Here is a 40,512-nt window from a genome sequence, read left to right as displayed (position 1 = left end):
CCAACTGACCACTTTTTTTAATGACCAGGTCGATGGTTTCATCAGCCAGGTTACCCAACTGATCAGCAACGGCCTGACGGGCATCCTGCCAGTGATCCTGTTGATTTTGATGGCCCGCTGTCGTTTTCTCCACACCCTTGCCGGTCAAATAGCCGGACTTTTCCCCTGGCTCCAGCTCCTCCGCTATCTGCTGAAAAGTAGTCACCGCATCAACCCTGCTACTTGCCAACGCAGAATGCAGGCTCTCTAATCGTTCATGGATAGCACCTTCCAACTCCGGGGTTGCCTGAACCAGCAATGTTTTTACATACTCTCGAGCATCCAGATCTATCTGTTCTTTGTTTTCCGCTATCCATGTTGCCAACCAGTCCATACATTGATTGACCTGGTATTTCGCCCCCCACTCCTTTGCTCGTTGCCTTATCCAGTGCATAGCAGCACTTATCAGCTGGTGCTGCAGATTGACCGTTTCCTCTGAAATTGTATCCATGACTGCCAGAACAATGGATTCCTCCCCCATTTTCCGGTTAAACAGATCTCTTACCAGATCATCAAGCCAGACGGTTCCATCCCCCGCGCTTTGCAGGATAACGTCAGAAGCCAGTTTCTGAAGACTGTCCAGGGGCAGGGTATCGATCACAGACTTTAACGGATCCGTTAATTGCTGTAGAGCAACTGCCTCCGCTGTTTTCAATGCCTCATCGATAGTGTTTGCGAAGTCTCCCTGAGAATCTGACGGGCTATTCGACTGACCGATCACTTCACGCCCTTTGTCACGAAGTGCTTTTTTCCACGCCTCAGACTCGAGCTTACGGCTCAATATATCAACAGCCAATGTCGTTAAAACCGGTGTCATGGCTGCCCGGAATCCGGGGAGAGTCTCTGCCAGTCCCTGATCTGCCGCGAGTTCTGTGCCATTTCGCTCAGCAATAAAAGCAGCACCTTGACTGACAGCCTGTTCCATCACTTTCTCAATGCCCGGCTCTACACTCGCTATAACCGTATCCAGATTTTTCCGGAGTTCGCCGGTCAGCAGGTCTATCGCCTCGACTACCACCCTGCTACCTTGTTGAGCAATCAACTGATCAATAACACGGCTTTGCCCGACACGAGGTTCTGTCGTTCCTTCAGCAGAATATGAGGTAGAAGCCCTGTCTGATTGATCGCTCGTTGCTGAATCGCCTGATGTGTGTGGGTCTTTTACAGCGGCAGAGGCAACCTCGCCCTGTTCAGTTTGCTGGCTATTGTCTGCAAACGCAGTGGTGATTCTGGAAACCAGGTCTTGCACATCCCCACTATTATTTTTACAGTCTTGCGTTTCTCTCTTCAGTTTCCTGATAATACATTTAATATCTGGCGCAATTTTTTCCAGATTCTCTTCTATCAACGGTTTCAGCTTATCTTTAAACGCCTGTTCATTTTGAAATACCCGAACAGCTTCTTCTATTTTCTTATTGATCAGCTGTTTGATTTTCTTTTCGGTGTATTTGACCGGCTCTGGTTCAGGCTGATTGGATTTGGACTTCCATAGACCCGCTATTTTGCCAGCCATTTTAGAAATACCATCCGCAGCAGAACTGAATTTCTGCACAACAATATGGCTGTGTTTTTGCACAACCGTTGTTAATGTTTTTGCTGCGCTACTGGCAATTCTATTTTGAATTCTGTCAATTTCATCCGGTTTATGTTGCTGCCAGTCATTGAATATGCGCACAGTATCAGCGCGAATATTCATCAGGGTATCAATAATGATGGCCGTAATTCTGGATAGCAGCTCATCAACATTCTTATCGGTCAACTCAACGCCTTCAGCCATCATGCTGACCAGTGCCTGGTTGATAATCCCCTTTAAAGAGTCAGCCTTGATGGCTGTCATTTTTTCATTAAACAGTTGATTACCCGACTGCGATACAGTAACAATGCCGTTACTTAACATGGAATCAATGCCAGTTGCATTGTTTTGTGCCAACGGATGCCCGGTTAAACCCAGTATGCTCACGATTAACCGGGTCAGAGTGTCCGATATTTCCTTTTTCCCAGCGTCGCTATCCGCCAGGGTTACTTTATCCAGAAAGGCCTCATGAGTCAGGTGTACCAGAATGGTGGCAATTGATCGGGTAACATCACTGACCCAGCCTTCATCCCCACCGGGATCAACCGCATATCCATCCACTCCACCGGCAACGTTTTCTGGCCAGGGGCTGGCCTTTTTCAGCTCGCCCTGAATCACTTCCGTCAGATTTTCCACCAGGGCATTCAGAGCCTCAGGCTTTTCCAGCATTTTTTCCGGCGTTAAACCTGCCGCCTTGACCAGCCTGTCACTCACCTTCTTGCGGGCCTTTGCGGGAGGACGGACAATCTCGATATTCACATAACCGTTATCATGACTGCCACCCACAGAGCAACTGGTCCGACCGGCAGCAACGATTGGCTGGGCATCCGGATTAACTCCAACCTTTCTCAAACCTAACTTAATGCCCAGGCCACAGGCTTTGCGGAGGTTTTGATAGAAACAAAAAACGATATCATGGTAAATATGGCGAACTTGAGGAGCGTCCTCATCCGGGCTACCGGAGGCTGGAACACCGGTTGCTTTTGTCTGCCCCATAGAGGAATAGGCAGTAGCCTGTTGGCTTGCCGTTAAATTCTGACTCCGGGGTACTGCCAGTAGATAAGTACTTTCATCTGCATCATCAGCAGTGCCCTCGCTTTGATTGGCGCTGGAAGCCAGTAAAGAACGCCCTGACACTTGACTGATTGAGCTTCTGTCAACCATTGCTGTCTGTTCAGGAACATCCGGTGCAGCATCCTGACATTGATTGATAGTCACATGATTTGCTGTATCAAAATAAGGCCGAACAGAAACCCTATCTCCGCTCGCTCTGATCGATGGAGACCGGGGTCCTACCTCCGGGATGACCGGGTTATTAGCAGTAAACTCCGTTAATTCCATTTAATTAGACTCCATTCTACTGCCAGGCATATTCTTTTATTTGAGAGAGCCTTCATTACGCGATATTTAATGAGCCAGCAAAACCAATGAATTGACAAAGCTTTATTCTCTGATGGATGTAAAAGTCTTTGACGGTCGTCAAGTCATCAATAACAAAATTGAGACTATCGTTTTATTTGAGTGGTAAAAGGGAGAAAAGTTCCCTGACTTTTGACCAAAAAGCCGAAAGTCAGGGTAAGAAAGGAGAAAAGAAGTGTAAATCAGGCAGGAACGCGACGAATTTTGGCACCAAGTTGCTGAAGTTTCTCTTCAATGCACTCGTAACCACGGTCAATATGGTAAATACGTTCTACTACGGTATCACCTTCAGCGACCAGACCTGCAATAACCAGACTGGCTGAAGCCCGCAAGTCAGTCGCCATAACCGGTGCGGCCTTGAGCTGCTCAACACCTTTGACGATAACGGTGTTACCTTCCACATCAACGTCTGCGCCCATGCGTTTCATTTCCTGAACATGCATGAAGCGATTTTCAAACACGGTTTCGGTAATCCGACCGGTGCCTTCAGCAATGGTATTCAATGCGGTGAACTGAGCCTGAATATCGGTGGGCATTGCTGGATAAGGTGCCGTTTTCAGGTCAACGGCCTTGGGACGCTTGCCCTTCATATCCAGTTCAATCCAGTCATCGCCCCATTCTACCGCAGCACCGGCTTCCCGAAGCTTGAACAGAATCGCATCGAGAATATCAGGCTGGGTGTCTTTCAGGCGAACCCGGCCACCGGTTGCTGCGGCAGCAATCAGGTAAGTGCCGGTTTCAATGCGGTCTGGCAAGACCGAGTAGGTGCAGCCATTAAGGCGCTCTACGCCCTGAACCCGGATCATACCCGTACCATGGCCTTCAATCTTCGCACCCATGGTAATCAGGCACTCGGCCAGATCCACCACTTCAGGCTCACGGGCCGCATTTTCAATAATGGTTTCACCATCGGCCAGTACCGCAGCCATCAGGATGTTTTCCGTACCGGTGACCGTTACGGTGTCCATCAGTATGTGTGCACCTTTCAGGCGATCCTTGACGCTGGCTTTGATATAGCCGTCTTCCACAACAATATCTGCGCCCATGGCCTGCAGGCCACTGATATGCAGATCAACCGGACGGCTTCCGATAGCACAGCCACCGGGCAGGGAGACTTCTGCATAACCAAATCTGGCCAGCAGAGGACCCAGTACGAGGATAGAGGCCCGCATGGTCTTCACCAGCTCATAAGGTGCCACGAGCTGCTTGATGGTGCTGGCATGAACTTCCACGTTCATCTTTTCATCCACCAGCAGCTCAACCCCCATGCAGCCAAACAGCTCACACATGGTGGTAATGTCATGCAAATGGGGCAGATTACATACGGTAACCGGGGAGTCAGCCAGCAGGGTCGCAGCCAGAATTGGCAGGGCAGAGTTCTTGGCACCAGAGACCCGAATCTCTCCATCCAGGCGCACACCACCGGTGATAATCAGTTTATCCATGGTTTCTCACTTAGTCCTGGTTACCCAGCTGTCTGGCACGCTCTGCGGTAGTCAAAGCCACCATCGATACAGCGTGAATCGCACCACTGGTGATGAATGGATTCAGGTGAGAATAGATCATCTGCTGACGCTGAACCGGTCTCTTCGCCTCAAACTGGTCACTGATTACGGTCAGACGAAAGTCACACCCCTCGCCCTCAACAATCACTTGTGAGCCCGCAATCTCCTTCTCCAGAAGCGCCTTGACCTCTTCGGCTTGCATGATCCAACCTCTCAGGGAATAACAATCAGGTATTTAAAGGGAACAGTAAAACCGGCCAATGATATCCGAGAGAGGGTTCCATGAATAGCCCCAAAACGGGATCAACCCGCTAGGAGCCTGTCGGACTTAAGCGTCCGTAGCGAGGATTGCGAGAAATTGAGGATAAAAATTTCTGCTTCTGAGGAGAATAGCGGGGCTATTTGACGAAGAAGCAGGAATTTTTAGACCAATTTATCGCAACCGCAGTAGGACAGTCTTAAGTCCGACAGGCTCCTGGCTGCGTCAGTTTTCCAGGCCGTTCACATTATTCAACAATGGCTGAATACCACAGACTTCAGCCAGTGCCTCCAGTTCATGAGGCATGCCAACAAATTCGATAGACGTTTGCTGTTTTTTTGCCAGCCGGATCCAGGAGAGAAAGACCGATAAAGCAGAGCTATCGGCCTGGGAGATACCGCTCAGGTCAATTTCCCAGTCGTCACCGCCAGAGGTCAGTAACAAACGGGCACCCTGCTCTTCAACAACGGCGGAGGTGGTGAAATTAACCACACCATTCAGGGTAAACCGGCCAGGTGCTTCCACTGCCAGGGTCATGACTGCTTGCCCGCAGCGTTGTTCTCCGTTGCTTCACCCTGCATGATTTCCGGCCAGTGATCCACAACATACTGGAGATCATTGTACTTGCTCATGGCTTCGGCAAACTGATTACGGAACTGAATGCCAATATTGATACCATCCACAATGATATTCCTGAGTTTCCAGCGCTCATCCTGATACACCATGGAATAAGAGATGGCCACAGTACCGGAGGACGTTTTGACCGTCATATCCACGGGAACCAGCCGCGCCTTGCCTGACCGGTAGGCATTCAATACGGTATCCGGTACCGCATCAACTTTCTCAATGGTCAACCGGGTATCATCAAGCTTCAGCAGGGCCTTGCCATAGAAGCTGATCAGACTGTCTTTAAACGTCCTGGAAAACTGTTCAATTTGCCCGCTTTTAGCACGGCGGGAGTATTTACCCATCACCCCCCGGGCAATGGCGTCGAAGGCCACGGAAGGTGATAGCTGGCGATCAACCTCGGCAATAAAGGCAGCATCGTTTTTTTTATACTCATGAATATTTTTTTCAAAGGTTGCCAGCAGCTCCCTGGTAATGTTTTCCACTTCCTTCTGAGGTGACTCAATGACCTGCTCAGCAGCGATGACCGCTGAAGACCACTGAAATAACAGCGCCACCAGGAAAGCCAACACGTGTCGATTACCTTTCATCATCCATTCCATCCGCTAGCCAGAGAAGGCTTCTCCGGGTTTGTTGACCTTTCGTTACTCACTTTTATTGACCGTACCCAGAAGAAACTTACCGATCAGCTCCTCGATAATCAGCGCTGACTGCGTGTCTTCAAAACGCTCACCATCTTGCAGAAACGCCTCGTCACCACCAATGCTGATACTAATGTACTGCTCACCCAATAGCCCTGCGGTGACAATCGATGCCGTGCTATCGATAGGTATATTATCGATTTGCTGATCAATATCCATAACCACCCTGGCCATGTACGTCACTTTATCCAGCTCAACACTTTGCACTTTGCCAATGGTGACACCGGCCATGGATATTTTGGAACGGGGTTTCAGGGCTCCGATGTTATCGAAGTAAGCATGCAGCTCATAGGTTTCACCGCCGGTTTTCAGGGACAGGCCACTGACCTTTACCGCCAGCAGCACCAAGGCCAGCATGCCCGCCAGCATAAAGGCACCGACACTGATTTCTAACGTTCGTATCCGCATTTTATGCTCTCTCCTTAAAGCTCACCAAACATCACTGCGGTCAAAATGAAATCCAATCCGAGAACAGCCAGTGAGGAATAAACCACCGTTCTCGTGGTTGCACGACTGATGCCTTCTGAAGTGGGAACGGCATCGTACCCCTGAAAGACAGCGATCCAGGTCACCACAACCCCGAACACCAGGCTTTTCAACATGCCATTGCCCACATCATCGACAAAATCAACCGACTGTTGCATGCCACTCCAGAATGAACCTTCATAAATTCCCAGCCAGTCAACGCCCACGATGACGCCACCAAGAATCCCGACCAGGCTGAAGATCGCCGCCAGCAACGGCATAGAGATAACCCCCGCCCAGAAACGTGGGGCAATGACCCGTTTTAACGGATCAACACCGATCATTTCCATACTGGACAGCTGCTCGGTCGCTTTCATCAGCCCGATTTCAGCGGTCAGGGCAGAACCGGCACGCCCGGCAAACAGCAGTGCCGTCACCACCGGCCCCAGCTCACGTACCAGGCTCAGGGCCACCAGCTGACCAACAGATCCCTCTGAGCCATAGCGAATCAGAATACTGTAGCCCTGCAAACCAAGAACCATACCAATAAAGAGACCGGAAACCGATACAATGATTAACGACAGAAAACCAACGTTGTAGAGCTGCCTGACCAGCAGCGCGCCACGTCCAGAGAACCCCGCCCGGGAAAAAATCGCCAGAAACAGAAAAATACCGGACCGCCCCAGGGACTGCACATGACCAAGACCTGACTGACCAAGCTGGGCCAGCCGGTCCAGAACATCAAGTTTCATTTATACCCCCGGAGACAGTAAGTCGCTTTGATAATCATCTGCAGGAAAGTGAAAAGGAACAGGCCCGTCGGGCAGCCCCTGCATAAACTGGCAGACCCTGGCATCCGTTGAACTTAACATCTCCTCAGGGGTGCCGGAACCAATCACTTCACCATCGGCGATCAGATAGAGTACATCCGCGATGCTGGCCGTTTCATGAAGATCATGGGAAACAATGATACTGGTGATGCCCAGCGCCTGGTTCAGCTTACGAACCAGCTCCACCAGCACGCCCATGGCAATCGGGTCCTGTCCGACAAAGGGTTCATCATACATCACCATTTCAGGGTCCAGGGCAATGGCCCTGGCCAGGGCAACGCGCCGACTCATACCTCCGGATAACTCACTGGGCATTAATGACCATGCACCGCGCAGCCCCACCGCATGGAGCTTCATCAGTACGATATCACGGATCATGGTTTCCGATAGCCGACTGTGAATGCGCAGGGGGAAGGCGACATTCTCAAAAACGGACAAATCGGTAAACAGTGCCCCGCTCTGGAACAGCATGCCCATTTTACGACGCTGAACAAATAACTGATCTCTCGTCAGATCAGCCAGATCCTGACCATCCACCACAATCGAGCCCCGGTCGGGTAGCAGCTGACGGCCAATCAACCGTAGCAGGGTCGTCTTGCCGGTGCCTGAAGGCCCCATAATACCCACCACTTTGCCACGGGGTATATCCATATCGATATTATTGAAGATCGCCCGGGAACCTCGATAAAAGGTCAAACCCCGAATCTCGACAAAATTATCGGTACGGTTTTCGTTGCTGTGTTGTTCACCTGAGGAGATGGAATTCATCATTGGGTTCGCAGATCCCTGCAACAGACAGAATGTAAAAGTCTTCCAGTTCCGATATTATGACCTGTTTCACACTTTAATTGCACCTTCCAGTACATCAATTACATTGAAACCATGTACCAGACAACTACAGACAAATTATATCGGAGGAATTTTCTGCTGACAGGATCAATTCAGAGGGGAATGCAGTTGCATTGTCTGCCTGATTTTCCCTACACTTCCTTCCTTTATATGAATTCTTGAGAACTCCCCCGGAATGAGTCCTGCCATTTATGCCATAGCAGCCATTATTGTTGGCTTCATACTACTCACCTGGAGTGCAGACCGCTTTGTTGGCGGAGCTGCCGCTACGGCAAAAAACTGGGGTATATCCCCCATGCTGATCGGCTTGACCGTTGTCTCCATCGGTACATCTGCGCCAGAAATTCTGGTATCGCTGATGTCTTCTCTCCAGGGACACAACGATATTGCGGTTGGCAACGCCATTGGTTCCAATATTGCCAATATGGGGCTGGTGCTTGGACTAACCGCGCTTATCGCACCACTGCCGGTCAAAACAGCACTGGCCAAACGGGAAATACCCTGGCTGTTACTGGTCACGGTGATTGCCGGTGCCTGCCTTGCCAACAACTACCTTGGGCTTATAGAAAGCCTGGTGCTGCTCAGTGGCCTGTTCGTTACCCTCTATCTGATGGTGACCTGGCAAAAATCCCACCCTGAAGAACCTCTGGCAGAGATTGAAGAGATCGAAGAGCTGCCTTCTGGCAAAGCGTACCTGGAACTGGTGGGCGGACTGGTACTGCTGCTGGTCAGCGCCCAGATTCTGGTTTGGGGGGCAACGGAAATCGCCACTTTGCTGGGTGTCAGTGAGCTGATCGTTGGTTTGACGGTTGTCGCCATTGGCACCAGCCTGCCGGAGCTGGCCGCATCGGTAGCCAGCGCCCTGCGCGGCCACCATGATATTGCCCTGGGCAATGTGGTGGGCTCAAACATCTTCAACCTGCTGGCCGTTCTGTCAATGCCCGGACTGGTTCGTCCCGGAGCCATCAGTGAATCCGTTTTCTCCCGGGATTATACCGTGATGCTGGCATTTACCGTTCTGCTGGCGGCCATGGCCATCGTCGGTAAAAAACCCAAAACGCTGGGACGTTTTACAGGTATTATCTTTCTGGCAGGGTATGCCTGCTATGGCACATGGCTGTACGTACAGACGGTTTAAACCGGAGCTGAACGCTCCCTTCCCCCTGAACTATTTTATCCCGGAGTCTGAAAGGTTATGCTTTGCCACAACATCCTGACAGCTCCTGCAAAGGCTTTACTGAAATGACCTCTGACCAGAATTTTATTGAAATTGGTCGTCGTACCATCCAGATCGAAAAGGATGCTATTGAAGCGTTGCTGCCTCGTGTTGGTGAAGACTTCAGCAATGCCTGCCGGTTAATGCTGGAATGCCGGGGCCGAATTGTCGTGGTGGGGATGGGAAAGTCAGGACATATCGCCCGTAAAATCAGTGCCACCCTGGCCAGTACCGGTACACCGGCGTTTTATGTCCATCCCGGCGAAGCCAGCCATGGCGACATGGGTATGATCACCGCAGACGATGTGGTGCTGGCTATCTCCAACTCCGGTGAAACCGGCGAAGTCATCACCTTGCTGCCGCTGTTCAAACGAATGGGTGCTGCGCTGATCAGCATGACCGGCAAACCCGCGTCCACCCTGGCGCAAGCCGCTGAAGTGAACCTGAACACAGGGGTTGATAAAGAGGCCTGCCCACTGGACCTGGCACCCACATCCAGCACCACCACTCAACTGGTTATGGGGGACGCGCTCGCCATTGCGCTGCTGGAAGCCCGTGGCTTTACCGCAGAAGACTTTGCATTTTCCCACCCCGGCGGAGCCCTGGGTCGCAGGCTGCTATTGAAAGTGCAGGATATCATGCATGACGGCAATCGAATCCCGACGGTGAAAAAAGGCACACGCCTGGGTGAAGCGCTGCTGGAAATGACCCGGAAAGGTCTCGGCATGACCTCCATTATTGATGACCACAACGTGGTCGTTGGTGTCTTTACCGACGGTGATCTTCGTCGTGCACTGGATCACGGGGTTGACCCCCACAACACGACCATCGACGAGGTAATGACCATCAAGTGCACCACCATTACCCCTGATATTCTCGCCGCTGAAGCACTGAGAATTATGGATGATCGCAAAATCAATGCGCTTATCTGTGTTGACCATGAGCGGCATGCTGTTGGTGCCATCAATATGCATGACTTGCTGAAAGCGGGCGTGGTTTAAACGCTTTTTATCAGGCTCAAGGCTGTTTATCAGGCTCAAGGCTATTTATCAGCTCAAGGCTGTCAGTATCGGAACCCGGATGACCTATCGCAATCATCTTATTATCGCTGCAATCCTGCCAGTGCTGGCCGCTGGCTATTGGACCTACGACGGTGCAATAGTAACGGTCAGTGCCAGCCCTTCGGAAATCATCCGCCAGGATGCCGACTACTTTCTGGTGGATGCCCTGGTTAAGGAGTACGACGCTACCGGAGCGCTGCAATACCAGTTGCAGTCGGACAGCATTACCCATTACCCCCACAATGACAACACACTCCTGAAACAACCTACTCTGACTAACCTCAGTGACAGTGGACAACTCACTGTGTCAACATCAGAGAACGGAAAATTACTGCCCGGTGGCAAAGATATTGAACTGTGGGATAATGTCGTGGTTATCCAGAGCAGCCCGTCCGTCAGGCAACAGGGCTATGAGCAAAAACTCAGAATGGACACCGATTTCCTGACCATTGCGACGGATAAGGAAATTGCCGATACCGATCGCCCTGTGCTGATTACCAGCGACATCGGAGAGACCCGAGCCATTGGGATGACCGCCTGGTACCAGCAGGGAAAGATTCAATTAAAGTCCAGAGTACGGGGAGTCTATGAGACTGAGTAAGCTGATTATTCACACAATCATTGATATCTCCCTGTCAGGGAAACGATAACCCATGACACGACGACCAAAACCAAAAGCACTCCTGAACAAACAATGGCTTGTCGGGCTGTTATTTGTCCCATTTATGGCCATGGCCTTACCCGCTGATCGCCAGCAGCCCATCCAGATCGATTCAGACACGGCTGACATTGATAATAAAAAAGGGGTGTCTGTGTATCGTGGTGATGTGGTCATGACCCAGGGCACCACTCGCATCACCGGTGATGTTATTACCATCTACACCCGGGATCGGGAGTTGACCAGGGTCATTGCCCGGGGCAATAAGGCCAGGGCTTATTATGAAGAGCTGCAACCCGGTGAACAGGGAATCGTCCAGGCCTGGGGCAACACCATTCGCTACGATGTGGACAGTGACCAGATTGAGCTGATCAAAAATGCCCAGCTCTCCCAAAAGGGAGACACCTTTACCGGCGAAAAGATTGACTACAACCTGACACTGCAGACCGTCAATGCCAAAGGCACGCCCAGTCAGGGAGACAATGGCCGGGTACAGATGGTGATTCAACCCCGTCAGGAAAAAGCGGCCAGCACGAAATAATGGAACGCGGGCAGCGTTCTAAACGACACACTTTGTTTTCACACTCAGGTTAACAGACAACCGGATGGCAATCCTCAAGGCAGAACATCTTAGCAAAAGCTACAAAGGCAGAGAGGTGGTGAAAGATGTCTCTCTGCAGGTTAACAGTGGTCAAATCGTTGGCCTGCTGGGCCCTAATGGTGCAGGAAAGACCACCTGTTTTTATATGATTGTCGGGCTGGTGAAAGCCGATGGCGGCAAAGTCAGCATTGATCAGCAGGACCTGACCTTTCAGGCCATGCACCACAGGGCCCGTGCCGGTATCGGTTACCTCCCCCAGGAAGCCTCTATATTTCGTCGTCTGTCCGTGCGGGACAATATTCTGGCCATTCTGGAAACCAGAAAAGACCTCAATAAACAGCAGCGCGCCGAGAAAATGGAGTCGCTGCTGGATGAGTTCAATATTGGCCATATTCGTGACAGTGCCGGCATGGCGCTATCCGGCGGTGAAAGAAGACGGGCAGAGATTGCCAGGGCCCTGGCCACTGACCCGACCTTTATTTTGCTGGACGAACCTTTTGCCGGCGTTGACCCGATCTCCGTTGGTGATATCAAGTCCATCATCCGTCATTTGCAAAACCGGGGTATCGGGGTACTGATCACCGACCATAACGTCCGGGAAACACTGGATATCTGTGAGAAGGCCTATATCGTCAGTGAAGGGCATATCATCGCAGAAGGCGACAGCCATACGGTACTGTCCAACCAGACGGTTCGTGACGTTTATCTTGGGCACCAGTTCAGCTTGTAACTCTGTGTTCCCAGCCGCAGCCAGTACATCATTGCGGTGAGTTTGATGCGTACAATCTCCGTTCATCCTTAGCGCCCTTCGACTCCGCTCAGGACGAACGGAGTTTGGGCGTCATTGATAGAGACCCATCAAACACATTGGAACAGTGTACCCGCACATTATTCCAATGCGTTTGATGTGCAAAATCTCCGTTCACCCTGAGCGGAGTCGAAGGGTGATTGGCACAGTCTCTATTAAAGGCATGGTGTTTACGCCCTTCGACTCCGCTTCAGGACGAGTTTGGGCGTCAATGACAGGGGAACCCATCAAATATGTACCAGGCTGTCAAAAACCCGAAAAAACAGCCTCAAGGTCGGTCTCTTTATTAAGAGAGTGGAAGCATTACTCTTTAATCACACTGAAAAACTTTTCCATGCAACGCAGGGTGCACCATATATACCCCTGCTTTTTTCTATCGATTGTTAATGCTGCTAACCGGGCTGTCATTATAGCCAGGGAAAATTTTCCATATCATATTCGAAACATATTTCCTTCTAATTATAAATGATGGATATATTGACTCCTTTCTATTTGATTGATTAATTGCCACGGAGGTGTTTGGTATGAATTCTCAGGAATGTTCAGTAGCAGCTGCCACTAAAATCGATTCATGGAAAGCTAGAATGGATGATGATCTACTCATTAAAGGCGTTGGTGAATTCAAAGGTGACAAAATAAAAGCAACATTTTATTCGGTGGAGGCAAAAAGATATTACGATGTTTATGTGTACGGCAGTGATGATAAAGACACATTTGTTAATATCATTGTTACAGCCAAAACAGACAGAAAAAATATTTTTAACCGTATGATTGGTGCAGTTGCTGACGCATTTAAACGATTGACTACCAGTGGTATGAAATTTAGCAAAACACGTTCATCCCAAATAAAGAAAGACCTTGAACCTGTTATTCTGGATAGGGCTATAGTTAATGGTAAAAAAGGGAGTGTTGATAAAAAGGCTATTGAAAATGGATTTAAAGCCGCAACCCAGCGTAAAATTAAATATGGTATTGATGATATTAACAATGATTCTCGCTTTATCCTGGCAAAATCTCTCCTTGAAAACTACGGTGATCCTTCTCTGCTTCATGAATTGCAGGGGGATCTTAATGCCAGAATGACAAAGTTACAACAAGACGCTGCAAGCTTTTCAGCATCGGCCAAGTCTCATCAGGATCAAATGATATTTGATAGTTTTGGTAAAGTTATAAATCTGACTGACTATGCCGTGACTGAAAACAATAACGCAAGAGAACGCGAAGATGATGCTGAAGACAGGATTGATTATAACTTGAAGAGACAAAATCGCTACAACTCCAAGCTCATTCAAACTGCCTGCACTATCTTCCAGGTTGATGAAATGTTGATGAAAATTCAAGATTCTATAGACAGTAAACAGCCAATGATTCAACACCCACGTCCGTATGTTTACAGCACAATGTACCGCGCATGAAATTGAGGCGTTTGCAGGCTGGCTCAATTCGAGCAAAAAGGAACCCTGATGTCGAATGTTGCGCCAGCCTTGCAAAGTACAGAAACACGACAATCGTTCAATTGCCCCGGCATTAACCTTCCTGCAAACGGGCCAGGTTCTGCCAGGCTTCGCGGTAATAGGAGGGGGATAGCTCAATGGCCTCCCGGAACAGGGCCTCGGCCACATCCAGCCTGTTATTGAGCATCATCAGATAGCCCACATCATTGCGGGCCTGTGCTTCGCCCATTACAGGCTCCAGCACCCGAACAGCTTGATTTGGCTGATTCCGCCGGGTCAGCACCAGGGCCAGGTTGTGCCGGGCCAGAGGGTAATCGCTGCGGAGGCTCAGCGCCTGACGAAAATACGCCTCGGCCTGATCCAGTTGCCCGGTCAGTAAATAAGAGTAGCCCAGATTATTCAGCAACATTGCCTGGCCGGGGGCCATCACCAGCGCACGACGATAGTAGGCTATTGCCGACCGGTAGTTCTGGTTCAGGTCTTCAATCACCCCCAGGCCATTCACGGCCAGCCAGGGAATGTATCCACCAGAACCACTCTCGGTCCCCACCAGGCCCAACTCCCACTGCTCAATTGCCTGGTTAAACAAGTCACTGGCATAACCATACTCCCGCTGCTCCAGCCGAATCAATCCCACGGCCTCCAGCGCCATAACATGATCTGGCTCTATCGCCAGCACCGTACGCCACGCCTGCTCTGCCAGTGCCTTATTCCCCTTCTGCTGATGCACCCGGGCAATTTTCATGGCAGCAACATGGGCGTTTTTATTCAGCTCTAATGCACGAATATAGTAAAGCAACGCCCGGTCACCATCGCCCCGTAACCAGTAACTGTCACCTTTCTCCAGGGCTTCACGTTCAGTACTGGCATCAGCAACCCCCAGCATATCGGCGGCCAGGGTGCCGTCGTAAAGCTCACCCCGGTCGCTGGTTTGCTGGTCTGACTGCATGCCGGCACAGCCGCTGATCAGAAACGCCAGAGCAAAGACTTTAATTGTTTTCAAGGTAAGTACATGAATCATCCCGCAAATGCCTCCAGCATACGCAAAATCGCCGGCCCTACCACCACCACAAAGAAGCCCGGCCAGATACAGGTAACCATGGGAAACACCAGTCGTGTACTCACTTTTGCCGCCTGCAAGTCCGCCCGATGCAAACGGATTGCCCGAAAATCCTGGGTATAATCCCGCAAGGTATCCGACAGGTTGGCACCGTAACGGTGCGCCTCGATCAACGTGCCCACCAGCCCTCGCACCTCCTGCAATCCGGCCCGTTCGGCAAACCGGTGCAGCGCCGCTTCAAGGGTGACCCCAGCATTCAGTTCGGCAGAAACCCCGGCAACCTCACCGGCCATCAGAGGATGGGCCAGCCGCAATTCCGACTGCACCCGCTCCAGCGCCCGGGGCAGGCTTAAACCGGCGGAGAGACAAATAAGCAGCATATCCAGCAACTGAGGCATTCCGGCAATCAGCTTTTGCTGTCGCCGCTGTCGGAACGAATCCAGTAATTTCGAGGGCAGAAACAACCCGAAGGCCGCCCCGATCATGGCCACCAGCTCGGGGTATTCCGGCAGATCACCGGGCAACCAGGGGTGCAGCAGCAGTAACAGCACCCCGAACACCAGGGCCAGCAATGCCTTGAGCGCGTGGTAGACCAGGGATGCCTGTTCCTGATCAAACCCTGCCTGTAATAAACGTCGACTAACACTTATTTGCTCTTTTTCATCCGCTGGCAACAGATACTTGCGGGCCGGTGATAACCACTCCATGGAGCGGCTGCCAGCCACAGCGGACACAGCCACCGGGGCACCCTCCGGCACCATCGCTTTTGCAGGCCTTTTCAGCCTGGAGATCAATAAATACGACACAAGACCAATGGATAACGCCACCATCAACAGGCCAATACCCCGCACCAGCAGCAGTTAGTCCAGCATCTGCTCAGGGAGAGCACCATCACCAGCGGCCAGCCAACATCCAGCATCAGTAAAACCGTTATGGAAAGCAGTGCAATGGCCAGGCAGATGCCCATCAGTTCCAGTGCACGATTCCCTTTACCGGCTTGCAGTAGCAGCAGATCCAGCCCAGCCAACAGAGGATGTTGTTCCACCTTTTGCAGCCAGGGCGGTAACTGCTCCACATAACGTCTGCGCAGCACCTGGTGCATCGGCTGATCGCCCCCCATCTGCTCAAGATGGTGGTGCAGCCGCTTCTGCAACTGGTGTCGTGGACCCAGCAGCAGCACAGCAATACTGACCATAAAGACCGCCATAAAGGTCATGGCCAGCAATAGACTTAATGAGCCAGACATAACCAGTCCCTCCTCTGTTTATGATCTTTCATGGCACTGCCCATGACATCGTTCATGATAAAACCCCTTCAGCAAAAATCTTATCGTCACAGCCAAGCCCACGGGCTTCCAGCTTGTCCATAAAGAGGGGCCGATAGCCGGTGCTGATAAAATCACCAGCAACACCTTTTCGTTCTCCCTTACCAACGTGATCCACACCCGCCCCTGAACGCTCAAACCGGCTGATTTCCCGCAGGACAATATCCCCATGCGTTATGCCCACCAGTTCCTGAACACTTACAACACGACGAACGCCGTCTTACATGCGTTCCAGCTGGATAATGGCATCCACTGCTGAAGCGATCAGCTCTACCACGACATCACCATCCAGCCCCATACCACTCATGGCCGCCATACTCTTCAGTCGTCGTACGGCATCCCTCGGTGAATTGGCGTGCAGTGTGGTCATGGAACCGTCATGGCCGGTATTCATGGCGGTCAGCATGTCGATAAACTCAGCCCCCCGCACCTCGCCCACCACAATCCGATCCGGTCGCATCCGCAGACTGTTGCGCACCAGATCCCGCAGGGTCACTTCCCCCTCCCCTTCAATATTGGGGGGGCGACTTTCCAGCCGCAACACATGGGGTTGCTGTAAAAAATAGGACACCCATAAATTTACCTCTGGAAAGCGGGCAATGAAATATGCGTGTCCTTGAATTTTTTTAAACTGAACTTTTTTGTTTCTTGCCTGCCTTTTTTGCCTTAAGCACAAATACACATGGAAATTATGAATCTATTTTTCGATTACCCGATTCAGTTCTCAACAGCGTTAGTGGTTCTGATATTAATGCTACAAGGTAAGCGGTTTCTCGCAATGTATGTTTTTTACGGTGTAGCTGTTCTATTGTACGTTGTTAAGGCGGTAGGTTTTGACCAATTCTTAGCCGGAGTATTTGTTGGAGTTTTTGCTAGTGGAGAAAAGGACACCCACTTTTATCTACCAAGTCAACTCACTGCGGCTTTTGAGACAACCCAGTGTGGAAAAGCGTTGGTACCCATGCTGCACTGAGCGGGATGTCGGGTATCAGGGCTTTCCTGAACTAGAGCAACGCAGGATCATATTAAAAAAACGCCCCCGCCAGGCGGGGGAGAAAAGGATCAGACAAACAAAATCAGATGCAGCGCCATACCAACCACAAACGCACCAATCATCGGTACCGAGGTTCTTTTCACCACTTCAAACGGTGAGATTTTGGCAATACCGGCACAGGCCATAATGACCGCCGAGATGGGGGACATGGAACGGCCCATGGAAGCGGCAAAGTTCATGGGCAGCAGCATGGCCACCGCAGGCACACCAAAGCTTTTGGCAACTTCTGGTGCCAGGGTGGCAAATGACAGGAAGGCTGCATTGCCAGAGCCCATCATAATGGCCGCAACAGCAATCAGCATGGCCATAAACAGCGTCATACCGGCAGCACCGATACCCAGCCCCTGGGCAGAACCGAGCAGGGAGTCAATGGCACCAATATGTTTTAACCCTGTGGCAAAAATTTCAGCACCGATAATCAGACCTACCACCGGACCAAAAACAGCACCCATACCATTGAGGAATTGATCAAAGCCATCAAGGGACTGTTTCATTTTCCGGGTACGGATCACTTCACAGAACATGCCGGCAAATACGCTGATCAGCATGGCCATGACCAGGTTCATTTTGATGGACGACACCATCATTTTGGAAAAGATCAACAACAGGAAGAAAGGAATCATGGGCAGCAGCGCATAGAATGCCGGGGCCGGGTCTTTCTTGTCACCGTCTGTATGTTCGATGCCCTCGCCCACATGCTCGGCAACCCTGTAGCCATCTTTCAGGTCACACCGACGCTGCCAGACAAAGTGCAGGGCCGCCGCCACCAGCGCCATGGGGACGGTGATCCAGGCCTGATAATCCAGGAAGTATTCGGTAATTTCCAGTCCGGACTGGCTGGCGGCAAAGTTGGCATTCACCTGGGTGACACCGATTTCAAACGCCGCCGGAGAAGCGATCACGGCAACCGCTGAAGCCGGGCTTAAACCGATATTTCTCAGCACCGGATACAGCGTCACCATCAACAGCAAACCGAGACCCGTTGCCGAGGTGACGAACATTTGCAGCACAACACTGAGCAGATAACACAGTGCCAGTACCATATAAGGTGAGCGAAAACGGCTGATGGGCTTAACGGCCAGTCGAACCAGCGCTTCTGAGGCACCGATATGGGACATGTAGCTGGCAAAACCACCACAGGCCATGATGGTCAGACCCAGGCTGGCCATGCGGAAGCTGAATACCGTGTTCATCAGTTGAAACAGGTCAAAGGGGATAAAACCGGTGGCCTTGGCCGCTGGCAGAATGTCTTTTATCCCCATCAACGCGGCGGCACTTAGCAGGACAATACCGGCAATAGCCAGCGAGGCTGATGCACTGTAGTTCTTCACGATGGCGTATATAACCAGTGCAACTACGGGTATGACGATGAGTATATCCACAGGGGAATCCTGAAAATGGCTAAATTTCGCGCAGGTTATTTCTTGAACTTTTGGTTGTAAATGACCAATGTCAAATAATGATCGGGTAGTTTTTTTTAACCATTCTGACAGTCGTTATGACCGAACTTTAAAGGCGGAAAGCGCTTATAAGCCACACAAAAACACACGTAATTTCATCGTATTCAATCTTTGCACATTTTTTGCTAAAGCTATGGTTTCAGAAACGTCTATGGGTTTATAATCAGCCGCACATGGAGAGTAAGCCTCTGCAGCCTCCACGGACAACGAAGTAAAGGTATACGGTTGCCTATGAAGCCTTCCTTACAGCTCAAGATGGGCCAGCAGTTGACCATGACGCCGCAGCTGCAACAGGCCATCCGGCTGCTACAGCTATCGACCCTGGATCTTCAGCAGGAGATTCAGGAGGCCCTGGAGTCCAACCCCATGCTGGAGTCCGACGATAGCCAGACAGAGGACACCGCCAGCAGCACTGAAGGACGGGAAGAGCTCGTTGATCTGAGCGAAAAAGCCTCAGAACCTGAGCCTCAGGAGATGGCGGAATGGTCAGACAGCATTCCCAATGAACTGCCCGTGGACTCCGCCTGGGACGACGTGTATTCCAGCCTGCCGGCCAGCAGCGGTGACGATGATTATGACCCCCTGGCAAAATCCTCCGCTGTGGAGTCACTTCAGGATCACCTGGAATGGCAACTGGATATGGTGCCCATGAGCGACCGGGACCGGCTGATTGGTCTGGCGATCATCGAGGCGGTTAATCCGGATGGGTATTTAACCTGCACGCTGGATGACCTGTTTGTCTCTCTTCAATCCCAACTGGACGATCTGGAGATTGAAGAGATCCATGTGCTGCAACACCGGGTGCAACAATTCGATCCGGTGGGTTGTGGCAGTGTTGACCTTAGAGAGTGCCTGTTGGTTCAACTTCGTCAGCTGCCGCCCTCAACACCCCATTTCAACAATGCAGAAAAACTGCTCACCCGTTACCTTGAGTCCCTTGGCACCCGTGATTATGCCAGCATCATGCGTCATGCCAAACTGAAAGAAGACCAGCTGCGAGAAGCCCTCAGCCTGATTCAGAGCTTCCACCCAAAACCCGGCAGCACCATTGATCAGACAGAAGCCGAATATGTGGTTCCGGATATATCCGTCCGGAAAATCAGGGAACGCTGGACGGTGGAACTGAATTCCGACGCCCTGCCCAAACTGCGTATTAATAATAATTATGCGTCCATGGTTCAGAGAGCCAATAACAGCCGCGACAATGTGTTCATGAAGAACCATCTGCAAGAAGCCCGCTGGTTTTTGAAAAACCTGCAAAGTCGCAATGAAACATTGATGAAAGTGGCGAGCCAGATTATTACCTATCAGCAGGAGTTCCTGGAAAAAGGGGATGAAGCCATGAAACCCCTGGTGCTGGCGGATATTGCCGAGGCGGTGGGGATGCATGAGTCGACGATATCCCGGGTCACTACTCAGAAGTACATGCATACTCCCCGGGGTGTTTACGAGCTGAAGTACTTTTTTTCCAGCCATGTCAGCACCACGGAAGGGGGGGAGTGTTCCTCCACGGCCATTCGGGCCCATATCCGCAAACTTATTGCTGAAGAGACACCGCGCAAGCCCCTCAGTGACAATAAAATTGCAGCGATTCTGGGGGATCAGGGCATCAAGGTAGCAAGGCGCACCATTGCCAAATACCGTGAGTCCATGAATATTCCGCCATCCAATGAGCGTAAGCAGTTAGTGCCTTAGTACATCATTTTGAGGAGTTTGATGTGTGCAATCTCCGTTTACCCTGAGCGTCCTTCGGCTCCGCTTGGATGCACGGACGGAAGGTGATTGGCACAGTCTTTATTCAGGGCATGGTGCTTACGCCCTTCGACTCCGCTCAGGACGAATGGAGTTTGGATGTCATTGATAGGTATTGATAAGGGACGCCCATCAATCACATTGAAACAGTGTTCCGGAATTTTTTACACAAGCTCCGTTGATACACCGTTCAAAAAGCAGTTTTTTTTGTCTCAGGGCATTCCAAGCTGCACCGACAGTGATAGAATCGAACTCAGCCAGTACGAAAAATCCCGCGGACTGGTGATTATCTGGATAATGGGATTCAGGAGAGCGTTACATGCAAGTCAACATCAGTGGGCATCATGTCGAGGTAACAGAAGCTCTGCACGACTATGTGATCAAAAGACTGGAGCGTCTTGGTTCACATTTTGACCATATCACCAATGTACAGGTGACCCTGAGCGTCGAAAAGCTGGTGCAGAAAGCAGAAGCCGTTTTGCATACCCGCGGGGCCGAGATTAATGCCACCGCCGAGCACGAAGACATGTACGCAGCCATTGACCTGCTCTCGGACAAGTTGGATCGGCAGCTGGTTAAACGAAAAGAGAAAGCCCTGGACAGGCAACAGGGTGCCAGTGGCCATGCCCTTTGATTTATCAGGTTGCCATTCTTATTCAGCATGATTATTCACCGCATCCTAACCCCCGAGCGCACCCTTGACGGGGTGCACGGGGCCAGCAAAAAGAAAATCCTGGAATTTATCGCTGAACGCATCAGCAGCGATGCCCCCGAAATCAATGCCAAAGAACTGTTTGAAGCGCTGGTTGCCCGGGAGCGTCTTGGCACCACCGGACTGGGTGATGGCGTGGCTATTCCCCACTGTCGTTGCAAAGCCTGCCCGGAGCCTATCGGTCTTTTTATACGACTGGCGGAACCGGTTGATTTTGATGCGGTGGACCGTGAGCCCGTTGATCTGGTATTCGCGCTGATCGTGCCAGAAGGCGAAAACCAGGAACATCTTGAAATTTTAAGGACGCTGGCCGGGCGATTTCATTCTGCCCTGACCCTTCAGAAAATACGTTCGGCTACCAATACGACAATGCTCTATCGTACTATGAGTGAACAGTGAATAACGTGACAAAAAAGGCCATCATAGGTAATGATGGCCTGAAAGGTTCAACTGATCACAATGCTCTTATCTTTTGTTGTTAACACACTTCTTTGAGTCCCGGACAAAATGCATTGCGGCTTACAGGGTTTTAGCCAATTACCGTTGAACCTTAAGTTGCTCATCAAGCTCACGAATTGCTGCATACCTGTCGGCCTTTGGATCTTCTTTAGTGACTGGCGAAACAGTTGATGGAACAATCGGGGTTTCAGACACAGGGCTTTGAGAATCCTGTCGCTTATGATCCTCGGCCATTTTGATGTCCCTGGCCTCTTTGGCCTTCTGCACTTCAGTAGACTCTTGCTTTCGTGAAAAGTTGTAGGCCACCCAATCTTTGCCATACTTTAACCCAGGATTTATTAATTTATTTCTATATGAAGCCTTTTTTTCCTTGGCAAAATTTTCTTTTGCTTTGTTGGCTTCAACCTCAGCTCGTTTCTTTTCAATTTCAGCAATGTTCTCCAAGGCTTTTTTATCTCTTTTTTCAGCGAAGACAGTACTCGCACGGTGAAGCCCGGAAAGATCGTAACTATCCTGCCCGGAGCAAGGCGAACTCTCTGCGGTACGTGGTGTAATCGGTGCAACAACACCTCGTAAGCGTTGTACAATCTTAAGATCATGAAGCATTTTAGCCCTGTCAGGCTGAAGGGCCAGCCCTCTGGCTTTCATCACATCAACTGTAGCAATTTTAGCTTCAAGCACTCTTTTGACACAATCAGCAACAGGTGTAGGTTTACGCTTGCTTTTGACAACATCAGCCACCACTGCAGCTTCATCCTGGCTTATGACGGTATCAGCGACAGCTTCATCCTGGGTATTGACGGTATCAGCGACAGGTTCAGATTTATCCTTACCTTTGATTGCCTCAACAATAAATTTCAGACCGGTATATTTGTAAACAACTTTGACAACTTTAATTGCCCAGTGCTTCAGCTTTTTGAAGAAGCCACAGGAGCTGTCTTCAGAGCTTTCCGAATTTGTCTGAGGAACAGGTTCCAAAGCCGGTTCGTCCTGCATGACCTCCACCTTGGGACTGGTGTCGCTTTCTATGGGGCTTTCCTGTTCTGTCTGGACAACAGAATCAATAACCGGTTTGATATTCTGCATAGCATCAGCCTTGCGCTGAAGGTAGGCCATGTGGCTTTTGGCCAGTTTATCTTCGGCTTTATCCCGACCGCCAATAACAAATATTGGTTTTGGCTGACCATCTTCAAACTTTCTTTCCAGTGGCCTTACCATGCGGTTATAGAACCTGCCAAAATCATCAGGTACCTGATCTTTTTCACGCGGACCCGGAACTGGAACTGGTTGAGAAGCTTTTTCAGCTAATGGATGTTTAGTCGTTTCAACTAATTGACGTTTAGTAGTTTCAACTAATGGTTGATAAGTAATTGCGAGAAATTGTGGTTTAGTCAGTGGTGCGTCCATGATGTTACTCCTTTAACAAGATAGGATTGTTTCATATAATTAAGAGAGATTATTTAATTAACCTCTCTCACTGGTTTACTTGTGATTTAAACTCTAGGATTATTCTCCCATTAAATGAATGACAGCACTGTCAGAAGCACTAACAGAGTTTCCCGCACTCATTAGAATCAGGAAAAACCAATAGCCTGACCCATATCCCGCACCCTGATAGAATCCCGCAACCAGACGCTGTCAGCCATTAAACACATTTTGATTAACAGGATTGCCAGCAACTCCGGATACCCTGGCCATCGATTTGCTTTTTCCACCTCAGGTCAACGGTATCCGGTAGGCTTCTTGATCAAAAGTTGCTTTAATAGAAGAAGGGTCAGCTTTCAATACCTACACGCTCAGAAGCATAAAGGAACAGCTATGAAACTTATCATCATCAGCGGGCGCTCCGGTTCTGGAAAAAGTTCAGCTCTGCACACCCTTGAAGATGAGGGTTTTTATTGTGTCGACAATCTTCCGGCCAGTATGCTGAACCAATTACCGGATACCCTGAAAGGCCATCATTCAACGCCCCCCAGGATGGCCGTCAGTATTGATGTCAGAAACCTGCCCGGAACTCTGGATAACTTTCCTGATCTGCTGAAGTCCCTTCGGAACAAAGGCATCCATTGTCAGGTACTGTACCTGGACACCGACAGCGAAAAGCTGGTCAGCCGTTACAGTGCCACACGCAGAAAGCACCCGCTCAGTAATGACCAGACATCGCTCAGAGAAGCCATCGCGTTAGAAAAAAAGCTGCTTACGCCGGTGCTGATTGAGGCAGACCTGAAAATCGACACCACATCGCTCTCTGTTCATCAGATGAGGGACATGATCAAACAGGAGTTCTGCGCTGATCACAAAAGCGGTGTGACGGTTCTTTTTCAATCGTTTGGCTTTAAAAACGGAATTCCTTCAGACGCCGACTTTATCTTTGATGTGCGCTGCCTGCCCAACCCTTTCTGGGACGAATCCCTGAGAACATACACAGGTCTGGACCAACCGGTTATCGACTTTCTGAAGGATGATCCCCTGGTGGTCGAAATGGTTGAGGATATCAGTGCCTTTATCGAAAAATGGCTTCCGCGCTTTGAGTCAGCCCAGCGCAGTTATATGACGATTGCCATCGGTTGCACTGGAGGGCAGCACCGCTCAGTCTATATTGGTAAAACACTGGGCACCCTGTTTACCAGTAAACTGGATCGGGTTCAGGTTAGACACAGAGAGCTTCACGAATAATGATTACCTATCGAAAAAAAATCATTAACAAACTGGGCTTGCACGCCCGGGCGGCATCCAAGTTTGTTTCCACGTCATCGGCGTTTGCCAGTGAGATCGAAATCGGATTCAATGGGCGCAAGGTGGATGGCAAGAGTATCATGGCGGTTATGATGCTGGCGGCAGGACAGGGTTCGGAGCTTGAGCTCCTTTGTGACGGCCATGATGAAGAGGCCGCCTGCCTTGCCCTGTGCGAGCTGATTGATGACCGCTTTGGTGAAGAAGAATAACAGACTCCCCCTTTGCGGGGAGTAGCCACTGCAATTACCATAGAGACCATCTTTCATTTTCCCTGACCATCCGGCCTTTACCGGATGCGCAGAAACTGTTCATGCAGATCATTCAGGCAGATCATTTCAGGCAGACAATAATGGCGCAGCAACTGCAATTGAGCATCGGTGAAGCCGAGCTGAAAAAACTTAATGATGCTCTTGAGCACGGTGTCTCTGCAGAATTGCGCACCATGTTGAACACCTTGCCCCCTGCTGATACCGCGCACTTGCTGGAGTCCTCCCCACCAAAGTTACGCAGCCTGTTATGGCGGTTGATTGACCGTGAACAGGAAGGCGACGTGCTGCAGGAACTGAGCGAAGACGTTCGCCAGTTCTTCCTTGACCAGATGAACATTGCCGAACTGAAAGCCATTACTCAAGGTCAGGATGTTGATGACATCGCCGACCTGCTGCAGCAACTGCCAGATACCATCACCCGACAGGTGCTGGATTCCATGAACAGTCAGGACCGCCAGCGGGTTGAGGCGGTTCTGGCCTATCCGGAGGATTCCGCCGGTGGCTTGATGAACACCGACACCATTACGGTGCGCCCCAATAACACCGTTGATGTTGTGCTCCGTTACCTGCGCCGTCATGAAGGCATTCCGGATGGCACAGACAGCCTGTTGGTGGTCAATCGCCGGGATGAATACATCGGTCGCCTGCCCCTGACCTTGCTCCTGACAACCGAACCGGGCGCTACCGTCAGACAAGTGATGTTAACCGACCTGGACCCGATTCCTGCGGATATGCAGGATACCCAGGTAGCCCAGCTGTTCGAACGGCAGGACCTGCTCTCCGCCCCGGTGGTGAACGACAAGGGCAAACTGCTTGGGCGGATCACCATCGATGATGTAGTGGACGTGATCCGGGAAGAGGCCGAACACTCCATGATGAGTATGGCCGGTCTGGATGACGATGAAGACACCTTCGCCCCGGCACTGCGAACTGCACGACGCCGGGCGGTCTGGCTGGGCTTCAACCTGATTACCGCCTTTATTGCCGCCTCGGTCATTGGTCTGTTTCAGGAAACAATTGATAAAGTGGTGGCCCTGGCGGTGCTGATGCCGATTGTTGCGGGCATGGGAGGTAATGCCGGCAGTCAGGCCCTGACCCTGGTGATCCGGGGTATGGCGCTAGGGCAAATCAGTAAGACCAACCTCCGCTGGCTGTTAAGCCGGGAGCTGGTTGCCGGTTTTCTCAACGGGTTGTTGTGGGCAACCCTGGTGGCCACCATCGCCTGGTTCTGGTTTGATGATCCGATTATTTCCCTGGTGATCGCCTGCGCCATGGTGATCAACCTGAGTGTTGCCGTGGTCACCGGTGCGATGCTGCCGGTTTTACTGAAATCATTAAATATTGATCCGGCCCTTGCTGGCAGTATTATCCTGACCACGATTTCCGATGTGGTGGGGTTCCTCTCATTCCTTGGGCTGGCCACTGTTTTCTATGGGTAGCGTTTTGAACCACAAAGCACACAAAGAGCACTAAGAAGAGCTTTTCTTTTCCTTTGTGCTCTTTGTGTGCTTTGTGGTTCCAATCGCCGGGTGCCTTAAAGACCACGTATGACAAGGCTTTCACCCTTAAGTCAGTGCCATTGGTCCGAGAATAGCTTTTAAACATTGAACCACAAAAGCCCAAAAAACCTTTGTGCCTTTGTGGTCCCTTCTTTTGCCTTTTAGCAATCACTCACCCGCCAGCTTCATACTGCTGATCAGAATTGAACCGGTCTGGATATTCCCACGCCTGTCGACATCATTGCCCACGGCAACAATATTCCGGTAGATATCTTTCAGGTTGCCGGCAATCGTCACTTCTGACACCGGGAACTGAATTTCGCCATTGTCGACCCAGAAGCCACCGGCACCACGGGAGTAATCACCGGTAACGGTATTAACCCCCTGCCCCATCAGTTCGGTAACCAGCAGCCCGGTTCCCATCTGTTTCAGCAGCGCATCAAGATCGCCTGCATTGCTTTGTACAAACAGGTTATTAACACCACCGGCGTTGGCAGTACTGTCCATCCCCAGTTTGCGGGCAGAATAGGTGCTTAAAATATAATGCTGCAGCACACCGTCCGTAATAAAGTCCTTGGCATAGGTCGCCAGCCCATCATTATCGAAGCTGGCGGATCCCAGCATATTTTTCAGCAATGGTTGCTCGTGGATACGCATCCATTCTGGAAACACCGGCTTACCCAGGTGATCCAACAGGAAAGAGGCCTGTCGATAAAGGCTGCCACCACTGATCGCCCCGAGAAAATGGGCAATAAGACCTGAAGCCACCTCCGGTGCAAACAGTACCGGCACCTCGGCAGTGCCTACCTTTCTTGCTCCCAGTCGGCGCACCGTGCGTTCCGCCGCGGTCTTGCCAACCGCGACCGCTTTTTCCAGCTCGTTGGCATTACGGCTTACGGTATACCAGTAATCCCGCTGCATCTCGTCACCCTGCATACCAATCAACACCGCACTCAGGCTGTGGCGACTGGACACATAGCTGCCAATAAACCCATTGCTGTTGCCATAGACACGACAACCCTGATGGCTGGAGACACTGGCACCGTCGGAATTGACAATTTTATTACTGAACGCACGTCCGGCATCTTCACATTGCATGGCCAGATCAATCGCCTGCCCGGCATCGATTCCCCAGGGGTGATACAGGTCAAGATCCGGCAGCGCATCACCATCAGCCATTAACACGGGGTCAGCCAAACCCGCATAAGGGTCTTCGGACGCGTAACGGGCAATATCGCAGGCGGCTTTTACCGTTTCACGGATGGCCTTTGGGCTGCTGTCAGAAGTACTGGCAGAGCCTTTTCGTTTACCCAGATAGACGGTAATGCCCAGCCCCTGGTCACGGTTAAACTCAACCGTTTCAACATCACCCATACGGACGCTGGCCGACAGGCCGGCATCCATGCTGATGCCCACCTCACAGGCATCCGCTCCCTGTCTGGTGGCCTCTGCCAGAATATCACCGGCCAGTGTTTTCAGCCTGGTCTCTTCACTTCGTGGATCCAGCACTGCATTGGAAGGTTCGCCCATGATTGCACCTGATCTGTTGTGTTTATGCCTACGGAGGTTTTCAACTATTGTGCCGCTGTGAAGTTAATAATGCATCAGATAGATGATCAATTGCAGATTCAGAGTCTAATCAGCAACCTTTATCAAGACTTGCGCACTGAGCCTTGTGCACTATTTTCACTAAGCGATTTGTGTTCTTTATATACCTGAAAGGGGGAGCATTGATGTTCTCAAGGGGCAGGACGGAGTATGATCATTCGGAGGAAATGACAGCCGATGCAAGCTCGTCTCCCCCACCCGTACCCCTCCCACCGTCTGATCACACGTCAGAAGTCGATCACTCAGAATCCGCAGTGGCAGTCTCAGGCAGCAGGCAGTTGCCTGCCACGACGAGTGAGTTGACAGATCTGGCAGCATTGATGAAATTAGTCATCGCGAAGAATGACCTGGCCACTCTCAACCACCTTCTGGACCGGGGCGTTGACCCCAATACCCGCTGCCAGGGCCGCTATACCCTTCTGTATTGGGCCCTCATCTATGGCAAGCGGGAAGATGTTGTCAAGACGCTGCTGGATCGCGGAGCGAATCCGAATCTCCCGGCCTGCCATTTTGCGCCTTTGCTACTGGCTGCAATGAAGGCCGATGACAAGGCCGTTTTCTTGTTGCTGGAAAGGGGAGCCGATCTGAACGCCCGTGATCATTCGAATTCCTCAGCGCTCCATCTGGCGACTGTTTGTTGTAACAACCCGACAGCGATCACCGAGATCATGAATTGCCTGCTGGACAGAGGTGCCGATATCAGTGCCCTTGACTGTGACGGCCAAACTCCGCTGCTCTGGGCGGTAATGTCAGGCAACATTGCGGGCATTAACACTTTACTGCAACGAGGTGCTAATCCAGATACTCCTGACAAGTGGGGTCAGACTGCACTTATCAAGGCTGTACTGTACAGCGTCCCTGCCAAAATCAACAGTATGGTCAATAGCCTGCTGGCCAATGGAGCCAATCCCAATAAGCCAGGCAAGTCAGGCGAAACACCTCTGCATCTGGCGCTTCAAAAAGACCGGCGGGATACCGTTGACATTCTGCTGGCCAATGGTGCCCGTGCCAATATTCCCAATGCGTCTGGTCAAACTGCGTTTGACATTGCAGCAGCCAAAGGCGTCGCTGATACCCTGCACAATATCATGCCTCCTTATCAACCGGAGACGCTATTGGCCTGCGCCCGAACCAGCATTCGTTCACGGCTGGTAAAGAACCAGATGCCGCTGGCAAAAGCCCTGGCACCAGGCTCTGACTGCCTGCCGCTGTCCAATCCCATAAGGGCTTATTTACACGAGCCGCTGACTCTTTAGGAATTGTCCCGAAAGCAGGTCATTTAGATTCAGGCTTGCGTAGCGAACCTTGTGAACTATTTTCTTTAAACGATTGCTGTTCTTTGTATATCTTGAACGGAAACACAACAATGTTACCAAGCGTCAGGACGGAGCATGACCATTCGCAGGAAATGGTAGCCGATGCCAGCGTGGAATCCTCATCTGCAGTCGATCTCCCGCTGCCTGATAACACGACAGAGGTCAATCATTCAGAATCTGCTGTGGCTGCTTCAGCCAGCAGGCAGTTGTCGGCAACAACGGCCGATTTTGCAGAGCTGATGATATCAGCAGTCCTGCGTAATGACCTGGCCACCGTCAACTGGTTGCTGGACCAGGGCATTGACCCCAATATTTGCTCTGTGGGTGGATCTACCCCTCTGCATATTGCCATTTACAGACTGGACGGTGAAGGTATTGTCAAGACGCTGCTGGATCGCGGTGCAGATCCGAACCTTCCTGTCCCCTATTTGTTGGTAGATCAAAGTACGCCTTTGCTGAAAGCGGCAGAACTGGGCAACTATAAGGCCCTCAATTTGTTGCTGGACAGGGGAGCTGACCTGAACGCCAGTAACATTAATGGTGACACAGCACTGCATATGGCCCTTCTTAATATAAACGATACAGTGATCACCAAGTTCCTGAATTACCTGCTTGACAGAGGTGCCTATATCAACGCCCTTGACTTCTCGGGCCAGACTCCGCTGCTCTGTGCGATACTTCACTGCAAAATTGTGGGCGTTAACACGTTACTGCAAGCAGGTGCCAATCCAGATATTCCTGACAAGTGGGGTCAGACTCCACTTAACTGGGCTCTCCATTACAGAATGAACAGTATGGCCAATAGCTTGCTGGCCAATGGAGCCAATCCCAATAAACCCGGCCGCTCAGGCAATACCCCACTGCATCTGGCGCTTCAGAAAAACCGGCAAGAGATCGTTGACAGTCTGCTGGCCAATGGTGCCCATGCCAATATTCCCAATGCTTCTGGTAAAACCGCACTGGACATTGCTGCAGCCAGAGGCGTTGTTGATACCCTGCACAATTACATTTCTGCTTATCAACCGAGGACGCTGATGGCCTGCGCCCGAACCTGCATTCGTTCAAGGCTGGTAGAGAACCGGGTGCCCTTGGCAAAAGTCCTGGCATCAGGCTCTGACTGCCTGCCGCTGCCGTATCCCATGAAAAACTATTTATACCAGCCGCTGACTTATTCGGGATTTGCCCTAAAAGCAGGTTATTAAGATTCAGACTTGCGCAGAGAGCCTTGTGCACTAATTTATCTGAACTAACTGGTGATTCATGCAATGACCAGGCAATGGCAGCTGATGCCAAACCGGTAAAAAAATGCTTGTCCAGCTTCACCAGGCACGCTGCGTAGCGATTATGTCGTCTATTATGTTGCAGACACCGTAGAACAACATCAGTAATGGCAGGAGGGTGACCATGGCTGTTATTTCACCTGATTTTACCTTTTCACATCAGCGGCTGACCGATCTTGACCTGAACGCTTTTGCGCCTTTTTTTGCCAATCTTGCCGCTGACCGTTATGTCAGCGGTCACTACCGTTTTCGCCGCTACTCCCGTTTTACCGGGCCTGCAGAACGCCTGGAAAGATTACCCCACGATGACTTTGTCCAGTCCCGTTCGGTCAATTATCTCAGTGGCGACATTCTGCGGGAATTTGCTGAAATTGAACCGACCCTGACGGAGCTGCCGGAATTTCAATCCCTGTTCAGACAGGTAAACGTTTTTTTCGGTCTTGATCCGGCACGTACCGTTTATGGCGTGCATCAAATCCGGGTCACCTGCTCCGGCGATGATCACGGCTTGCCAGTGCCGGAAGGCATTCACCAGGATGGCTTCGACCTGATTGCCATCATCTGCACTGACCGCAAAAACGTCGAGGGTGCAGAGACTGGAATTTTTTATCATCCGGAACAAAAACCTGCCTATAGTGCTACGCTGTTGCCCGGGGATATTGTTTACTGCAATGACCGGCGGGTCTATCACTACACCTCTGCGCTTCAGGTCAGCAGTGGCCAAGTCTCCGGGCATCGGGATGTTTTCGTTATTACGGTAACCCTGGAGGATGAACAGTGGAAAAACAGCATACCTCAACCAACCTCCAGCGTATCCGAGAGCAATTTCCAGCCCTTGAGCGGCTAGAGGGAAACCAGCGGGCCGTCTATTCTGATGCGCCGGGAGGTACCCAGGTTCCGGTATCGGTGATCAGTGCCATGTCCGATTACCAACAATCGGGTTCCGCTAACCTGGGTGGCTTTTTTGCCACCAGTGAAGAAACCATGGCACTGCTGGAACGGGCAAGGGAGGCTGCCGGGCAGTTATTAAATGCCCCTGCTGACAGCATTGCCTTCGGTGCCAATATGACCTCCCTGACCTTGGCGCTGAGCAGAGCCATCGCCAGAACCTGGCACAAAGGTGATGAAATTATTGTTTCATCGCTGGACCATGACGCCAATATCACCCCCTGGGTGCTGGCGGCAGAGGAACGGGGATGCACAGTCCGGACGATGGATTTTACCGCCAGTCAAAATCTCTGCGTCACGGAGCTTGAGCGCCTGCTGTCCAACAGAACACGACTGGTGGCGTTTACCCTGGCCTCCAACGTGACCGGCAGCATCACCCCGGCAGCAGAACTGATCAGGGCTGCACACTCCGTGAATGCCCTGGTCCATGTTGACGCCGTTCACTACACCGCCCACCGGTTACCGGATGTGCAGGCCCTGGATGTGGATTTCCTGACCTGTTCAGCCTACAAGTTCTGCGGCCCTTACCTGGGGGTGATGTATGGTCGGCCAGAACTGTTGGGCAGTCTGAAGCCCTATAAGGTCCGGGCTGCAAATAACCAGCCACCCTGGTGCTGGGAGACAGGGACACAGAACTTTACCGCGATTGCCGGATTGCTGGCCTGCATTCAATACCATGGCTGGCTCACCGGTTCTGACCATGACCGCAAGGGACTGCAGACGTCGGCGCGCTGGATCGAGGAACACGAGCAACAGTTGTCGCAACGGTTTCTTGATGGTCTCAACCACATGACCGGGTTTACCTTGTACGGCTCGGATACCACGGCTGACCGAACCCCCACCTTTGCCCTGGCCCACCACCGACAATCCTCGGCCAGGCTGGCACAGCTGCTGGCCCGGCACGGTATCTATACCTGGTCCGGCCATTTCTATGCACTGGATCTGCTTGACCGGCTCAAGCTTCAGGAGCGGGATGGGTTACTGCGGATAGGCTTTGTCCACTACCATACGCCGGAAGAGATAGACAGGGTGCTTAACGTTCTGGCAGATATTTCTGCGGGATTTGCCAGATGATGCATCAGGCCCGCAACAAAACGACAAAAGGAGTTGCGGAAAAACATCCCAATTGAAAAGCATTCTGAAGTAAAATACCGGGAAATCCATTTTCCATCCATGGAACTGCTTTCTGATAAATAACATCAGGCAGATTCCCATCAATGGCCATTCTCTATGAGTAAAAAGAGCCGTCGCATCCAGGAAGCCTGGGACGATGAAGAAACCGAAGAAATCATCTATGTCAGCAAATCTGAGCTGAAGCGGGACATGGATGAGCTTAAAAACATTGGTGCCCGGCTGATGGAACTGAAACCGGCACTGCTGGATAAGTTGCCACTGAATGATCGCCTGCGTGCAGCATTGGATGAGAGCAATCGCATCAAAAGCAACAATGCCAGAAAGCGCCATCTGGGCTTTATTGGCAAACTGATGGCAGACCAGGACATTGAGCCGATCATGGCGCTGCTTAACCAGCTGGATTCCTCCAGTGAAGAGTACAACCGCCGGTTTCATCAATTGGAGCGGTGGCGTGACCAGCTGATTCGTGATGATGACAGTCACACGGCATTAACTGAATACCTGGAGCACTACCCGGAAGCTGACCACCAGCATATCCGCCAGCTGGTCCGTAATGCCCAGAGAGAAGCATCTCAGGATAAGCCCCCGGCAGCGGCGCGAAAGCTGTTCAAATATTTGAGAGAAGTGGACGAGCTTTAAGGTTCACCATGAGCAGGCTGACCCAGCCTGTTCTTTTTACGTCGTGATTTCTTCGGTCACCGCCGGGACTTCACCCCCATGCTTTTTGTGATCTGCCAAAGGGTAATCAGAAAAAACACCATCAACGCCATCATCAATCAGCTGTCTGGCAACCGCCGGAGAGTTAACGGTGTAGCAATACAGTTCATAGCCTTTGGACTTCACTCGCGAAATGTGTCGTTTTGCCGTTCGCTTACTGTTGAGGTGGATGGATACCGCGTTGACCCGTAATGCTTTCTTCTGCCAGTTCATTGGCAATCGCTCAAACAGACAGCCAACCGGAATATCTGAACAATCTGAGAACCGGACAAGTGCCGCATAATTAAAGCTGGAAACCAATAGCCGATCGTTTGGCAACTCAACCTCGGCAATGGTCTTTACTACCGCTTCTACCAACCTCGGCTCTGAACAGCCATTGGTTTTCAGCTCAAGGTTCAGCCCAAGCCCAAGTTCTTTTATGAGTATAAGCGCCGCTCCAAGCTGAGGAATCTGCTCACCCGAAAATTGCTCGGAAAACCAGCTTCCGGCATCTATTGTTGCCAGATCAGAGCAGGTTAACGTCTTCAAGCGACCTTTTTTATTGGTGGTACGGTTCAGTCGCCGGTCATGAAAAAGCACAAGGGTACCATCACCTGACAGAGTAACATCCACCTCGACCCACTTCAGCCCGCGCTCAGCAGCCAGCCTGATGCCTGCCAGGGTATTTTCCGGTGCCTCTCCTGCCAGCCCCCGATGCCCGATTATCCTGCTCATGTGCATGAATTTACCCACCTTAAAACACCCCTGTCCAAATGCAGGAACGGAGCTATTCTTACCCGAAACATTGTTTCAAGGACATTATCACAGATGCGGCCTGTTTTGCTCAGTATTGATGTTGGCACCCACAGTTTGCGCAGCGCTTTTGTTTCCCCGGAAGGGCATGTCCTTGCCCATAATGAAGAGCCACTTCTGATCTGGAAAACAGCCAGTACCATGGAGTTCTGTTCCAAGAATATCTGGGAAGCCCTGGTCACCGGTGTTAACCGATTAATCGCTGAACACCCGCTGAATCAGGAGGATATTATCGGGATCGGTATTGATACCACCTACTCCCTGGTTCTGCTGGACCAGCGGATGCAACCCGTTCACCTGCCCGGGAGCAATCGTGCTGACACTTTTGGCTGGATGGACAGCCGCGCCAGTCAACAGGCTGCCTATATTGCCAGAGAACACCCGGGACTATTTGGCCATGCGGGCCCTGGCATCAACGCCAGGAGTAACTGCTGTAAATTACTCTGGCTCTTCCAGTGTGCGCCGGAAACCTGGCAAGCCGCTACTTGCATCCTCGACCTTTATGATTATGCCACCTGGAAGCTAACGGCCTGCCTGACCAGAACACCCGATTCGACCAGTCATATCTTTACCCAAAAGGCTGCAGCCCAACTGAATATTGATATTGAGGGACGATTCAAGGGTGAATCCCTTGAGATGGGCGCAGCCATCGGGGATGGCCTGTGCCAAAGTGCCGCTGACCAACTGAACCTCAAACAGGGCACCCCGGTTGCCACAGGTATCGTTGATGCCTATGGCGGCACCCTCGCCACGATACTTGCCAGCAATCACCCGGACCGTCAGCAACCACTAGACTGTATTACCAAAAGAGTCAGTTTTATTGGTGGAACTTCATCCAACTACGTCGCGTTCAGCAGGGATATGTTGACCTGCGATGGAGCAGATGGCCCCTACCCTTCTGTGCTGGAAGGTTACTCGTTGATATACGCCCGGCAAACTGCGGCAGGTGCCTTTATTGATCACATCATTACCTCACACCCGGCTTACAGCTCAATCTATGATATCGCTGTCAGCCTGGGGATCGGGGTTCATGAATACCTTAATCAGATTCTCTATGAGCTGGCGGATAATGATCGATCGGAATACGCTGACAGTGTCAGCAAACTGACCGCGCACCTGCATATACTCCCTTACTTTGACGCACCTGAAGTGGATCAACCACAGCGGGGAATGATTACCGGCCTTACCCTGGATAAAAGTCATCAGTCGCTTGCTGTGCTGTACCTTGCCAGTATTCAGGCCCTGGCCCTGGATGCACGCTATCAGTTAGAGAAGTTAACAAAAGCCGGGTATCACATTGAACTGTTCATCCCCACCGGAGGACTGGCAAAGAACCAACGACTGCTCACTGAACATATCAACATACTCAATATTCCTGCTGCCGTTCCGGAAGAGAGAGAAAATATGCTGCTGTCCGGAGCCATCACCGCAGCGGTGGCGGCTGGTATCTACGACAGTATTGAGGAGGCCATGAGAGCCATGAGTCGCTATCACGAACGGATAGAACCTGAGCGGCAGCTGGTTGATTTTTACCAGGCAAAATACGACATATTTATAAATATGCTGAAGGATCAACAATCGTGGGAGTGAGAATTGGAAGGTTTGCAAGGGAGGGAAGATGGGGTGGGCGAAGGGGCTCGAACCCTCGACCGCCGGAATCACAATCCGGAGCTCTGCCAACTGAGCTACGCCCACCATCAACGACTGAATCAGGAAAGAACTTCATCCCTCACCAGACGCCGCTGATTATAAGGAAAGCTGTTCAGCTTGCAAGCATGACCCGTTGTTTTTTTCTGCGATTTACCACTATATTTCAATAAGCATCTATCTTCGTTCAGCCTCCGGGGTACCTTTACCCGACACTCATCACTTCTCAAGCTTTCAAGCATGAGGCATACCATGCTCACTTTCTGTATAGCCCGAATTCAGCATGTTGTTTTCAGCACGATCACGCAGCTTATCTGTCTGTCATTAATACTGCTATCGCCACTCAACGCCTACTGTTCTTTCAATTCAGATTTGCCCGATAATCAGACCGTTTGTTATGACAACCAGTGTCCACTGGACACTGACTTCTATTTTGAGTTTGAAAATATGCATCTGATCAAGGGACTGTTTACCGGGCAAAACTACGATCAGATTCCGGAAGTACCAACATTAGGTGGTTGCCGTAATGATGCCTGGAACTTTTTTAACTGGGCCTCCACCAGCAAGGGCATCCCGACAACCTCCCTTAAGGTACAGACTGATCGATCTGGCCCACTCAAAAAATCCATCGTCCTCGCGGAAATTGAACGTCTGGCAGAGCAAACCCACAGCGAAGCCGGGCCACATCGCATAATCATCAGTTTCAGCGGACACGGCACCCGCAGACCGGATACCAGCGGTGATGAGTCAGATCATATGGATGAGCTATTGGTCTGTGGTCGCGATGTTATTTCCGATGATGAACTGCATCATGCCTTCAAACGCTTTCACAACAGCACAAGGCTGCTGATCTTCGTTGACACCTGCCACTCCGGCACCATGTTTGACCTGCCCTATCGGTATGTCTATAACTCGCTGCATCCGGATATTATCGAGGAAATTGATACAGGCAGAGACAGGGACATTCCTGCCTATATGATGGTGGTATCCGCCAGTCGCGACAGAGAGACCGCAGCCGATGCTTTTTTACCAAGCCCCGGTATTATCGCCTGGAGCAGCCAGGGGGACTTTAGCCACCGAATGATCAAGACATTGAAAGAGGTGTATTACCATAACCTCTATGTGAGAAATATTCCGGCCCTGCTCCGTGACCAGAAACTGCATGCCGATGTCAGGTACAACCCGAATCAACATGCTGTTCTCTCAACCAACTTTCGTCCGGCCAGAAACCTGAAGTTGTTTGGCTGGTAGCTGTCCATTAACAGATAACATGTTGCGCACTGGCTTTGATTATTTCAGCGTTGATGCACATCAACGAAATGTAAATTTCCATTAACCGGGAATGCCGTATTTTATCCCTTATCTCGGCATTCACCTACCCGGTTATTTGATTGTTTTAACTCAATCTCTTCGTAGTGATTTACTTGAATCCATTATCCATCAAGGCCTACAGCCTTATCCTTGATTAATTACTATCAAATGCTGCTTGATTTTTATTCTCACGACAGTAAAAAAAATCATAAGCCAATTCAATTATCTAATGTGACCTTGGTTTAACAACTCTTGAATAATTGTGCCCAAATTAAGTCGTCCGCATCGGTTCGGGGCTTTTGCGCCAGGCTATGCATAAGAAGAAAGGCGACAGAAAAAAGCACACACATCACACACAATTTCAGGAGTAAGCTCCATGCAAAAGAAAATTCTTGCAGCTGTTGTTGCTTCCATGATGGCTGGTCAGGCGATGGCTGTTACTGTCGTTGACAATGGTACTGACAAAGTGACCATCGGTGGTCACGTTGGTATGCGTTATGTTGACCAGACTGACGGCGAATCTAAGGGCGACAGCAGCCGTATCAACTTTGCCTTCGAACACAAACTGACTGAAGCGACTACCGCTTTTGCCAAGGCTGAGTGGGGCTTTGACACAACTAACAGTGGCGAAGGCGACTTCTTCTTCAACCGTCTGGGCTATGTTGGTGCCAAGAACGACCAGTATGGTTCTATCTCTTTCGGTAAGCAGTGGTCTACTTACTCCACTGTTTCTGGCTGGACTGACATGTTTGCTACCACCGGTGGTGAAGCTTCCGGCACATACACCATTTTTGGTGATGAGCTGGGTACTGCTCGTGCTGACGACGCTCTGCAGTATAACCACAGTATCATGGGGCTGAATATCTCTGCACAGGTTCAGCTGGGTGAAAGAAAACTTTCAACCAAGGTTAGTGGTATTGTTATCCCGTCCACTATGGTACGTGATGGTTCTTACAGTGTAGCTGGCAGCTACAACCTGCCAATGGGGCTGAGTATCGGAGCTGCATACAACCAGGCTGAAGTTAAAGATACTTCTGTAGCAGGATCTAAAGACAAATCTAAATCTGCTATTGTTGGTGCCAAGCTTGAAGCAGACAAGATTTACGCTGCCTTCACTTATGCAGATCTGAAGAACCTGGCAGACGGTACACTGGGTCTTGTTGAAAAGGCTAAAGGCATTGAACTGTATGGCAGCTATCAGCTGAACGAAATGTTCAAGCTCGGTGGTGGTTACAACCAGCTGAAAGACAAGAGCAACAACGCTGGAAACACCGAACTGAAGTACATGCCTGTAGAAGTAATCTACACTCAAGGTCCAGTTCAGCTGTCTGCTACTTACCAGTTCGAGAAGACCAAAGTTGCTAATGTTGACGTTGACGACAAGATGATTCTGCAGGCTCGTTACTACTTCTAATATCGAAGTGGTTGCCTGGCAGCAATGCCTTCGCCGGACTTTCCGGCAACAAAAAAACCGCTCCGGCGGTTTTTTTGCGTTTTGACAAAGATCGGTTCCCATAAGAGCTGACACCGGAACCAACGGTCATGCACAGTACCTCGGTCCTCTGCGGGAACACTACCCAGCCTATCCGAAGACGCTATTCTGGTAACTCATTTCAATGAATTTGATGTGTAAAATCTCCGTTCACCCTGAGCGGAGTCGAAGGGTGCCTGGCACAGTCTTTATTCAGGGTATGGTGTTTACGCCCTTCGACTCCGCTCAGGACGAACGGAGTCTGGGTGACATTGATAGCGGGATCCATCAATTACATTGAAACCGTGTACCAGGAGACTGTCTCAGAATTATCTCAGTACGCCGATCCAGAAAAAATGAGGTGAACCTTTATGAAAGCCAGTGATATTGATAAAAAATTCGACGATGGCGAAGACGTACTGGAATTCTTCGACACCGACAATCCTCAACGGCCCAACCTTGCAGCCAAAAGGGTTAACATTGACTTCCCTGCATGGGTCGTCAATGAACTGGATAAAGAAGCCAGCGCAATCGGCATCAGCCGTCAGGCGCTGATTAAAACGTGGATTGTTGACCGGCTCAGGCAGCACTGACCCGGTTCTGCCCGACAACTCTGGAACGAGGTTGGCGAGCTAACCCTGGTGTTCATCATGATTTCAAAACCTACTCCGGCCCCGGCGGAAACCCATTGGTCATAATCTGTTCCATGGTCCACGGATTGGTATCCGGAAACTCATCCTCCGGTATTTCCAGCTCACGGGAAGCATCCCGACAGGCAGTGGGGTAACATTCCAGCAGGCTTTCATCCAACAGTCCATACAAGCTGGGGTTTTTCATCAACAGTCGTTTAACTATCGCCCGTTCTTTTGCCAGGCTGTAATCAATCACCATAAACCAGCTGCGGTACCAGCGATTCAAGGCATGCAGGTCTTCTTTGAAGGTGCGAATATGCCATTTGAGCAGAAGCACCAGGATTCGGGTCAGATGATTTTCCAGCGTGTTGACCTTTTCCTGGCCAAGGTCGTCTACCTCCTCAATCAGGTTCTCCAGGTCCAGAGCCCGAAACTTGTTTTTTTTCAGTAAATCAATTTGCTGACGGGTCCACTGATAAAAGTCCGTTTTGTACAGGTTACTCATAGTGATGATCTCCCGATGCTACTGATGTTTTTTTAAGAGCTTCAGTGTTGTCTCCAGCAATCTCCTGCACCCCTCTATCGCAGCTTCTGAGTCATCCCCCAGTGAAGCAGAAGGCTTTTATTTATTGTATTGATCCGTCCCAGAGCCTATCAGGATGATATTGACTGAGAGTGGGTGACAGCCTGGGGTATTGAGCTTAATAAGACAGAAGAGCAGATGATGATGGCTCCGGTTCTCTAATCTTGTCCTGATGGTAAAGAACCAATACCAGAGGAGACTGTCACAAACCGGCTGGAGTATAGGCCATGAATGTCGTGCCATGGGAATTTTGACAATAAATATGAAGTTTCAGCGCTGCCCGCTGCCCGAAAAAGACGGGCGACTTGTAATTTTGCGGGAAACGGGAGGCGGCATTAACTTATGCTTCAGACAAACACGGAACTTATTCCGGAACAACTCCCGGAAAGAAGGACGCTAAATAGATAAATGAACATCGTCGCCTGTTTGTTCGGTAAGGCAGCGGTTGAGCACCGTGAGAAAGGTGTCTTCCCGGCCATCGAGCAGCCAGTCACCCTGCTCTTCATCGTAGTCAAAATGGAATCCACCACTGCGGGCGGCCATCCATAGCTGTAGCAGCGGGGTCTGGCGGCTGAGAATAATTTTGCTGTTGTCTTCACAGGTTAACGTGAGAATGCCTGCTGACGTTTCATAGTCAATGTCCAGTCCGGCATCGTCTATGGCGTCTTCGATGGCCAGCATCA

The 40,512-nt window shown here is 50.8% G+C and carries 41 protein-coding genes and 1 tRNA gene (1 of these 42 cut by a window edge); 22 read left to right on the top strand and 20 right to left on the bottom strand.

Annotated elements, in window-relative coordinates; genetic code table 11:
• The 8 genes from ACO6UY_RS09440 to ACO6UY_RS09405 form a co-directional block, all read right to left on the bottom strand.
• A partial coding sequence (locus tag ACO6UY_RS09440) for a hypothetical protein (protein ID WP_422489717.1) occupies positions 1-2,830 on the bottom strand: 2,830 nt, incomplete at its 3' end.
• Between the two features lie 383 nt (positions 2,831-3,213).
• Positions 3,214-4,476, bottom strand: coding sequence for a UDP-N-acetylglucosamine 1-carboxyvinyltransferase (gene murA / locus ACO6UY_RS09435; protein WP_422449990.1), 1,263 nt, complete (start codon positions 4,474-4,476; stop codon positions 3,214-3,216).
• Positions 4,477-4,486: 10 nt separating this feature from the next.
• Positions 4,487-4,738, bottom strand: coding sequence for a BolA family protein (locus ACO6UY_RS09430; protein WP_163370989.1), 252 nt, complete (start codon positions 4,736-4,738; stop codon positions 4,487-4,489).
• A 282-nt stretch (positions 4,739-5,020) separates the two neighbouring features.
• The gene (locus tag ACO6UY_RS09425; RefSeq protein ID WP_422460565.1) at positions 5,021-5,332 is read right to left on the bottom strand and encodes an STAS domain-containing protein; all 312 of its coding nucleotides are present in this window, start codon (positions 5,330-5,332) and stop codon (positions 5,021-5,023) included.
• Positions 5,329-6,015: an MlaC/ttg2D family ABC transporter substrate-binding protein gene (locus tag ACO6UY_RS09420; RefSeq protein ID WP_422460567.1), complete on the bottom strand. Its 687-nt coding sequence runs from the start codon at positions 6,013-6,015 to the stop codon at positions 5,329-5,331. Before ACO6UY_RS09420 ends, ACO6UY_RS09425 begins: the two co-directional genes overlap by 4 nt.
• 51 nt (positions 6,016-6,066) lie before the next feature.
• Complete coding sequence (gene mlaD, locus ACO6UY_RS09415) at positions 6,067-6,531, bottom strand: outer membrane lipid asymmetry maintenance protein MlaD (RefSeq protein WP_422449987.1); 465 nt, start codon at positions 6,529-6,531, stop codon at positions 6,067-6,069.
• A gap of 14 nt (positions 6,532-6,545) precedes the next feature.
• Positions 6,546-7,340 (bottom strand): lipid asymmetry maintenance ABC transporter permease subunit MlaE, encoded by a 795-nt coding sequence (gene mlaE, locus ACO6UY_RS09410; RefSeq protein ID WP_422449986.1) that lies wholly within the window; start codon positions 7,338-7,340, stop codon positions 6,546-6,548.
• Positions 7,341-8,189: an ATP-binding cassette domain-containing protein gene (locus ACO6UY_RS09405; RefSeq protein WP_422489715.1), complete on the bottom strand. Its 849-nt coding sequence runs from the start codon at positions 8,187-8,189 to the stop codon at positions 7,341-7,343.
• A gap of 253 nt (positions 8,190-8,442) precedes the next feature.
• Between ACO6UY_RS09405 and ACO6UY_RS09400 the strand changes: the two genes are divergently transcribed.
• The 6 genes from ACO6UY_RS09400 to ACO6UY_RS09375 all read left to right on the top strand — a co-directional run bounded on the left by ACO6UY_RS09400 (position 8,443) and on the right by ACO6UY_RS09375 (position 14,026).
• Positions 8,443-9,405 (top strand): calcium/sodium antiporter, encoded by a 963-nt coding sequence (locus ACO6UY_RS09400; RefSeq protein WP_422460569.1) that lies wholly within the window; start codon positions 8,443-8,445, stop codon positions 9,403-9,405.
• A gap of 104 nt (positions 9,406-9,509) precedes the next feature.
• On the top strand, positions 9,510-10,484 hold the full coding sequence (locus tag ACO6UY_RS09395; protein ID WP_269675967.1) for a KpsF/GutQ family sugar-phosphate isomerase: 975 nt from the start codon (positions 9,510-9,512) through the stop codon (positions 10,482-10,484).
• Between the two features lie 79 nt (positions 10,485-10,563).
• A complete protein-coding gene (gene lptC, locus ACO6UY_RS09390) occupies positions 10,564-11,145 on the top strand; it encodes an LPS export ABC transporter periplasmic protein LptC (protein ID WP_422489713.1) in 582 nt (193 codons plus the stop codon).
• A 52-nt stretch (positions 11,146-11,197) separates the two neighbouring features.
• Positions 11,198-11,743: a lipopolysaccharide transport periplasmic protein LptA gene (gene lptA, locus ACO6UY_RS09385; RefSeq protein ID WP_422460573.1), complete on the top strand. Its 546-nt coding sequence runs from the start codon at positions 11,198-11,200 to the stop codon at positions 11,741-11,743.
• Between the two features lie 64 nt (positions 11,744-11,807).
• On the top strand, positions 11,808-12,533 hold the full coding sequence (lptB, locus tag ACO6UY_RS09380; protein ID WP_422449980.1) for an LPS export ABC transporter ATP-binding protein: 726 nt from the start codon (positions 11,808-11,810) through the stop codon (positions 12,531-12,533).
• Positions 12,534-13,135: 602 nt separating this feature from the next.
• Positions 13,136-14,026: a hypothetical protein gene (locus tag ACO6UY_RS09375; protein WP_422449979.1), complete on the top strand. Its 891-nt coding sequence runs from the start codon at positions 13,136-13,138 to the stop codon at positions 14,024-14,026.
• Between the two features lie 112 nt (positions 14,027-14,138).
• Here the strand turns inward: ACO6UY_RS09375 and ACO6UY_RS09370 are convergent, their stop codons facing one another.
• Genes ACO6UY_RS09370 through ACO6UY_RS09350 form a run of 5 tightly spaced genes read right to left on the bottom strand, consistent with a single transcriptional unit; the run spans position 14,139 to position 17,020 of the window.
• The gene (locus tag ACO6UY_RS09370) at positions 14,139-15,086 is read right to left on the bottom strand and encodes a tetratricopeptide repeat protein (RefSeq protein ID WP_422460577.1); all 948 of its coding nucleotides are present in this window, start codon (positions 15,084-15,086) and stop codon (positions 14,139-14,141) included.
• Positions 15,083-15,976 carry a type II secretion system F family protein gene (locus ACO6UY_RS09365; protein ID WP_422489711.1) on the bottom strand — a complete coding sequence of 298 codons (894 nt, stop codon included), beginning with the start codon at positions 15,974-15,976 and terminating at the stop codon, positions 15,083-15,085. Before ACO6UY_RS09365 ends, ACO6UY_RS09370 begins: the two co-directional genes overlap by 4 nt.
• A complete protein-coding gene (locus ACO6UY_RS09360; protein WP_422449976.1) occupies positions 15,955-16,371 on the bottom strand; it encodes a hypothetical protein in 417 nt (138 codons plus the stop codon). Before ACO6UY_RS09360 ends, ACO6UY_RS09365 begins: the two co-directional genes overlap by 22 nt.
• A gap of 52 nt (positions 16,372-16,423) precedes the next feature.
• Positions 16,424-16,633, bottom strand: a complete 210-nt coding sequence (locus ACO6UY_RS09355) for a hypothetical protein (protein WP_422449975.1) — start codon at positions 16,631-16,633, stop codon at positions 16,424-16,426.
• Positions 16,634-16,669: 36 nt separating this feature from the next.
• A complete protein-coding gene (locus ACO6UY_RS09350) occupies positions 16,670-17,020 on the bottom strand; it encodes an ATPase, T2SS/T4P/T4SS family (protein ID WP_422467117.1) in 351 nt (116 codons plus the stop codon).
• Positions 17,021-17,131: 111 nt separating this feature from the next.
• On the opposite strand from ACO6UY_RS09350, the gene ACO6UY_RS09345 reads away from it, so the two are divergent.
• Complete coding sequence (locus ACO6UY_RS09345) at positions 17,132-17,422, top strand: hypothetical protein (protein ID WP_422449973.1); 291 nt, start codon at positions 17,132-17,134, stop codon at positions 17,420-17,422.
• 89 nt (positions 17,423-17,511) lie between these two features.
• Here the strand turns inward: ACO6UY_RS09345 and dcuC are convergent, their stop codons facing one another.
• Positions 17,512-18,885, bottom strand: a complete 1,374-nt coding sequence (gene dcuC, locus ACO6UY_RS09340; protein ID WP_422467119.1) for a C4-dicarboxylate transporter DcuC — start codon at positions 18,883-18,885, stop codon at positions 17,512-17,514.
• Positions 18,886-19,194: 309 nt separating this feature from the next.
• Here dcuC and ACO6UY_RS09335 point away from each other — a divergent pair, with 309 nt between their 5' ends.
• The 3 genes from ACO6UY_RS09335 (at position 19,195) to ACO6UY_RS09325 (ending at position 21,826) form a co-directional block, all read left to right on the top strand.
• A complete protein-coding gene (locus ACO6UY_RS09335) occupies positions 19,195-20,658 on the top strand; it encodes an RNA polymerase factor sigma-54 (RefSeq protein ID WP_422449971.1) in 1,464 nt (487 codons plus the stop codon).
• Positions 20,659-21,034: 376 nt separating this feature from the next.
• Complete coding sequence (hpf, locus tag ACO6UY_RS09330; RefSeq protein ID WP_101748939.1) at positions 21,035-21,349, top strand: ribosome hibernation-promoting factor, HPF/YfiA family; 315 nt, start codon at positions 21,035-21,037, stop codon at positions 21,347-21,349.
• A 27-nt stretch (positions 21,350-21,376) separates the two neighbouring features.
• Positions 21,377-21,826 carry a PTS sugar transporter subunit IIA gene (locus tag ACO6UY_RS09325; RefSeq protein ID WP_422449970.1) on the top strand — a complete coding sequence of 150 codons (450 nt, stop codon included), beginning with the start codon at positions 21,377-21,379 and terminating at the stop codon, positions 21,824-21,826.
• Between the two features lie 138 nt (positions 21,827-21,964).
• Here the strand turns inward: ACO6UY_RS09325 and ACO6UY_RS09320 are convergent, their stop codons facing one another.
• Positions 21,965-23,293 (bottom strand): hypothetical protein, encoded by a 1,329-nt coding sequence (locus ACO6UY_RS09320; RefSeq protein ID WP_422449969.1) that lies wholly within the window; start codon positions 23,291-23,293, stop codon positions 21,965-21,967.
• 411 nt (positions 23,294-23,704) lie between these two features.
• Here ACO6UY_RS09320 and rapZ point away from each other — a divergent pair, with 411 nt between their 5' ends.
• From rapZ to mgtE, 3 genes are all read left to right on the top strand, one after another.
• Positions 23,705-24,562, top strand: a complete 858-nt coding sequence (gene rapZ / locus ACO6UY_RS09315) for an RNase adapter RapZ (RefSeq protein ID WP_422449968.1) — start codon at positions 23,705-23,707, stop codon at positions 24,560-24,562.
• Positions 24,562-24,831, top strand: a complete 270-nt coding sequence (locus tag ACO6UY_RS09310; RefSeq protein WP_101748935.1) for an HPr family phosphocarrier protein — start codon at positions 24,562-24,564, stop codon at positions 24,829-24,831. Before rapZ ends, ACO6UY_RS09310 begins: the two co-directional genes overlap by 1 nt.
• Positions 24,832-24,971: 140 nt before the next feature.
• A complete protein-coding gene (gene mgtE / locus ACO6UY_RS09305) occupies positions 24,972-26,330 on the top strand; it encodes a magnesium transporter (RefSeq protein WP_422450549.1) in 1,359 nt (452 codons plus the stop codon).
• 228 nt (positions 26,331-26,558) lie between these two features.
• Here mgtE and pmbA read toward each other — a convergent pair whose 3' ends face one another.
• Positions 26,559-27,920 carry a metalloprotease PmbA gene (gene pmbA / locus ACO6UY_RS09300; RefSeq protein WP_422449967.1) on the bottom strand — a complete coding sequence of 454 codons (1,362 nt, stop codon included), beginning with the start codon at positions 27,918-27,920 and terminating at the stop codon, positions 26,559-26,561.
• A gap of 398 nt (positions 27,921-28,318) precedes the next feature.
• Between pmbA and ACO6UY_RS09295 the strand changes: the two genes are divergently transcribed.
• The 5 genes from ACO6UY_RS09295 (at position 28,319) to yjgA (ending at position 33,315) form a co-directional block, all read left to right on the top strand.
• Positions 28,319-29,254 carry an ankyrin repeat domain-containing protein gene (locus ACO6UY_RS09295; protein ID WP_422449966.1) on the top strand — a complete coding sequence of 312 codons (936 nt, stop codon included), beginning with the start codon at positions 28,319-28,321 and terminating at the stop codon, positions 29,252-29,254.
• Between the two features lie 110 nt (positions 29,255-29,364).
• Positions 29,365-30,516: an ankyrin repeat domain-containing protein gene (locus ACO6UY_RS09290; RefSeq protein WP_422449965.1), complete on the top strand. Its 1,152-nt coding sequence runs from the start codon at positions 29,365-29,367 to the stop codon at positions 30,514-30,516.
• A 202-nt stretch (positions 30,517-30,718) separates the two neighbouring features.
• Entirely contained in the window at positions 30,719-31,441 is a 723-nt protein-coding gene (locus ACO6UY_RS09285; protein WP_422449964.1) for a 2OG-Fe dioxygenase family protein, read from the top strand.
• Positions 31,372-32,616 (top strand): cysteine desulfurase-like protein, encoded by a 1,245-nt coding sequence (locus ACO6UY_RS09280; RefSeq protein ID WP_422449963.1) that lies wholly within the window; start codon positions 31,372-31,374, stop codon positions 32,614-32,616. The genes ACO6UY_RS09285 and ACO6UY_RS09280 overlap by 70 nt, the downstream gene beginning before the upstream one ends.
• 156 nt (positions 32,617-32,772) lie before the next feature.
• Positions 32,773-33,315, top strand: a complete 543-nt coding sequence (yjgA, locus tag ACO6UY_RS09275) for a ribosome biogenesis factor YjgA (RefSeq protein ID WP_422449962.1) — start codon at positions 32,773-32,775, stop codon at positions 33,313-33,315.
• Positions 33,316-33,351: 36 nt separating this feature from the next.
• On the opposite strand, the gene ACO6UY_RS09270 is transcribed toward yjgA, so the two are convergent.
• Positions 33,352-34,107 (bottom strand): glycerophosphodiester phosphodiesterase family protein, encoded by a 756-nt coding sequence (locus tag ACO6UY_RS09270; protein WP_422489709.1) that lies wholly within the window; start codon positions 34,105-34,107, stop codon positions 33,352-33,354.
• Positions 34,108-34,200: 93 nt separating this feature from the next.
• Between ACO6UY_RS09270 and ACO6UY_RS09265 the strand changes: the two genes are divergently transcribed.
• Positions 34,201-35,775, top strand: a complete 1,575-nt coding sequence (locus ACO6UY_RS09265) for an FGGY-family carbohydrate kinase (protein ID WP_422489707.1) — start codon at positions 34,201-34,203, stop codon at positions 35,773-35,775.
• Between the two features lie 29 nt (positions 35,776-35,804).
• Here ACO6UY_RS09265 and ACO6UY_RS09260 read toward each other — a convergent pair.
• Positions 35,805-35,880, bottom strand: a tRNA-His gene (locus ACO6UY_RS09260).
• Between the two features lie 324 nt (positions 35,881-36,204).
• On the opposite strand from ACO6UY_RS09260, the gene ACO6UY_RS09255 reads away from it, so the two are divergent.
• The 3 genes from ACO6UY_RS09255 (at position 36,205) to brnA (ending at position 39,207) form a co-directional block, all read left to right on the top strand.
• Positions 36,205-37,083, top strand: coding sequence for a caspase family protein (locus ACO6UY_RS09255; protein ID WP_422489705.1), 879 nt, complete (start codon positions 36,205-36,207; stop codon positions 37,081-37,083).
• Positions 37,084-37,519: 436 nt separating this feature from the next.
• The gene (locus tag ACO6UY_RS09250; RefSeq protein ID WP_422489703.1) at positions 37,520-38,557 is read left to right on the top strand and encodes a porin; all 1,038 of its coding nucleotides are present in this window, start codon (positions 37,520-37,522) and stop codon (positions 38,555-38,557) included.
• Positions 38,558-38,985: 428 nt separating this feature from the next.
• Complete coding sequence (brnA, locus tag ACO6UY_RS09245; protein ID WP_422449957.1) at positions 38,986-39,207, top strand: type II toxin-antitoxin system BrnA family antitoxin; 222 nt, start codon at positions 38,986-38,988, stop codon at positions 39,205-39,207.
• A gap of 70 nt (positions 39,208-39,277) precedes the next feature.
• Here brnA and ACO6UY_RS09240 read toward each other — a convergent pair whose 3' ends face one another.
• A complete protein-coding gene (locus ACO6UY_RS09240) occupies positions 39,278-39,751 on the bottom strand; it encodes a DUF29 domain-containing protein (RefSeq protein ID WP_422489701.1) in 474 nt (157 codons plus the stop codon).
• Between the two features lie 474 nt (positions 39,752-40,225).
• A protein-coding gene (gene cyaY / locus ACO6UY_RS09235) for an iron donor protein CyaY (protein ID WP_422460622.1) crosses the window boundary here: on the bottom strand, positions 40,226-40,512 show its 3' portion. The gene runs 37 nt beyond the window's last position; 287 of the gene's 324 nt are visible here — the last part of the coding sequence; its start codon lies beyond the right edge, outside the window; it ends in the stop codon at positions 40,226-40,228.

This window comes from Endozoicomonas sp. ALE010 (assembly GCF_049310165.1).
GTDB lineage: Bacteria > Pseudomonadota > Gammaproteobacteria > Pseudomonadales > Endozoicomonadaceae > Endozoicomonas.
This window is presented reverse-complemented; position numbering and strand designations above follow the sequence as displayed.

What these genes read in the sequence shown, in the direction of transcription:
- murA (WP_422449990.1), bottom strand. Translation starts at nt 4,476, where the DNA reads ATGGATAAACTGATTATCACCGGTGGTGTGCGCCTGGATGGAGAGATT.
- ACO6UY_RS09430 (WP_163370989.1), bottom strand. Translation starts at nt 4,738, where the DNA reads ATGCAAGCCGAAGAGGTCAAGGCGCTTCTGGAGAAGGAGATTGCGGGC.
- ACO6UY_RS09425 (WP_422460565.1), bottom strand. Translation starts at nt 5,332, where the DNA reads ATGACCCTGGCAGTGGAAGCACCTGGCCGGTTTACCCTGAATGGTGTG.
- ACO6UY_RS09420 (WP_422460567.1), bottom strand. Translation starts at nt 6,015, where the DNA reads ATGATGAAAGGTAATCGACACGTGTTGGCTTTCCTGGTGGCGCTGTTA.
- mlaD (WP_422449987.1), bottom strand. Translation starts at nt 6,531, where the DNA reads ATGCGGATACGAACGTTAGAAATCAGTGTCGGTGCCTTTATGCTGGCG.
- mlaE (WP_422449986.1), bottom strand. Translation starts at nt 7,340, where the DNA reads ATGAAACTTGATGTTCTGGACCGGCTGGCCCAGCTTGGTCAGTCAGGT.
- ACO6UY_RS09405 (WP_422489715.1), bottom strand. Translation starts at nt 8,189, where the DNA reads ATGATGAATTCCATCTCCTCAGGTGAACAACACAGCAACGAAAACCGT.
- ACO6UY_RS09400 (WP_422460569.1), top strand. Translation starts at nt 8,443, where the DNA reads ATGAGTCCTGCCATTTATGCCATAGCAGCCATTATTGTTGGCTTCATA.
- ACO6UY_RS09395 (WP_269675967.1), top strand. Translation starts at nt 9,510, where the DNA reads ATGACCTCTGACCAGAATTTTATTGAAATTGGTCGTCGTACCATCCAG.
- lptC (WP_422489713.1), top strand. Translation starts at nt 10,564, where the DNA reads ATGACCTATCGCAATCATCTTATTATCGCTGCAATCCTGCCAGTGCTG.
- lptA (WP_422460573.1), top strand. Translation starts at nt 11,198, where the DNA reads ATGACACGACGACCAAAACCAAAAGCACTCCTGAACAAACAATGGCTT.
- lptB (WP_422449980.1), top strand. Translation starts at nt 11,808, where the DNA reads ATGGCAATCCTCAAGGCAGAACATCTTAGCAAAAGCTACAAAGGCAGA.
- ACO6UY_RS09375 (WP_422449979.1), top strand. Translation starts at nt 13,136, where the DNA reads ATGAATTCTCAGGAATGTTCAGTAGCAGCTGCCACTAAAATCGATTCA.
- ACO6UY_RS09370 (WP_422460577.1), bottom strand. Translation starts at nt 15,086, where the DNA reads ATGATTCATGTACTTACCTTGAAAACAATTAAAGTCTTTGCTCTGGCG.
- ACO6UY_RS09360 (WP_422449976.1), bottom strand. Translation starts at nt 16,371, where the DNA reads ATGTCTGGCTCATTAAGTCTATTGCTGGCCATGACCTTTATGGCGGTC.
- ACO6UY_RS09345 (WP_422449973.1), top strand. Translation starts at nt 17,132, where the DNA reads ATGGAAATTATGAATCTATTTTTCGATTACCCGATTCAGTTCTCAACA.
- ACO6UY_RS09335 (WP_422449971.1), top strand. Translation starts at nt 19,195, where the DNA reads ATGAAGCCTTCCTTACAGCTCAAGATGGGCCAGCAGTTGACCATGACG.
- hpf (WP_101748939.1), top strand. Translation starts at nt 21,035, where the DNA reads ATGCAAGTCAACATCAGTGGGCATCATGTCGAGGTAACAGAAGCTCTG.
- ACO6UY_RS09325 (WP_422449970.1), top strand. Translation starts at nt 21,377, where the DNA reads ATGATTATTCACCGCATCCTAACCCCCGAGCGCACCCTTGACGGGGTG.
- ACO6UY_RS09320 (WP_422449969.1), bottom strand. Translation starts at nt 23,293, where the DNA reads ATGGACGCACCACTGACTAAACCACAATTTCTCGCAATTACTTATCAA.
- rapZ (WP_422449968.1), top strand. Translation starts at nt 23,705, where the DNA reads ATGAAACTTATCATCATCAGCGGGCGCTCCGGTTCTGGAAAAAGTTCA.
- ACO6UY_RS09310 (WP_101748935.1), top strand. Translation starts at nt 24,562, where the DNA reads ATGATTACCTATCGAAAAAAAATCATTAACAAACTGGGCTTGCACGCC.
- mgtE (WP_422450549.1), top strand. Translation starts at nt 24,972, where the DNA reads ATGGCGCAGCAACTGCAATTGAGCATCGGTGAAGCCGAGCTGAAAAAA.
- pmbA (WP_422449967.1), bottom strand. Translation starts at nt 27,920, where the DNA reads ATGGGCGAACCTTCCAATGCAGTGCTGGATCCACGAAGTGAAGAGACC.
- ACO6UY_RS09295 (WP_422449966.1), top strand. Translation starts at nt 28,319, where the DNA reads ATGAAATTAGTCATCGCGAAGAATGACCTGGCCACTCTCAACCACCTT.
- ACO6UY_RS09290 (WP_422449965.1), top strand. Translation starts at nt 29,365, where the DNA reads ATGTTACCAAGCGTCAGGACGGAGCATGACCATTCGCAGGAAATGGTA.
- ACO6UY_RS09285 (WP_422449964.1), top strand. Translation starts at nt 30,719, where the DNA reads ATGGCTGTTATTTCACCTGATTTTACCTTTTCACATCAGCGGCTGACC.
- yjgA (WP_422449962.1), top strand. Translation starts at nt 32,773, where the DNA reads ATGAGTAAAAAGAGCCGTCGCATCCAGGAAGCCTGGGACGATGAAGAA.
- ACO6UY_RS09270 (WP_422489709.1), bottom strand. Translation starts at nt 34,107, where the DNA reads ATGAGCAGGATAATCGGGCATCGGGGGCTGGCAGGAGAGGCACCGGAA.
- ACO6UY_RS09265 (WP_422489707.1), top strand. Translation starts at nt 34,201, where the DNA reads ATGCGGCCTGTTTTGCTCAGTATTGATGTTGGCACCCACAGTTTGCGC.
- ACO6UY_RS09250 (WP_422489703.1), top strand. Translation starts at nt 37,520, where the DNA reads ATGCAAAAGAAAATTCTTGCAGCTGTTGTTGCTTCCATGATGGCTGGT.
- brnA (WP_422449957.1), top strand. Translation starts at nt 38,986, where the DNA reads ATGAAAGCCAGTGATATTGATAAAAAATTCGACGATGGCGAAGACGTA.
- ACO6UY_RS09240 (WP_422489701.1), bottom strand. Translation starts at nt 39,751, where the DNA reads ATGAGTAACCTGTACAAAACGGACTTTTATCAGTGGACCCGTCAGCAA.